This window comes from Streptomyces sp. SID5469 (assembly GCF_009862865.1).
In the GTDB taxonomy this organism is placed as follows: Bacteria; Actinomycetota; Actinomycetes; order Streptomycetales; family Streptomycetaceae; genus Streptomyces; species Streptomyces avermitilis.
Map to the genome: position 1 here is coordinate 4,410,161 of NZ_WWIN01000001.1, position 57,128 is coordinate 4,467,288.

Annotated in this window: 50 protein-coding genes, 1 tRNA gene and 1 pseudogene (1 of these 52 cut by a window edge); 30 read left to right on the top strand and 22 right to left on the bottom strand. The window is 69.6% G+C overall.

Annotated features, from left to right (window positions below; translation table 11 throughout):
• The first annotated feature begins 373 nt into the window (after positions 1-373).
• From GTY58_RS18595 to GTY58_RS18620, 6 genes are all read left to right on the top strand, one after another.
• Positions 374-445: transfer RNA gene (locus tag GTY58_RS18595), tRNA-Gln, on the top strand.
• Between the two features lie 112 nt (positions 446-557).
• Positions 558-2,006 (top strand): bifunctional UDP-N-acetylglucosamine diphosphorylase/glucosamine-1-phosphate N-acetyltransferase GlmU, encoded by a 1,449-nt coding sequence (gene glmU, locus GTY58_RS18600; protein WP_010984992.1) that lies wholly within the window; start codon positions 558-560, stop codon positions 2,004-2,006.
• Positions 2,007-2,153: 147 nt separating this feature from the next.
• On the top strand, positions 2,154-3,128 hold the full coding sequence (locus tag GTY58_RS18605) for a ribose-phosphate diphosphokinase (protein ID WP_010984993.1): 975 nt from the start codon (positions 2,154-2,156) through the stop codon (positions 3,126-3,128).
• A gap of 178 nt (positions 3,129-3,306) precedes the next feature.
• Complete coding sequence (locus GTY58_RS18610) at positions 3,307-3,900, top strand: 50S ribosomal protein L25/general stress protein Ctc (protein WP_010984994.1); 594 nt, start codon at positions 3,307-3,309, stop codon at positions 3,898-3,900.
• Positions 3,901-3,978: 78 nt separating this feature from the next.
• Complete coding sequence (gene pth / locus GTY58_RS18615) at positions 3,979-4,590, top strand: aminoacyl-tRNA hydrolase (RefSeq protein WP_010984995.1); 612 nt, start codon at positions 3,979-3,981, stop codon at positions 4,588-4,590.
• 108 nt (positions 4,591-4,698) lie between these two features.
• Entirely contained in the window at positions 4,699-5,187 is a 489-nt protein-coding gene (locus GTY58_RS18620) for a hypothetical protein (RefSeq protein ID WP_037644839.1), read from the top strand.
• Between the two features lie 88 nt (positions 5,188-5,275).
• On the opposite strand, the gene ppc is transcribed toward GTY58_RS18620, so the two are convergent.
• Complete coding sequence (gene ppc / locus GTY58_RS18625; RefSeq protein WP_010984997.1) at positions 5,276-8,008, bottom strand: phosphoenolpyruvate carboxylase; 2,733 nt, start codon at positions 8,006-8,008, stop codon at positions 5,276-5,278.
• A 298-nt stretch (positions 8,009-8,306) separates the two neighbouring features.
• Here ppc and GTY58_RS18630 point away from each other — a divergent pair, with 298 nt between their 5' ends.
• Both GTY58_RS18630 and GTY58_RS18635 read left to right on the top strand, forming a co-directional pair.
• Positions 8,307-9,317: a fatty acid desaturase gene (locus tag GTY58_RS18630; RefSeq protein ID WP_010984998.1), complete on the top strand. Its 1,011-nt coding sequence runs from the start codon at positions 8,307-8,309 to the stop codon at positions 9,315-9,317.
• On the top strand, positions 9,314-9,991 hold the full coding sequence (locus tag GTY58_RS18635) for a TetR/AcrR family transcriptional regulator (protein WP_010984999.1): 678 nt from the start codon (positions 9,314-9,316) through the stop codon (positions 9,989-9,991). Before GTY58_RS18630 ends, GTY58_RS18635 begins: the two co-directional genes overlap by 4 nt.
• A gap of 114 nt (positions 9,992-10,105) precedes the next feature.
• Here GTY58_RS18635 and GTY58_RS18640 read toward each other — a convergent pair whose 3' ends face one another.
• Both GTY58_RS18640 and GTY58_RS18645 read right to left on the bottom strand, forming a co-directional pair.
• Positions 10,106-10,474, bottom strand: a complete 369-nt coding sequence (locus GTY58_RS18640) for a VOC family protein (RefSeq protein WP_010985000.1) — start codon at positions 10,472-10,474, stop codon at positions 10,106-10,108.
• Positions 10,474-11,283 carry a trans-aconitate 2-methyltransferase gene (locus GTY58_RS18645; RefSeq protein ID WP_010985001.1) on the bottom strand — a complete coding sequence of 270 codons (810 nt, stop codon included), beginning with the start codon at positions 11,281-11,283 and terminating at the stop codon, positions 10,474-10,476. The genes GTY58_RS18640 and GTY58_RS18645 overlap by 1 nt, the downstream gene beginning before the upstream one ends.
• Before the next feature lie 151 nt (positions 11,284-11,434).
• Between GTY58_RS18645 and tamR the strand changes: the two genes are divergently transcribed.
• Positions 11,435-11,932, top strand: coding sequence for a MarR family transcriptional regulator TamR (gene tamR / locus GTY58_RS18650; RefSeq protein ID WP_010985002.1), 498 nt, complete (start codon positions 11,435-11,437; stop codon positions 11,930-11,932).
• Here the strand turns inward: tamR and GTY58_RS18655 are convergent.
• Entirely contained in the window at positions 11,891-12,658 is a 768-nt protein-coding gene (locus GTY58_RS18655; RefSeq protein ID WP_037644834.1) for a response regulator transcription factor, read from the bottom strand. The two genes, tamR and GTY58_RS18655, sit on opposite strands and share 42 nt — an antisense overlap.
• A gap of 250 nt (positions 12,659-12,908) precedes the next feature.
• Here GTY58_RS18655 and GTY58_RS18660 point away from each other — a divergent pair, with 250 nt between their 5' ends.
• Positions 12,909-13,373, top strand: a complete 465-nt coding sequence (locus GTY58_RS18660) for a GNAT family N-acetyltransferase (protein ID WP_078234413.1) — start codon at positions 12,909-12,911, stop codon at positions 13,371-13,373.
• Here the strand turns inward: GTY58_RS18660 and galK are convergent.
• From galK to galT, 3 genes are read right to left on the bottom strand one after another with little or no spacing between them, the layout of a single operon-like run.
• Complete coding sequence (galK, locus tag GTY58_RS18665; RefSeq protein ID WP_042494435.1) at positions 13,366-14,508, bottom strand: galactokinase; 1,143 nt, start codon at positions 14,506-14,508, stop codon at positions 13,366-13,368. The genes GTY58_RS18660 and galK overlap by 8 nt on opposite strands.
• A 6-nt stretch (positions 14,509-14,514) precedes the next feature.
• Positions 14,515-15,474 (bottom strand): UDP-glucose 4-epimerase GalE, encoded by a 960-nt coding sequence (galE, locus tag GTY58_RS18670; protein WP_010985006.1) that lies wholly within the window; start codon positions 15,472-15,474, stop codon positions 14,515-14,517.
• Positions 15,471-16,556 (bottom strand): galactose-1-phosphate uridylyltransferase, encoded by a 1,086-nt coding sequence (galT, locus tag GTY58_RS18675; protein WP_010985007.1) that lies wholly within the window; start codon positions 16,554-16,556, stop codon positions 15,471-15,473. Before galT ends, galE begins: the two co-directional genes overlap by 4 nt.
• Before the next feature lie 177 nt (positions 16,557-16,733).
• Here galT and GTY58_RS18680 point away from each other — a divergent pair, with 177 nt between their 5' ends.
• The 4 genes from GTY58_RS18680 (at position 16,734) to GTY58_RS18695 (ending at position 20,674) form a co-directional block, all read left to right on the top strand.
• Positions 16,734-18,443 carry a sodium:solute symporter family protein gene (locus GTY58_RS18680; RefSeq protein ID WP_010985008.1) on the top strand — a complete coding sequence of 570 codons (1,710 nt, stop codon included), beginning with the start codon at positions 16,734-16,736 and terminating at the stop codon, positions 18,441-18,443.
• A 21-nt stretch (positions 18,444-18,464) separates the two neighbouring features.
• On the top strand, positions 18,465-18,752 hold the full coding sequence (locus GTY58_RS18685) for a hypothetical protein (RefSeq protein ID WP_010985009.1): 288 nt from the start codon (positions 18,465-18,467) through the stop codon (positions 18,750-18,752).
• A 195-nt stretch (positions 18,753-18,947) separates the two neighbouring features.
• Positions 18,948-19,745, top strand: a complete 798-nt coding sequence (locus GTY58_RS18690) for a maleylpyruvate isomerase N-terminal domain-containing protein (protein WP_010985010.1) — start codon at positions 18,948-18,950, stop codon at positions 19,743-19,745.
• A gap of 506 nt (positions 19,746-20,251) precedes the next feature.
• Positions 20,252-20,674: a hypothetical protein gene (locus GTY58_RS18695; RefSeq protein WP_137865222.1), complete on the top strand. Its 423-nt coding sequence runs from the start codon at positions 20,252-20,254 to the stop codon at positions 20,672-20,674.
• 145 nt (positions 20,675-20,819) lie between these two features.
• Here GTY58_RS18695 and GTY58_RS18700 read toward each other — a convergent pair whose 3' ends face one another.
• From GTY58_RS18700 to rsmI, 11 genes are all read right to left on the bottom strand, one after another.
• Positions 20,820-21,545 (bottom strand): response regulator transcription factor, encoded by a 726-nt coding sequence (locus GTY58_RS18700; RefSeq protein WP_010985012.1) that lies wholly within the window; start codon positions 21,543-21,545, stop codon positions 20,820-20,822.
• Between the two features lie 250 nt (positions 21,546-21,795).
• A complete protein-coding gene (locus GTY58_RS18705) occupies positions 21,796-23,697 on the bottom strand; it encodes a PQQ-binding-like beta-propeller repeat protein (RefSeq protein ID WP_037644829.1) in 1,902 nt (633 codons plus the stop codon).
• Positions 23,698-23,755: 58 nt separating this feature from the next.
• Positions 23,756-25,627, bottom strand: a complete 1,872-nt coding sequence (locus GTY58_RS18710) for a PQQ-binding-like beta-propeller repeat protein (RefSeq protein ID WP_010985014.1) — start codon at positions 25,625-25,627, stop codon at positions 23,756-23,758.
• Positions 25,628-25,850: 223 nt separating this feature from the next.
• Positions 25,851-27,656, bottom strand: coding sequence for an ABC-F family ATP-binding cassette domain-containing protein (locus GTY58_RS18715; protein ID WP_010985015.1), 1,806 nt, complete (start codon positions 27,654-27,656; stop codon positions 25,851-25,853).
• A 95-nt stretch (positions 27,657-27,751) separates the two neighbouring features.
• Complete coding sequence (locus GTY58_RS18720; RefSeq protein ID WP_010985016.1) at positions 27,752-29,086, bottom strand: acyltransferase; 1,335 nt, start codon at positions 29,084-29,086, stop codon at positions 27,752-27,754.
• A 154-nt stretch (positions 29,087-29,240) separates the two neighbouring features.
• Positions 29,241-30,134 carry a 4-(cytidine 5'-diphospho)-2-C-methyl-D-erythritol kinase gene (locus GTY58_RS18725; protein ID WP_010985017.1) on the bottom strand — a complete coding sequence of 298 codons (894 nt, stop codon included), beginning with the start codon at positions 30,132-30,134 and terminating at the stop codon, positions 29,241-29,243.
• Between the two features lie 15 nt (positions 30,135-30,149).
• Positions 30,150-31,037, bottom strand: coding sequence for a 16S rRNA (adenine(1518)-N(6)/adenine(1519)-N(6))-dimethyltransferase RsmA (gene rsmA, locus GTY58_RS18730; RefSeq protein ID WP_010985018.1), 888 nt, complete (start codon positions 31,035-31,037; stop codon positions 30,150-30,152).
• Between the two features lie 361 nt (positions 31,038-31,398).
• Complete coding sequence (locus GTY58_RS18735) at positions 31,399-32,868, bottom strand: resuscitation-promoting factor (RefSeq protein WP_037644824.1); 1,470 nt, start codon at positions 32,866-32,868, stop codon at positions 31,399-31,401.
• A gap of 146 nt (positions 32,869-33,014) precedes the next feature.
• A complete protein-coding gene (locus GTY58_RS18740) occupies positions 33,015-33,902 on the bottom strand; it encodes a TatD family hydrolase (protein WP_010985020.1) in 888 nt (295 codons plus the stop codon).
• Between the two features lie 119 nt (positions 33,903-34,021).
• Positions 34,022-34,438, bottom strand: coding sequence for a hypothetical protein (locus GTY58_RS18745; RefSeq protein ID WP_010985021.1), 417 nt, complete (start codon positions 34,436-34,438; stop codon positions 34,022-34,024).
• Between the two features lie 367 nt (positions 34,439-34,805).
• Entirely contained in the window at positions 34,806-35,672 is an 867-nt protein-coding gene (gene rsmI / locus GTY58_RS18750; RefSeq protein WP_010985022.1) for a 16S rRNA (cytidine(1402)-2'-O)-methyltransferase, read from the bottom strand.
• Between the two features lie 62 nt (positions 35,673-35,734).
• On the opposite strand from rsmI, the gene GTY58_RS18755 reads away from it, so the two are divergent.
• From GTY58_RS18755 to GTY58_RS18780, 5 genes are all read left to right on the top strand, one after another.
• Positions 35,735-37,474, top strand: coding sequence for a phospholipid carrier-dependent glycosyltransferase (locus GTY58_RS18755; RefSeq protein ID WP_010985023.1), 1,740 nt, complete (start codon positions 35,735-35,737; stop codon positions 37,472-37,474).
• A 381-nt stretch (positions 37,475-37,855) separates the two neighbouring features.
• Entirely contained in the window at positions 37,856-38,671 is an 816-nt protein-coding gene (locus GTY58_RS18760; protein ID WP_159029001.1) for a hypothetical protein, read from the top strand.
• Positions 38,652-39,425, top strand: coding sequence for a radical SAM protein (locus tag GTY58_RS18765; RefSeq protein ID WP_237529392.1), 774 nt, complete (start codon positions 38,652-38,654; stop codon positions 39,423-39,425). Before GTY58_RS18760 ends, GTY58_RS18765 begins: the two co-directional genes overlap by 20 nt.
• A gap of 830 nt (positions 39,426-40,255) precedes the next feature.
• Positions 40,256-40,870 carry a hypothetical protein gene (locus tag GTY58_RS18775; RefSeq protein WP_048894563.1) on the top strand — a complete coding sequence of 205 codons (615 nt, stop codon included), beginning with the start codon at positions 40,256-40,258 and terminating at the stop codon, positions 40,868-40,870.
• Between the two features lie 221 nt (positions 40,871-41,091).
• Positions 41,092-41,802 (top strand): hypothetical protein, encoded by a 711-nt coding sequence (locus GTY58_RS18780; protein ID WP_010985026.1) that lies wholly within the window; start codon positions 41,092-41,094, stop codon positions 41,800-41,802.
• A 10-nt stretch (positions 41,803-41,812) separates the two neighbouring features.
• On the opposite strand, the pseudogene GTY58_RS40760 reads toward GTY58_RS18780, so the two are convergent.
• Positions 41,813-41,926, bottom strand: a pseudogene (locus tag GTY58_RS40760) (ATP-binding protein); the annotation flags it as partial.
• A 140-nt stretch (positions 41,927-42,066) separates the two neighbouring features.
• On the opposite strand from GTY58_RS40760, the gene GTY58_RS18785 reads away from it, so the two are divergent.
• Entirely contained in the window at positions 42,067-42,615 is a 549-nt protein-coding gene (locus GTY58_RS18785) for a hypothetical protein (RefSeq protein WP_037644820.1), read from the top strand.
• 117 nt (positions 42,616-42,732) lie between these two features.
• On the opposite strand, the gene GTY58_RS18790 is transcribed toward GTY58_RS18785, so the two are convergent.
• The gene (locus GTY58_RS18790) at positions 42,733-43,410 is read right to left on the bottom strand and encodes a GAP family protein (RefSeq protein WP_010985028.1); all 678 of its coding nucleotides are present in this window, start codon (positions 43,408-43,410) and stop codon (positions 42,733-42,735) included.
• A 605-nt stretch (positions 43,411-44,015) separates the two neighbouring features.
• Between GTY58_RS18790 and GTY58_RS18795 the strand changes: the two genes are divergently transcribed.
• The 4 genes from GTY58_RS18795 (at position 44,016) to GTY58_RS18810 (ending at position 48,800) form a co-directional block, all read left to right on the top strand.
• Entirely contained in the window at positions 44,016-44,606 is a 591-nt protein-coding gene (locus tag GTY58_RS18795; protein ID WP_237528817.1) for a hypothetical protein, read from the top strand.
• A 156-nt stretch (positions 44,607-44,762) separates the two neighbouring features.
• Complete coding sequence (locus tag GTY58_RS18800; protein ID WP_042493242.1) at positions 44,763-46,115, top strand: Dyp-type peroxidase; 1,353 nt, start codon at positions 44,763-44,765, stop codon at positions 46,113-46,115.
• A gap of 54 nt (positions 46,116-46,169) precedes the next feature.
• Positions 46,170-47,300 (top strand): catalase family protein, encoded by a 1,131-nt coding sequence (locus GTY58_RS18805; protein ID WP_010985031.1) that lies wholly within the window; start codon positions 46,170-46,172, stop codon positions 47,298-47,300.
• Positions 47,301-47,435: 135 nt separating this feature from the next.
• Complete coding sequence (locus GTY58_RS18810; RefSeq protein WP_010985032.1) at positions 47,436-48,800, top strand: glutamate decarboxylase; 1,365 nt, start codon at positions 47,436-47,438, stop codon at positions 48,798-48,800.
• A gap of 104 nt (positions 48,801-48,904) precedes the next feature.
• Here GTY58_RS18810 and GTY58_RS18815 read toward each other — a convergent pair whose 3' ends face one another.
• Complete coding sequence (locus GTY58_RS18815) at positions 48,905-49,702, bottom strand: hypothetical protein (RefSeq protein WP_107277515.1); 798 nt, start codon at positions 49,700-49,702, stop codon at positions 48,905-48,907.
• 441 nt (positions 49,703-50,143) lie between these two features.
• Here GTY58_RS18815 and GTY58_RS18820 point away from each other — a divergent pair, with 441 nt between their 5' ends.
• Complete coding sequence (locus tag GTY58_RS18820; protein WP_010985034.1) at positions 50,144-51,775, top strand: penicillin-binding transpeptidase domain-containing protein; 1,632 nt, start codon at positions 50,144-50,146, stop codon at positions 51,773-51,775.
• A 93-nt stretch (positions 51,776-51,868) separates the two neighbouring features.
• Positions 51,869-53,542, top strand: a complete 1,674-nt coding sequence (locus GTY58_RS18825) for a penicillin-binding transpeptidase domain-containing protein (RefSeq protein WP_010985035.1) — start codon at positions 51,869-51,871, stop codon at positions 53,540-53,542.
• Positions 53,543-53,586: 44 nt separating this feature from the next.
• Here the strand turns inward: GTY58_RS18825 and GTY58_RS18830 are convergent, their stop codons facing one another.
• Positions 53,587-53,928 carry an SsgA family sporulation/cell division regulator gene (locus GTY58_RS18830; protein ID WP_010985036.1) on the bottom strand — a complete coding sequence of 114 codons (342 nt, stop codon included), beginning with the start codon at positions 53,926-53,928 and terminating at the stop codon, positions 53,587-53,589.
• Between the two features lie 164 nt (positions 53,929-54,092).
• On the opposite strand from GTY58_RS18830, the gene GTY58_RS18835 reads away from it, so the two are divergent.
• The 4 genes in view from GTY58_RS18835 to GTY58_RS18850 are tightly spaced (at most 1 nt apart) and all read left to right on the top strand, a layout consistent with a single transcriptional unit that may run on beyond the window.
• Complete coding sequence (locus tag GTY58_RS18835) at positions 54,093-55,148, top strand: energy-coupling factor ABC transporter permease (protein ID WP_010985037.1); 1,056 nt, start codon at positions 54,093-54,095, stop codon at positions 55,146-55,148.
• 1 nt (position 55,149) lies between these two features.
• Positions 55,150-55,911 (top strand): cobalt ECF transporter T component CbiQ, encoded by a 762-nt coding sequence (gene cbiQ, locus GTY58_RS18840; RefSeq protein WP_010985038.1) that lies wholly within the window; start codon positions 55,150-55,152, stop codon positions 55,909-55,911.
• The gene (locus GTY58_RS18845) at positions 55,899-56,714 is read left to right on the top strand and encodes an ABC transporter ATP-binding protein (protein ID WP_202497452.1); all 816 of its coding nucleotides are present in this window, start codon (positions 55,899-55,901) and stop codon (positions 56,712-56,714) included. The genes cbiQ and GTY58_RS18845 overlap by 13 nt, the downstream gene beginning before the upstream one ends.
• Positions 56,711-57,128: the 5' portion of a MarR family transcriptional regulator gene (locus GTY58_RS18850; protein ID WP_010985040.1), read on the top strand. The gene runs 44 nt beyond the window's last position; only the first 418 of its 462 coding nucleotides appear in the window; the start codon lies at positions 56,711-56,713; the stop codon falls past the right edge of the window. The genes GTY58_RS18845 and GTY58_RS18850 overlap by 4 nt, the downstream gene beginning before the upstream one ends.

Sequence of the window (57,128 nt, forward strand, 5' to 3'; positions counted from 1 at the left end):
TCCCAGCCTACGGGCGGCGGGTGCCCCTTTTCCGGCGAGTTTCGCGTACTGGCCTACACCACACCCCGCAATCGAACAGAAGCGAAACCATCCGGTATCGCTCGAACTGCCGAATCGCACGACGTTCGATGCCGGAACCCGGCATTCCGCCCGGACGGTATGCCCATGGCGCACACACAGGGCACAACGGTCCGCGAGAACGCCGGCGACGCCTACCGGGGGTGTCTCGTGATCTACGTTCTCCAGAGCGCCGATCCGTACCGTCGTTCTCCAGAGCGCCGATCTGTACCGTCGCATCGAGGGCGCCTGGTACGGCATAGTGTTGGGTGCCGACTCGACGACCTGACCAAATGTCCGGTTCAGTTGAGTTCTATCCCCCGTGGTGTAATTGGCAGCACTGTGGCTTTTGGTGCCATCTGTCCGGGTTCGAGTCCTGGCGGGGGAGCGATGCTCGGCCCGGGCCCTGACCGTCATGTCAGGGCCCGCTCCCATGTCCCCCCACAAACGCCCCGGTATCCTGCGGATGTCCCCACCCACCAAAGCCGAAGGGCATCCCCGTGAGCGCCATCCGCCCGGCAGCCGTCGTCGTTCTCGCAGCGGGTGAGGGCACCCGTATGAAGTCGGCCACACCCAAGGTCCTCCACGACATCTGCGGCCGCTCCCTCGTCGGTCATGTACTCGCCGCCGCGCGCGAGTTGGAGCCCGAGAACCTGGTCGTCGTCGTGGGACACGCCCGTGAGCAGGTCACCGCGCACCTCGCCGAGATCGACCCGGCCGTGCGTACGGCCGTCCAGGCCGAGCAGAACGGGACCGGGCACGCCGTCCGGATGGGCCTCGAAGAGCTCGGCGGCGTCGTCGACGGGACCGTGGTCGTCGTCTGCGGCGACACCCCCCTGCTCAGCGGGGAGACGCTGCGGCAGCTCGCCGCCACGCACACCGCCGACGGCAACGCCGTCACCGTGCTGACCGCCGAGGTCCCCGACGCCACCGGCTACGGCCGCATCGTGCGCGACGGCGCCTCCGGTGCCGTGACGGCCATCGTCGAGCACAAGGACGCCAGCGAGTCGCAGCGCGCCGTCCGTGAGATCAACTCCGGGGTCTTCGCCTTCGACGGGCGGCTCCTCGCCGACGCGCTCGGCAAGGTGCGTACCGACAACAGCCAGGGCGAGGAGTACCTCACCGACGTCCTCGGGATCCTGCGCGAGGCCGGGCACCGGGTGGGCGCCTCCGTGGCCGCCGACCACCGGGAGATCGCCGGCATCAACAACCGCGTGCAGCTGGCGGAGGCCCGCCGCATCCTCAACGACCGGCTCCTCACCCGGGCCATGCTCGCCGGCGTGACGGTGGTGGACCCGGCGACCACGTGGATCGACGTGACGGTCACCTTCGGGCAGGACGCGATCGTGCACCCGGGGACGCAGCTCCAGGGCACCACGCAGCTGGGTGAGGGTGCCGAGGTCGGCCCCAACTCGCGGCTCAAGGACACCCGGGTCGGCGCGGGCGCGCGGATCGACAACACGGTGGCCGAGAGGGCGGACGTGGGGGCGCAGGCCAGCGTCGGTCCGTTCGCGTATCTGCGTCCCGGTACGCGGCTCGGGGCGAAGGCCAAGGTGGGCACGTACGTCGAGACCAAGAACGCCTCGATCGGCGAGGGCACGAAGGTGCCGCACCTGTCGTACGTGGGTGACGCGACGATCGGCGAGTACTCCAACATCGGTGCCGCGAGCGTGTTCGTGAACTACGACGGTCAGGACAAGCACCACACCACGGTGGGGTCGCACTGCCGCACCGGTTCGGACAACATGTTTGTGGCTCCTGTCACGGTCGGGGACGGCGCGTACACCGCGGCGGGCTCGGTCATCACGAAGGACGTGCCGCCCGGTTCGCTGGCCGTGGCCCGTGGCCAGCAGCGGAATATCGAGGGCTGGGTGGCCCGTAAGCGTCCGGGAAGTGCTGCCGCGAAGGCGGCCGAGGTGGCTTCCCGGAAGCCGGAAGGCGAAGACTGAGCGGAAAGCGGTGCGTCTGGGACGGCGTACCGTGATAAGTGCACACCCGCACCCCCAGCTGGGAAGACCTCTCACGGCGAGCAGCGAGTTCGCGCGGCTGAGATGTCCTCTCGCACCCTGCTGAGACACCTCTGAGGAGACAGTGCTGTGACCGGGATCAAGACGACCGGCGAGAAGAAGATGATGTTCTTCTCCGGCCGCGCCCACCCCGAGCTTGCCGAGGAGGTCGCCCACAAGCTGGGTGTCGGGGTAGTCCCGACGAAGGCCTTCGACTTCGCCAACGGTGAGATCTACGTCCGCTATCAGGAGTCGGCGCGCGGTGCCGACTGCTTCCTGATCCAGAGCCACACGGCTCCGATCAACAAGTGGATCATGGAGCAGTTGATCATGATCGACGCTCTGAAGCGGGCGTCCGCCCGGAGCATCACGGTGATCGTGCCGTTCTACGGTTACGCGCGGCAGGACAAGAAGCACCGTGGGCGTGAACCGATTTCGGCGCGTCTGATCGCCGACCTGATGAAGACGGCGGGCGCGGACCGCATCCTCACCGTCGATCTGCACACGGACCAGATCCAGGGCTTCTTCGACGGTCCGGTCGATCACCTCTTCGCGCTGCCGATCCTGGCGGACTACGTGGGCGCGAAGGTCGACCGCAGCAAGCTGACCGTCGTCTCTCCCGACGCCGGCCGCGTGCGGGTCGCGGACCGCTGGTGCGACCGTCTGGACGCTCCGCTGGCGATCGTCCACAAGCGTCGCGACAAGGACGTGGCCAACCAGGTCACCGTCCACGAGGTGGTCGGTGACGTGAAGGGCCGCGTCTGCGTGCTCGTCGACGACATGATCGACACGGGTGGCACGATCTGTGCCGCCGCGGACGCGCTGTTCGCGCATGGCGCGGAGGACGTCATCGTGACGGCGACGCACGGTGTGCTCTCCGGTCCGGCGGCCGACCGTCTGAAGAACTCCAAGGTCAGTGAGTTCGTCTTCACGGACACCCTGCCGACGCCGGGTGAGCTGGAGCTCGACAAGATCACGGTGTTGTCGATCGCGCCGACGATCGCCAACGCGGTGCGTGAGGTGTTCGAGGACGGTTCGGTGACGAGCCTCTTCGACGAGCAGTAGTCCTCGGTCGGGTAGATCGATTTCAGGTACGGCCTCCCCGCCGCGTAAGCTGTCACAGTTGCTCGGCGAGGGAGGCCGCACTGTTCGGTGCGGCGGTCCGTTATCGACGCGCTCTTCGTAGCAGGCCGATTGTTGTGGCCGGGTGACCACCTTTCCCCCTGTACTACGAGGAGTGATCATGTCCGAGGTCAAGCTCGCCGCTGAGCCCCGCACCGAGTTCGGCAAGGGTGCCGCGCGTCGCATCCGCCGTGAGAGCAAGGTTCCCGCCGTTGTCTACGGTCACGGTGCCGAGCCGGTCCACATCACGCTGCCGGGCCACGAGCTGCTGCTCGCCCTGCGCACCCCGAACGTTCTGCTCTCCCTGGACATCGAGGGCAAGGCGCAGCTGGCGATCCCGAAGGCCGTGCAGCGTGACGCGATCAAGGGCTTCCTCGAGCACGTCGACCTGCTGCTCGTCCGCAGTGGCGAGAAGGTCAACGTCGAGGTCTACGTGCACACCGAGGGCGACCTGGCTCCGGGTGCCTACCTGCTCGAGCACGTGCTGAGCACGCTGACGGTCGAGGCCGAGGCCACGCACATCCCCGAGTCGGTCACGGTTTCCATCGAGGGCCTGGAGGCCGGCGCCTCCATCCTCGCCAAGGACATCCCGCTGCCCTCCGGCACCACCCTGGCCATCGACGAGGACGCGGTCGTTCTCCAGGTCCTGGCCGCTCAGGCGGAGGAGGCCGCCGAGGAGGCCGCCGGTACCGCCGAGGTCGGTTCCGAGGCCTGATCCTCCCGGAACCCCCGGAATCTCTTCTGTCAGCCGCCGCTCCCACCAGGAGCGGCGGCTGGCGCGTATCAAGGACATATGGGAGACACGGACGTGACGAGCGACGCCAATGCGCCCTGGTTGATCGTAGGGCTCGGGAATCCGGGGCCGGAGTACGCGCGGAACCGGCACAACGTGGGGTTCATGGTGGCCGATCTGCTGGCGGAGCGGATCGGGGGGAAGTTCAAGCGGGCCGGTAAGGCGCAGGCGCAGGTGATCGAGGGGCGCATCGGGCCGCCCGGTCCGGCGAACCGGCGGGTGATTCTGGCGAAGCCGATGTCGTACATGAATCTGTCCGGCGGTCCGGTGAACGCGCTGCGGGAGTTCTACAAGGTGCCGGTGGCGAACATCGTGGCGGTCCACGACGAGTTGGACATCGACTACGGCGTCCTGCGGCTCAAGCTCGGCGGCGGCGACAACGGCCACAACGGGCTCAAGTCGATGACGAAGGCGATGGGCCCGGACTACCACCGGGTGCGGTTCGGCATCGGACGCCCTCCGGGCCGTATGCAGGTCGCCGATTTCGTGCTGAAGGACTTCGCGTCGGCGGAGCGCAAGGAGCTCGACTACCTCGTCGACCGCGCGGCGGACGCCGCGGAGTGTCTGGTGATCGAGGGGCTGGAGCGGGCGCAGGGGACGTACAACTCCTGAGGGTGCCTCCGTAGGTAGGAGTACGGGCGCCTTTTGTAGGCGTACAACTGGGGACTTGTCCCCCGTCGGAGTTGACCGGGCGCGTTGTCATGGCCAAGGATCGCCGCCATGCCTGCCGTCTCCTCCACTCAGAGCGCGTACGCGGTGCTGCGGTTCGGGCGGATCGCGGCGATGGGAACGGTCGCCGTGCTGATTCTGATCGCGGGTGTCTGGGGCTCGTGGGGTACCGCTCAGCACGTGATGCTGACGAAGGGGCGCGAGCGGGGCACGATGACGGTGGCGCGGTGCTCGGGGGACCGGTGTACGGGCCCGTACGTGCCCGCGACCGAGGGTTCGAAGGCCCGGGCACGGGTCGTCATCGAGCAGCCCGTGGCGGTGCGGCGGGGCGAGGTGCTGACGGTCGTGGTGAAGCCGGGGTCCGACCAGGTGGTGCGGACCGGTCCGGCCGGGGTTCTCTACGCGTGGGTGCCGCTCGGCGGTGCGTTGCTGCTGGCGTCGGTCGTGGTGGCGGGTGGTCTGCGGATGGCGCGTACGGCGTGGGCGCTGGCGGGTTCGGGGCTGGTGTTGCTGACGGCGGCGTTCGCGGCGCTTCAGTAGTCGCCCCGCGCGGGCCCGCCCGGGGGTGGAACGGGGAGTGCCCCCGTGCCGGTGTGCGGCACGGGGGCACTCTCGCGTGGGTGTGCGGTCAGCCGGTGTTGCGCAGGCCGGCCGCCACGCCGTTGACGGTGAGGAGCAGGGCGCGGGCCAGGAGCGGGTCGGGGGGCGTGTCCGCTGCCGCGGCGTCGCGCTGGCGCTTGAGCAGGGCGACCTGGAGGTAGGAGATCGGGTCGAGGTAGGCGTCGCGGATGGCGAAGGTCTGCTGGAGGACGGGGTGGGTGTCCAGGAGCTTCTCCCCGCCGGTGATCCGCAGGACCTCACGGACGGTGAGTTCGTGCTCGGCCTCGATGGTGGCGAAGACGTGCTTGAGGTGGTCCGGGACGAGGGTGTCGACGTAGTGGCGGGCGATCCGCAGGTCGGTCTTCGCGAGGGTCATCTCGACGTTCGAGAGGAAGTTCCGGAAGAAGTGCCACTGCTCGTGCATCTCGTCGAGCACGGTGTCCAGGCCCGCCTCGCGCAGTGCCTTGAGACCGGAGCCGACGCCGAACCAGCCGGGCACGATCTGCCGGGACTGGGTCCAGCCGAAGACCCACGGGATGGCGCGCAGTCCGTCGAGCGAGACGCCCGAGCCGGGGCGACGGGAGGGCCGCGAGCCCAGGTGCAGGTCGGCGAGCTGGTCGACCGGCGTGGAGGCGAGGAAGTACGTCGGCAGGTCAGGGTCCTCGACGAGCCGCCGGTAAGCGGAGTGGGCGGCGTCGGAGACGACGTCCATCGCCGCGTCCCAGCGGGCCAGCGCCTCGTCGGACTGGCGGGGCGCGGTGTGCAGGGCGGACGCCTGGAGCGTCGCGGCGACCGTCAGTTCGAGGTTCTCGCGGGCGAGCGAGGGGACGAGGTACTTGTCGGAGATGACCTCGCCCTGCTCGGTCACCTTGATCTCGCCCTCCAGGGTGCCCCAGGGCTGGGCGAGGATCGCGTCGTGGGAGGGGCCGCCGCCACGGCCCACGGTGCCGCCGCGGCCGTGGAAGAGGCGCAGGCGTACGCCGTAGCGGTGAGCGACGTCGCGCAGGCGTCGCTGGGCGCGGTGGATCTCCCACTGGCTGGTGGTGATGCCGCCGAACTTGGACGAGTCGGAGTACCCGAGCATGACCTCCTGGACGTCGCCGCGCAGGGCGACCAGGCGGCGGTAGGACGGGTCGGAGAGCATGTCTTCGAGGATGGTGTCCGCGGCCTTGAGCTCGTCGGTGGTCTCCAGGAGCGGCACGATGCCGATCTTGGCCCAGCCGGCGTGCAGGTCGAGGAGTCCGGCCTCGCGGGCGAGGACGGCGGCGGCGAAGACGTCGTCGGCGCCCTGGCACATCGAGATGATGTACGACTCGATGACCTCGGGTCCGAAGACTGCGAGGGCTCGCTTGACGGTGTGGAAGACGCCGAGGGTCTTGGCGCCGGCCGCGTCGAGCGGGGCGGGGCTGGGAGCGAGCGGCCTTCTGGAACGCAGTTCCTTGGCGAGGAGCTTGCCGCGGTAGTCGCGGGGCATGTCGGCGTAGCGCCAGGATTCCTCGCCGAGGCGGTCGAAGAGCTGGCCGAGTGCGTAGTGGTGGGCGTCGGCGTGTTCGCGTACGTCCATGGTGGCGAGCTGGAGGCCGAAGGCGGCGAGTGTGCGGATGGTGCGGTCCATGCGGCCGTCGGCGAAGAGGCCGCCGCGGTGCTCGCGCAGGGAGGTCTGGATCAGCTTGAGGTCGTGGAGCAGTTCGCCGGTGCCGAGGTAGTCGCGGCCGGGCTGGTGGGCGGTGCCCTTGGCGAGGCGCTGCTTGGTGTTCTCGAGCTTCTGCCGGATGCAGGTGGCCTTGAGCCGGTAGGGCTCTTCGGCGTTGAGGCGCTTGTAGCGCGGGCTGATCTCGGGCAGGCGTTCGAGGTCGGTCCCGAGCGACGTCAGCAGTTCCTCGGTCGCTCCCGTGTAGCGGATGGAGTTGGAGAGGAAGCCGCGGAGTTCGTCGATGAGCTCGAGGGCGTCGTTGATGCCGTGCTCGTGCTGGAGGATGAGGACGTCCCAGGTCACCTCGGGGGTGACGTTGGGGTTGCCGTCGCGGTCGCCGCCGATCCAGGTGCCGAAGGTGAGGGGGCGGGTGTCGTCGGGGAGCTGTACGCCGACCCGCTCGAGCTCGGCCGTGAGGTCTTCCAGGACGTCGCCCACGGCGCCGGCGTGCAGTTCGTCGAGGTAGTAGATGGCGTTGCGGGCCTCGTCGGCGGGCTCGGGGCGGACGACGCGCAGTTCGTCGGTCTGCCAGACGAGGTCGATGTTCTCGGCCAGCCGGGTGTCGTAGCGGCGGCGGTCCGCCTCGATGACCGGGGTCTCCAGGAGTGCGGCGATCCGGCGGAGCTTGTTCAGCACCGAGCGGCGGGCGGCTTCCGTGGGGTGGGCGGTGAACACGGGGCGGACGTTGAGGTTCTTGACCGTCGCGCGCAGGTGCTCGGGGTCCGCGTCCTTCAGCCGGTCGGCGGTACGGGCGAGAAGTCCGCCTTCGGCGGCGCGCTTGGTGCGCAGTTCTCGGCCACGGTGCACCTGTTCGGTGACGTTCGCCAGGTGGAAGTAGGTGGAGAAGGCGCGGACCAGCTTGGCCGCGGTCTCGAGTTCCGTGCCACGCAGCAGCTCGGCGGCTGCTTCGCCGTCCTCGCGGGTCAGGCGGCGGACCTTCTCGACCAGGTCGAGGAGTTCGGGGCCCTCCTGACGGACGAGGGTCTCGCCCAGGAGGTCGCCCAGGCGCCTGATGTCGGCGCGCAGCTCGCTGCTGGTCGTGGTGGTCTGGTCGTCGGCACTGCTCACAGGTGCGGCTCCTTGCAGTGTTGAAGCTTGTCAAAAGCTCGTCTGAAGCTCGTCTGGGAGGGAACCCGGGTGGCGACCGCACGGCGGGTGCCGCTTAGGGACGGGGCATCCGGGAAGAAATTCAGAGCGGACCGCGCTGTCCGACCGACTCCAAGGATAGGTGTCCATGCGGGCGCGCAGACTCTCGGGCTCTTGCCGCCGGGCGGCGCACTGCCATACTTACGATGCCGTAGGTTACGGAACCGTAGGCGCCGTAATCGGCCATCCCCCCACCCTCGACCCTTCAGGGGACGCCCCCATGACCCCAGGCTCCGATGTGATCGACGACGTTCCGAAGGCGAACAACGACTCCATGGCCGCGTCCGCGACGCTGGGCGGCGAGCGGAAACGTTCGCTCGAGCAGATCACGCTGCTGCTCTTCATCATCGTTCCGTTCCTGGCGCTGCTCGCGGCGGTGCCGCTGGCCTGGGGGTGGGGGGTGAGCTGGCTCGACATGGGCCTGATGGTGTTCTTCTACTACCTCGGCTGCCACGGCATCACGATCGGCTTCCACCGCTACTTCACGCATGGTTCGTTCAAGGCCAAGCGGCCCTTGCGGATCGCGCTGGCGATCGCCGGTTCGATGGCGGTCGAGGGACCTCTGGTCCGCTGGGTGGCCGACCACCGCAAGCATCACAAGTTCTCCGACGCGGAGGGTGACCCGCATTCGCCGTGGCGTTTCGGCGAGACGGTTCCGGCTCTGATGAAGGGCCTGTGGTGGGCGCACATCGGATGGATGTTCGACGAGGAGCAGACGTCGCAGGAGAAGTACGCGCCGGATCTGATCAAGGACGGTGCGATCCGTGCGATCTCGCGTCAGTTCGTCCTGTGGACGGGTCTCTCGCTGGCGCTGCCCCCGTTGATCGGCGGTCTGGTGACGATGTCCTGGTGGGGGGCGTTCACCGGCTTCTTCTGGGGTTCGCTCGTGCGGGTGGCGCTGCTGCACCATGTGACGTGGTCGATCAACTCGATCTGTCATGCGGTGGGCAAGCGTCCCTTCAAGTCGCGTGACCGGTCGGGGAACGTGTGGTGGCTGGCGGTGCTGTCCTGCGGTGAGTCGTGGCACAACCTGCACCACGCCGACCCGACGTCGGCGCGGCACGGGGTGGAGCGCGGCCAGCTGGATTCCTCGGCGCGGATCATCCGCTGGTGCGAGCGGCTGGGCTGGGCTTATGACGTGCGCTGGCCGTCACGCTCGCGTATCGATTCCCGCCGTCACACCGGTGAGGAAGGCTCCCGGCGCAAGAGGGAGAGCGCCGACGCGGCATGATTGACAGCGTGGCGACCGACTCCAGCAGCACCCCGAGCAATGAAAAGCCGCGGCGTGCGCGCCGCACGCGGATGACTGGTGCGGAAAGGCGCCAGCAGCTTCTTGAGATTGGTCGCACCCTGTTCGCCGCGAAGGGCTTCGAGGGGACGTCGGTGGAGGAGATCGCGGCGAAGGCCGGGGTCTCCAAGCCTGTCGTGTACGAGCATTTCGGCGGCAAGGAGGGCCTGTACGCGGTGGTGGTGGATCGTGAGATGCGGCGGCTGCTGGACATGGTCACCGGCTCCCTCACGGCGGGTCACCCGCGTGAGCTGTGCGAGCAGGCCGCTTTCGCGCTCCTCGACTACATCGAGGAGTACACGGACGGCTTCCGCATCCTGGTCCGCGACTCGCCGATCCCCCAGTCGACGGGTTCGTTCGCGTCGTTGATCTCGGACATCGCCACCCAGGTGGAGGACATCCTGGGCCGCGAGTTCAAGAGCCGGGGTTTCGACCCGAAGCTGGCGCCGCTGTATGCGCAGGCGCTGGTCGGCATGGTCGCGCTGACCGGTCAGTGGTGGCTGGACGTGCGCCGCCCGAAGAAGGCCGAGGTGGCGGCGCACCTGGTGAACCTGGCGTGGCACGGGCTGGACGGCCTGGAGCCGAAGCCGCGGCTGATAGGACACCGCAAGTCCTGACGGCGACGCCGGAAGACCTGACGGGGGCACCCGAAGTCCTGACAGCAGCGCCGGAAGACCTGACGGCGGCACCCGAAGTCCTGACGGCGGCGGCCCGTTCGCCGCGCCGCCCGGTCACTCCGGGGCGAGCGGCTCCAGGAACTCCAGTCGGTTGCCGACGGGGTCCTCGGAGTAGAAGCGGCGGTGGCCCGGGAGGTTGGCGTCCCAGGTGACCGTCGCTCCCCGGGCGGCGAGCCGACCCCCGTACGACTCGATGTCCGTGACCCGCAGTCCTGGGTGCGCCTTCCTCGCCGGGCGGAAGTCCGCCTCGATGCCCAGGTGCAGGTGCACCGCGCCCGCCTGGAACCAGCAGCCGCCGCGCGCCGCGAGGACCGGCGGTTTGGGGAGCTCCCTCATGCCGAGGATGTCGACGTAGTAGGCGCGCAGGGCGTTCTCCGACCCCGGTGGTGCGGCCAGCTGGACGTGGTCGACGGCGGTGAGCATCACGCCTCCTTGTGGGCCACGGCGAAGACGCGGCGGAACGGGAACACCGTGCCGCGCTCCGTCGCCGGGTACGCCTCGCGCAGTGCCTCCCGGTATTCGGCGACGAAGGCCTCCGCGTCCGCCGCCCCCAGTTCCGTGAGGACGGGGCGCAGGCCCGTTCCCTTCACCCAGTCCAGTACGGGGTCCTCGCCCTGGAGGAGGTGCAGATACGTGGTCTCCCAGACGTCGGCCGCGCAGCCGAGGGCGGTGAGCGCCTCCAGGTACGCGGCGGGCGTGTGCACGGCGTCGTCGTGGCGCAGGGTGTCGGCCAGGCGGTCCTTCCAGCGGGCCGAGTGGGCGAGTTCGCGCATCAGCCGGTGGCTGGGCGAGTCGAAGTTGCCGGGCACCTGGAAGGCGAGGGTGCCGCCGGGAGCCAGCCCGTCCGTCCAGGCGGGGAGGCGGTCGATGTGCCCGGGCACCCATTGCAGCGTGGCGTTGCTGACGATCAGGTCGTAGGGCTGCGCGGGTGTCCAGGTCCGGGCGTCCGCGGCGGCGAAGTCGAGGCGGCCGCCGCCGGCCGTGGGACCCGCGTACGCGGCGGCCTTCGCCAGCATCTCCGGGGAGTTGTCGAGTCCGGTGATGCGGGCGGTGGGCCAGCGCTCCGCGATCAGGCGGGTGACGTTGCCGGGGCCGCAGCCCAGGTCGGCGATGCGGGCGGGGTCCCGGGGCAGCTCGGGGACGCGGGCCAGCAGGTCGGCGAAGGGGCGGGCGCGGTGATCCGCGTGGCGCAGGTACTGGCTGGGATCCCAGCTGGGGACGGCGGCGGGCATGGCGGTCCTCCTCGAAGTCACGGCCTGATGACACAGGTCAGCCTCACACCCAAACTATCTCGACGTCAAGAGACTCTAGATCAAGAGATTTCAAGTAAAGAAACTTCAGGTCAAGAGACTTCACGTCGACACAACCACTACACTGATCGTCATGGAGGACGAGGTCGATCGGCTGGTCGCAGCATGGCGCCGGGAGCGCCCCGACCTCGACGTGGAACCGCTCGAGGTGCTCAGCCGGGTGAGCAGGCTCGCCCGGCATCTGGACCGGGCCCGTCGGCTCGCGTTCTCCGAGCACAGCCTGGAGCCCTGGGAGTTCGACGTCCTCACCTCGCTCAGGCGCGCGGGGGCCCCGTACCAGCTCTCCCCCGGCCAGCTCCTCACCCAGACGCTCGTCACCTCCGGCACGATGACCAACCGTATCGACCGGCTCGCGAAGAAGAGCCTGGTCGAGCGGCTGCCCGACCCCAGCGACCGCCGGGGCGTGCTGGTCCGGCTCACCGAGGAGGGCCGCGACCGCGCCGACCAGGCGCTCGCCGGACTCCTCGACCAGGAGCGCGCGATCCTCGCCGAACTCAGCCGGGCCCAGCGCGCTGAACTCGCGGCCCTGCTACGCCAGTTGACCGCCCCGTTCGACAACATCCCCGGCTAGGTCGGCGGGCCCGACCCCGGCGCGGCGGGCGAGCGCGACGGCGGCCAGGGTGGAGTGCACGCCCAGCTTCCCGAGCACGTTCTGCATATGGGTGCGGACGGTGTGCGGGGAGAGGAACAGCCGTTCGGCGACGGCCTTGCGCCCGAGGCCCGCGACCATGCACCGCAGTACTTCCCGCTCCCTCGGCGTCAGCGACTCGACCAGCCGCTCGCTCTCGGTGCGGTGCTTGCGGGCGGCGGTCAGCTCGCGCAGCACGCCGGTGAGCAGGGCGGGCGGGAGGTGCGTCTCGTCCCGCAGCACTCCCCGTATGACGGTGAGCAGCCGGGACAGTGAGCAGTCCTTGGCGACCCACCCGGAGGCACCGGCCTGGAGGGCGAGGGCGGCGCGGCGCGGGTCGTCCTTCTCGGCCAGGACGACGGTGCGTACGCTCGGCTGCCCGGAGCGGACGCCCGCGACGAGCGAGATGCCGTCGACGAGCCCCTCCTCGTTGCCGTCGCGGACGGAGACGGCCGGGCGGGTGCCGGGCACGTTGCCGCCCAGGTCGGCGTCGACGAGCAACACGTCGAATCTGCGGCCTTCCGCCACCGCCCGCTCCAGGGCGCGCAGCGCGGCCGGACCGCTGCCGGCCGCGGAGACGTCGACGTCGGGCTCCGCGGCAAGGGCAGCGGCGAGCGACTCGGCGAAGATGCGATGGTCGTCAACGACCAGGACACGGATGCGAAGCACTGAAACCCCCACGAGTCGGGGGACGACCGGCGCAGGTACGACGCCCGGAGATCCCCGAGTCTGCTCGGGAAAACGGGGTGCCGCAGCCGCACGGCCGCCGCCGTGCTGGAACTGCTACCCCCACTCCGGGCGTCGTACCCGACTGTCTCGCCCCCTGATCAGCACCGGCCCCCACCGGTACTGCTCATCAGGGTAGGGCCGGGAGCCGGAAGCGGAAGGCTATTTGCAGAACTGGTTGGCCAGCGCGTTTATGGTGAGCCGTATGTTTCGTATGGAGACAGAAGTCGACAACGAGCGGCGGAATCTGCTTCGGCGGCGGCTGCTGGACACGAACACGGCGGCGTCCCCCGCTCTGCGCGCGCTGCGCGGAACGCCGGACGAACGTGAACGTCCGCTGCATGTGTGGGCGTTGTCCGAGGACGGTGACCTGGCCGGCGGCCTGGTGGGCCACACCTGGACGACGTGGCTGCACGTCACCTACCTCTGGGTGGACGAGCGCCACCGGGGCACGGGGCTCGGCTCCCGGCTGCTGGCCGACGCCGAGCGGACGGCCCACGACGAGCGCGGCTGCCGGGCCGCCCGCCTGGAGACCTGGGACTTCCAGGCCCCGGATTTCTACCGGAAGCGGGGCTACGAGGTGGTGTGCGTGATCCCCGACTATCCGCCGGGGACCACGGAGTACACGCTGACGAAGCGCCTCGACCGCCTCAGCTGAGCCGCCGGGCGCCCTCCGAGGGCACTGCCGGGAACACCCGTGGCGCCGTGTGACCGGCCGCCGCGAACGCCTCCGTCACCGCCTTGGTGACCGTGTCCACGTCGGCGGACTCGACCAGGACCACCGCCGAGCCGCCGAAGCCGCCGCCCGTCATGCGCGCGCCGAGCGCGCCCGCCGCGTTCGCCGTGCTGACCACCAGGTCCAGCTCCGGGCAGGAGATGCGCAGGTCGTCGCGGAGGGAGACATGGCCGTCCGTCAGGATCGGGCCGATCGCGCGTACGTCGCCCGCGTCCAGCAGGGCGATGACCCGCTCCACCCGGTGGTCGTCCGAGACGACATGGCGTACGTAGCGGCGTACCCGCTCGTCGGGCAGGCGGGACAGCGCGCCGTCCAGCTCCTCGTACGCGACGTCCCGCAGATGCGAGACCCCGAGCTGCCGTGCGCCCTCTTCGCACCCCGCGCGCCGTTCCGCGTAGGCGCCGTCGCCCAGCGCGTGCTTCACCCGGCTGTCGACGACCAGGAGTTCGAGGCCGTGGGCCGGCAGGTCGAAGGGGACCTGGCGGATGGACAGGTCCCGGCAGTCCAGGTGCAGGACGTGGCCCTCGGTGCAGCAGGCCGACGCCGTCTGGTCCATCACGCCGCACGGGACGCCGGCGAAGTCGTTCTCCGCGCGCTGGGCGAGGCGCGCCAGTTCGGGGCGGGTCAGGCCCAGTTCGTAGAGGTCGTTCAGGGCCAGCGCCGTCACGACCTCCAGGGCCGCCGACGAGGACAGGCCGGCGCCCGTCGGCACCGTCGAGGCGAGGTGGATGTCCGCGCCCGTCACCGGGTGTCCCGCGGAGCGCAGCGCCCACACCACACCCGCCGGGTACGCGGCCCAGCTGGTGTTCGTCAGCGGCTCCAGCTCGTCGACGCGCAGCTCGACCACGGGGCCCTCGATGTCCGCCGAGTGCAGCCGCAGGACTCCGTCGGTGCGCCGGGACACCGCCGCGACCGCCGTGTGCGGCAGGGCGAGCGGCATCACGAAGCCCTCGTTGAAGTCGGTGTACTCGCCGATGAGGTTGACCCGGCCGGGGGCGGCCCAGACGCCCTCCGGCGCGGCCCCGTACAGCTCCTCGAACCCTTCGCGAACCCCCACCACTTATTACTCCTTGTGCTGAGCGAACGCCCAGGCGTCCGCGACGATGCCCGCGAGATCCGCGCGGGCCGGGTTCCAGCCGAGTCGCTCGCGGGCCGTGGCCGCGGAGGCCACGAGCACCGCCGGGTCGCCGGCGCGGCGCGGGGCCACGATCTCCGGGATCGGGTGCCCGGTGACCTGGCGGACGGTCTCGATGACCTCGCGGACGGAGAAGCCGTTGCCGTTGCCGAGGTTGCAGACCAGGTGCTCGCCGGGCGTGGCCGCGTCCAGCGCGAGCAGGTGGGCCTCGGCCAGGTCCGCGACGTGGATGTAGTCGCGGACGCAGGTGCCGTCCGGCGTCGGGTAGTCGTCGCCGTAGACGGAGATGGCGTCGCGGCGGCCCTGGGCGACCTGGAGCACGAGCGGGATGAGGTGCGACTCGGGGTCGTGCCGCTCACCGCAGCTGCCGTACGCGCCGGCCACGTTGAAGTAGCGCAGGCTGACCGCGGCGAGCCCGTGGGCCCCGGCCTCACCGGTGATCATGTGGTCGACCGCGAGCTTCGAGGCGCCGTAGGGGTTGGTGGGCCTGGTCGGCGCCGTCTCGACGATCGGCACCTCCTCCGGCTCGCCGTAGGTCGCGGCCGTCGAGGAGAAGACCAGCTTGCGTACGCCGGCCTCGCGCATCGCGGCCAGCAGGGCCAGCGTGCCGCCGACGTTGTTGTCCCAGTACTTCTCGGGCTTCACGACCGACTCGCCGACCTGCGAGAACGCGGCGAAGTGCAGGACCGCGTCGAAGGAGGAGTCCAGCCACTTGGCGGCGTCGCGGATGTCGCCCTCGACGAAGGAGGCGCCCGCCGGCACGCCCTCGCGGAAGCCGGTCGAGAGGTTGTCGAGGACGACGACCTCGTGGCCGGCCTCGATCAGGTGCTGCGCGACCACGCTGCCGACATAGCCGGCACCGCCGGTGACCAGGTACTTCCCACTCATGAACTCGCTACCTCTCGCAGTCGCTGGGCCGCGGTCTCCGGCGGCACGTCGTTGATGAACACGCTCATGCCGGACTCGGAACCCGCGAGAAACTTCAGCTTGCCGGAAGTGCGGCGAATGGTGAAAAGCTCGAGGTGGAGTGCGAAGTCGTCACGGTTGACGCCTTCGAACTCCTCCAACGGGCCGAACGGCGCCTGGTGCCAGGCGGCGATGTACGGCGTCGGAGGCTCGCCCACCCCTTCTTTCCCTCCACCCGTCCCATCGAAGATCCGGTCGAAGCGCCTCAAGAGTTCCAGATACACCTTGGGGAACTCTGTGCGTGCGTCCTCGTCGAGGGCCAGCAGGTCGGGGACCCGGCGGCGCGGGTAGAGGTGGACCTCGTAGGGCCAGTGCGCCGCGTACGGAACGAAGGCGACCCAGTGCTCTCCCTGAAGGACGATCCGCTCCCCGGCCAGTTCGCCGGCGAGTACGTCGTCGAAGAGGTTGCCGCCCCCCGTCGCCTCCTTGTGCGCGGCCGCCGAACGCAGCATCAGCGCAGTACGGGGCGTGGTGAAGGGGTAGCCGTAGATCTGTCCGTGCGGGTGGCCGAGTGTCACGCCGATCTCGGCGCCGCGGTTCTCGAAGCAGAACACCTGCTGGACGGAGGGAAGATGCGACAGCTCCGCCGTCCGGTCGGTCCAGGCGTCCAGGACCAGGCCCGCCTGCTCCTCGGTCAGGTCGGCGAAGGAGGAGTCGTGGTCGGAGGTGAAGCAGACCACCTCGCAGCGGCCGGAGTCTCCGGCCAGCGAGGGGAAGCGGTTCTCGAAGACGACCACGTCGTACGAGGAGTCCGGGATCTCGCTCAGCCGCTCGCCCTCGGAGGGGCAGAGCGGACATTCGTTCGCCGGGGGGTGGTAGGTGCGGCCCTGGCGGTGCGAGGCGATCGCGACCGAGTCGCCGAGCAGCGGGTCGCGGCGGATCTCCGAGCTGGTGACGGTCCGGTCGAGCGGGCGCCGGTCCACGGCGTCGCGCACGGCGTCGTCGCGCAGGTCGTAGTAGATGAGCTCGCGACCGTCGGCCAGCGGGGTCGAGGTCTTCTTCACGCCGGACTCCTCATTCGAGCCACCCAAGTCTTCAAACAGAACTCAACATAACAAACCACAAGGCCCCCCAGACGTCAACATCACAATCAAACAAAGAACCCCAATACACGTGTTCATTTACTGAACGCGGAGGCGTAGGTTCCGGTCGGATACGTTCACGCAACGAAGCGAGTTCCTATGCAGTCCCCCACGCATCTGCCCACACATCCACTCGAAGCGACGTACCTCGCCGACGGGCTCCGACTCCCCACGAACGGGCTCGACTACACGATCCTCGCGATCTACTTCGCCGTCGTGCTGGGCATCGGCTTCGCCGCCCGCCGCTCGGTGAAGACAAGCCTCGACTTCTTCCTCTCCGGGCGCTCCCTGCCCGCCTGGGTCACCGGCCTCGCGTTCATCGCCGCCAACCTGGGCGCGACGGAGATCCTGGGCATGGCGGCGACCGGCGCGCAGTACGGCGTCGCGGTCGTCCACTGGTACTGGATCGGCGCCATCCCGGCCATGGTCTTCCTGGGCCTGGTGATGATGCCGTTCTACTACGGCTCCAAGGTCCGGTCGGTCCCCGAGTATCTGCTCCAGCGCTTCGACAAGCCGGCACACCTGCTGAGTTCGGTCCTGTTCGCCTTCGCGGCGATACTGATCGCGGGCGTCAACCTGTACGCGCTGGCGATCGTCGTCGAGGCGCTGCTCGGCTGGCCGCAGTGGGTGGCGATCGTGGTCGCGGGCTTCCTGGTGCTCGCGTACATCACGGTCGGCGGTCTCTCCTCGGCGATCTACAACGAGGTGCTTCAGTTCTTCGTGATCCTCGCCGCGCTCATCCCCATCTCGGTCCTCGGCCTGAAGAAGGTCGGCGGCTGGGACGGCCTGAGCGACTCGCTCACCAAGAGCCACGGCGACAACTTCCTGTCCGCCTGGGGCGGTACGGGCATCGGCGACCCCAACCCGCTGGGCGCGAACTGGCTGACCATCATCCTGGGCCTGGGCTTCGTGCTCTCCTTCGGCTACTGGACGACCAACTTCGCCGAGGTGCAGCGCGCCCTGTCCGCGAAGAACCTGTCCGCCGCCCAGCGCACTCCGCTGATCGCCGCGTTCCCGAAGATCTTCATCGTGTTCCTGGTGATGATCCCGGGTCTGGTCGCCGCGGTCCTCGTCCCGAAGATCGGCACCAGCGGCTCGGACCTCCAGTACAACGAGGCGATCCCGTACCTGATGCAGGAGTTGCTGCCCAACGGCGTGCTCGGTATCGCGGTCACGGGTCTGCTCGCGGCCTTCATGGCGGGCATGGCGGCGAACGTCTCGTCCTTCAACACGGTCTTCACCACCGACATCTGGCAGCGGTACGTGGTCAAGGACCGCGAGGACGCCTACTACGTGCGGTTCGGCCGGCTGATCACGGCGGTCGGCGTCATGGCGTCGATCGGTACGGCGTTCATCGCGTCGTCGTTCTCCAACATCATGAGCTACCTCCAGACGCTGTTCTCCTTCTTCAACGTGCCGATGTTCGTGGTCTTCATCATCGGCATGTTCTGGAAGCGCGCCTCGATGAAGTCCGGCGTGTGGGGCCTGCTCGCGGGCACCACGGCCGCGATGGTCAACTACTTCTGGATCTACAAGCAGGGCGTCATCGACATCCCCAGCGACCAGGGCGCGAACTTCGTCTCGGCGATCGTCGGCTTCGTGGCGGGCGCGGTGGTCATGGTGGCCGTCACCCTCTTTACGGCTCCGAAGCCGGAGGCGGAACTGGCCGGCCTGGTCTACGGCACGCGCTCCCCGGGTGTGCCGGAGCCGCCGGCCACCGGTGACGACGCCTGGTACCGCAAGCCGGCGCTGCTCGGCTGGTCGGCGATCGTCCTGGCCGCCCTCTGCTACATCCCGTACTCGTTCTGATCCGATCGGAGGCTGATCACCATGTCCGACCTGCAACGCGAAGTCACCGATCTGGAGAGCAAGTCCGCGACCGCCGCCCGCCTCTTCGACATCCGCCGGATCATCGGCGGCCTGTTCGTGGTCTACGGGATCATCGTCACGATCGCCGGGATCTCCCCGTCCGACGCCGACCTGGACAAGGCACAGGGCGTCAACATCAACCTGTGGACGGGGCTCGGGATGCTTGCCCTGGGGCTGTTCTTCCTGGGGTGGATGTGGCTGCGGCCCACGGTGCCGCCGACGCCTGCCGATGAGGAGCCGTCGCAGTAACTCTCTTGTCCGGGGCGGGAGTTCACTTGGGGAACTCCCGCCCCGGACGGCTGTACACCGCGAGTTGCCCTCCCGCGCCGTCTCGTCCGCGGTCACCGGCACGTCACCGAGGGCGCGCGGCCCGTGCCGCGCGCTTGCCGCGTGGGCCGTGAAAATCGCTGTCCGGTTGCCGGTGCACGGTGATAGACAGCCCCGGTGGAAAAGACTCTGGAGTTTTCCGATCTGCTGCGACTGATCGACGAACGATCGACCGCCTTCCGCGCCGCGGTCGCCGCCGCGCCCAGTCTCGACGTACAGGTGCCGACCTGCCCCGAGTGGACGCTGTTCGATCTGGCGCAGCACATCGGCGAGGGGCGCCGCGACTGGGCCGCCACCGTCGCCGCAGGGCCTGCTCCGGCCAAGTCCGCAGCGGAGGGCGCCCCGGCTGCGCCCCGGGAGCGCGAGGCCCTGCTGGCCTGGTTGGCGGAGTCCACGGAGCAACTGCTGGACGCGTTGCGGAAGGCCGGCCCGGATCGCGGTTGCTGGACGTGGTGGGGGACGTCGCAGTCGCCACCGACCTCCGGTGCCGTAGCTCGGCACCAGCTCCAGCAGCTCGCGGTGCACACGTACGACGCCCAGATCACCGTAGGTGCCCCGCAGCCGCTGCCCGACGAGGTGGCGCTCGACGGTGTCGACGAGTTCCTGTCCACCTGCGTCGCAACGACAAGCGCCTGGCCGCACGAGCCCGCTGCCGTCGACTTCCACGCCTCCGAGGGCCGCTCCTGGCGCCTCTCGCTCTCCGCCGACGGCGCACGGGCCACCCGTCTTCCCGCGCCCGGCACGGCGCCCGCCGCCGCTGCCGGCGAGGACCCGGACGCGGCCGACGCCTCCTTCCGGGGCACCGCCGGTGAGCTGGTCCTGGCCCTGTACGGCCGTATTCCGGTGGACTCCCTGAAGCTCGACGGCGGCCGACGTCTCTTCGACCTGCTCGAGGCCTGGGACCCGGACGAGTAAGCCGTGACGATGCGCCGCCCCGTGCGCGATCCCCGGCCGAACTCCCCTGGAAGCCTCGGGCCGGGCCGGCTCCGCGGCCCAGGTCAGTGTGCTGGTGCGCCCGGGTTCCGGGCCGGGGTCGACGCCTTGGCCGTGCTCGCAGAAGTCGACGTTCTCCGACGGCGGCGACGGCAACGCCTGCGTGAAGCTTGCCGTCGAGCCGCAGCTTTCGAACGCTCGCTCTAGGTGGTCGCTCGTTCACAGTAGCGGGCACCCCCGTTCGAATCACTTCCTCCGCACGTCTCTGACCTGCGCTTTTCTTCCCGTCCAGGGTCTTGGTCGCCGCTACTGACCAGAGCGAACAGGACACGTGGAGTTGCCGTCGGCCGCGCCGCGGGGCCTCCTGAGCTCGGGGACACAAACCTCCCCAAACTTCCTCATTCACGCACGAAGAAAGGCGCGGAATGTTCCAAATCAAGCGCTTTGGGTCCGCAGTCGCGACGGCCGCGGCCCTGGCATCTCTGTCTATGGCTATCGCCCCCGTGGCCGTCGCCGCCACGGTCCCGCAGCCCAGCACGTCAGTCGCGCAGGGGGTCAAGGGCCCGAAGCCCCCGACGCCCCCGACCGTCTGTGCCGCTCTGAGCGGTCAGCTCTCCACGCAGCTGCAGGCCGCCGCGACGGCGCTGGCCGCCACGCCGCCCGACGTCCCCGCGGCCCAGGCGGCGATCGCCGCGGCCCAGGTCACCGTCGCACAGCTCCGTGCCAACGGGTGCCTCCCGGCGGCGCCTCCGACGCCGCCCACCTGCGCGGCGCTCACCCTGCAACTGCAGGCGCAGCTCCAGGTCCTTGCCGCCGCGCTGGCGGCCAACCCGCAGGACCCGGCCGCCATCACCGCGGCGTTCAACGCGGTGGTCGCCACCGCTGCGCAGCTCGCTGCCGTTTGTGTGTGACCGGCTAGTTCACCGCGCCCTGTGCCGGTGACTTCCCAACACGCCTGACAATGTCGTCCGAGCGTGTGGCGTTGGGTTCGGCGGTTCTTCACCGTCGGACCCAACGCTTCTTGGGTACCAGCCCCGAGAACTCGGCCAACTCGCCTCACCCCCGGCCTGGTTGCTCCGCAGGCCGAGAATCCTCCGCACTCCCGGGCCCCGCCGCCACCGGCCCCGCCCGGTCCAGCAGCCCGGTACGCGCCGCGAGCGCCGCCGCCTCCAGCCTCGACCCCACCCCCAGTTTCATCAGCACCCGCTGCACATGGGTGCGGGCCGTGCTCGGGGCTATGCCCATGCCGGCCGCGATCAGCCGGGTGTCCTCGCCGTCGGCCACCCGCACCAGGACCTCCACCTCGCGCGGCGTCAGCATCTGGAGCAGACGCTGACCTTCGTCGTCGGGCTGGGCGGCCGGGTTGAGCAGCTCGCTGAAGGCGCCCTGGAGCAGCTGTGGCGCCACGGCGGCCTCCCCGGACCGCGCTTTCATGATGGCGCGCTCGACGCCTTCTATCCGTTCGTCGTGCCGTACGTAACCGGAGGCGCCGGCGGCGAAGGCCGCCGCGATCCCACGCGGATTCGGCACCGGCCCCAGCACCAGAACCGCCACCTGCGGACGCTCCCGCTTGATCTTCACCACCGGGTCGAAGATGCCCGGCTCGTCCGGTGTCGCCGTACCGAGCAGGCACACCTCCGGCGCCCTGGTGATCACCAGCTCCGCCGCGCCCGCGGCGGGCGCGGCCGCGGCGAGCACGCGGTGCCCGCGCAGCTTCAGAGCCGAGGCCAGCGCCTCGGCGAGCAATCGGTGGTCGTCGACCACCATCAGCCGCACTCCCATCGAGCAACCCCCCAGTCCCCCCAGTGAATGCCCGCTTCGGATGCCCACTGGTCCCCTCGGACAGGAGCCCCCCCGGCACCCCCCGCCCTCCATGCCCCCGGAAGCTACACGCTTGTTCGACGTCGCGCTTCCCCTACTGGTGAGAAGTGCCCCGGATTACCGAAATCCCTCCCATTCGCGCGTGTTGAGGGGTACGTGAAAGGCCCCGCCCTGAACAGGGACGGGGCCTTTCGAACGACCGCGTTCTCGGCTACTTGGCGCCGAAGCCCAGGGCCGCGTACTCCTTTTGGTCGGTCGAGTACGGCTTGCTGACCAGATCCTTGCCCATGAAGAGGCGGCCGTCCGTGTAGAGCAGTTCGGACGACTTCGGCACCATGCTGCTGATGGCGCTGCGCACGGCGTCGGTGGACGGGGTCTCCAGGAGCTTGGTCTCCTTCAGGGACGTGCCGTTCACCGAGACGACCTGGGAACCCTTGTTGTACGGTCCGTCCTTGTACGCGATGACGTTCCCGCCGTCCATGCGGATCGGGAAGATCTCGTAGTCGTCGCCCGCGTCGATCTTGTCGCCGGCGGTCTTGCCGGTGGCCAGCGAGAACGTGACGATCTCGTTGGTCCGGCTGCCCTGGGCCGTGCCGTCGTGCTCCTTGGTCGGGACGTACAGCTTGTCGTTGCCGACCGTGATCGCGTGGCAGTCGTGGACGTCGCCGACACCGCAGTCGTGCTCGTACTTGCCGTCCGCGAGCGTGATCTTCGTGCGCAGCTTGCCGCTGTCGTCGAGGGAGAAGACGTCGGTGACGCCGGAGGCGGTGACGTCACCCGAGTCGACGCCGAAGACGACCGGCTTGCTGGAGATCACCTTGGCGTTGTCGATGCCGGTGGGGAGCTTGTAACTCCACTTCACGTTGCCCGACTTCGGGTCGAGGAGCTGGACCTCGTACTTCTCGTCGCCGTACTCGCCGCACTTGCGCACCGCGACGAGCTGCTCGCCGCCCGCGTAGCCGAGGTCCTGGCAGCCGCTGGCCTTCGGCTGCCACAGGACCTTGCCGGACGACAGGTCGAAGGCGGCGCCGCCGTACAGGCCGCCGACCCCGACGGTGCCGCCGGAGAGGGTGACCTCCTCGAACGCGACCTTGGCGTCGCCGACGGACACGTTCTTGGTCCACAGCTTCTTGCCGGTGGCCACCTCGAACGCGGTGACCTCGCTGCACGGCTTGCGGTCGCTGCTGCCGGCGCGCTTGCCCGACTCGGTGACGACCGCGGCGATGCCGGAGGCGGAGATCTCCGGCGAGGCGGCACAGGTCTGGCCGGTCAGCGGCAGCGTCCACTTGCTCGAGCCGGAGTCCGCGTCGTATCCGACGATCTTGGCGACGCCGGCCTTCGCGTAGACGGAGTCGGTGAGCCAGGAGCCGCTGACGCTGTCGATCTCCTGCTTGTCGGTGATCGTCGGCGCGGGCACCTGGAAGAGGACCTTGGCGCTGGGGTCGGCCGGCGCCTTCTCCTTGGCTTCGCCGCTGGAGGTGTCGGTGCCGCCCGAGGTGGCGTCGTCGTCCTTGCCGCCGCTGCCGCCACTGCCGCCGGTCGTGCCGGAGGAGTTGTTCTTGCTGTCGTCGCCGCCGGTGGCGGAGTACATGTACACACCGCCGCCCACGATCAGTGCGATGGCCGCGACCGCCGCGACGATGATCCAGGTCGTGGCGCCGGGCCCCTTCCGCCCGCCCTGCGGGGGCTGAGGCTGCATCGGCACGGTCGGCGGCTGGTAGCCGTACTGCGGCTGCTGGCCCGGGTAGCCGTAACCGGACGGTGCGGGTCCGGGCGCCTGCGGGTAGCCGTAACCGGGCCCCTGCGGGGCGGGCGGCGGCGTCTGCGGGTAGCCGTAGCCCGGACCCTGCGGGGCCTGCGGCGGCGCCTGCGGATACCCGTAACCGGAACCCTGCGGGGGCTGCGGTGGGCCCTGCGGGGGCTGCGGCGGAGCCTGGGGCGGGCCCTGCGGGGGCGGCGGAGTCTGGGGCGGGCCCTGCGGGGGCGGCGTGGGCGCGCCGAAACCGCCCGGCGGGGGGGCCTGGGGCGCGCCGAAACCGCCCGGCGGCGGGTCCTGGGGCGCGCCGAAACCGCCCGACGGAGGCTGGCTGGGGGGCGGGGGCGGCTGGCTCATGACGTGGGTACCTCGGAGTGCGAAGGGGCGGTGGGCCGGGACGTGAGAAGGAGCTCGATCACTTGCCGTAGGCCAGCATCAGCTTCTCCTTGGACTCGTTGCTGCCCGTCAGCCGGGTCGTGGAGAGGTAGAAGCGGCCGTCCACCCAGTCGAGGGCCTTCGAGTAGAAGCCGCTCTCGATCTGCGCGGTGCCCTGCGGGTTCTGGAGCAGCTTGGCCGGCTTGTGGCTGCTGCCGGCCGTCGGGATGGAGACGACCTGGCCGCCCGCGTCGTACGACGGCTCGACGTACGCGATCAGGTGGGTGCCGTCCATCTTCAGCGGCAGCATCGACTCGTCCGCCGGGGACTTGACGCGCCACTTCTCCTTGCCGGTCTCCAGGCTGACCGCGACGACCTCGTTGGCGCCGGTCTTCGCCTCGGTCGGCAGGTAGAGCGTGTTGGCGTCGGCCGCGACACCGGTGCAGCCCTGGAGGTCACGGTCGAGGATGGCCCAGCCGCACTGCGGGGCGAAGGACTCGTCGACGTCGACCTGGGAGCGCAGCGTGCCGTCGTTCTTCAGCGTGGAGACGTTCCACTGCTTCTTGTCCTCGTTGGTGAGGTAGAGGACGACGGGGGCGACGGAGTACGTGCGCGCGACGGTCCAGCCCTTGGGGATCTTCTTGGTCCACCTGGCCTTGCCGGTCGCCGGGTCCAGTTCCTGCACCTCGTCGTGCTCGGTGCCGGTGCCGGCCGCGCAGGAGGCGACGGAGATCATCTTGGCGCCGCCGGCGAACGCGGTGGGGAAGCAGGCGGTGCCGTACTTCTTCTTGTCCCAGCGCTTCTTGCCGGTGGCGACGTCGTACGCGGTGCCCGACTGCGAACGGCCCACCAGCAGCGTGTCACCGGTGATGGTCAGGCTGACGTTGAAGGTGCTGTCGAAGAGAGCGCCCTCGGCGATCTCGCCCTTCCAGCCCTTCTTGCCGGTGTCGAGGTCGATCTGCTGGAGCTGGTTGCACTTGGCGTTGTCGCTGACGCCGCTCATGTAGGCGACGACGATCTTGTCGTCGGCCGTCTTCTGCTGGGTGACCGAGCAGATCTTCTGCGGGAAGGTGATCGGGTCCCAGGCCGGGTTCCCGTTGCCGACGTTGTACGCGAAGACCTGCTTGTACGCGGCCTTCACCGCCGTCTTGCCGGTGATCCACATGCCGGGGGCGTCGGCGCCGGAACCGGGCGCGTCGGGCGCCTCCTTGTACCAGAGCACCTTCGACTCGCCCGCCTGGCGGCCTTCGTTGAGGTTCTCGGGGTCCGCGCCGCCGTCGCCGCTGCCGTCGCCGGGGTTGACCGGATCGTCGGAGGCGGAGGTCTTGCCGCCCTTGCTCTTCTCGCTCTTCTCGGCCACGGGCTTCTTGTCGTCGCTCCCGCCCTCGGAGGTGACGGCCCACACGGTGCCGCCGACGAGCAGCGCGGCGGCGACGGCGGCCGCGATGAGCACCGCCGGCCTGCCCTTGAAGGGGTTCTTGGAACCCCCGCCGGGCGGCGGGGTGGGCGCGCCGGGGAACTGCGGCGGCTGCTGCGGGTAGCCGTAGCCGGGCTGCTGCTGGGGATAGCCGTAACCAGGCTGCGGGGCGCCGTAGGGGCCGGGCTGCTGGGCGTACGGCCCCGGCTGCTGGGGCTGCCCGTAGGGTCCCGGCTGGCCCGGCTGGCCCGGCTGCTGGGGCTGCCCGTACGGGCCGGGCTGCTGGGGATAGCCGTAGCCGGGCTGCGGCGGAGGCGGCGACTGCGGCGGAGGCGGCGGCGTCTGCGGTGGCTGGGCGGGCGGCGGGGGCGTGCCCTGCCGTGGTTCCTGTCTCGGGTCCTGACGCGGGTCCTGCGGGCCGCCGAAGCCTACGGTCGGCTGGTCCTGCGGTGCCCCGAAGCCGCCCTGCGGCGGCTGGTTGGGCGGCTGAGTCATCAGCGCTCCCCCTCATTCACTGATTTTCGCCACCCGCGGTACTCGCTCGGAGTGGTTCTCAGACTGTTCTCAGACGGCCCTTTGTATCACTCTGCGACCCTCGAACACCGGGCTGGTACATCCCCTGTTCCCAAGGGAGGACCGGCCCGTGATGCCCTCGTTACGCGCCTTCACGCGCCCTTCACGCCGTCTGCGCGCTGCTCGCCGTACGCCCCCGCGCCGCTCAGGCGTCCTCTGCGAGTTCCAGCCAGCGCAGCTCCAGTTCCTCGCGCTCGCCGGCCAACTCCCGCAGTTCCGCGTCCAGTTTCGCCACCTTCTCGAAGTCCGTGGCGTTGTCGGCGATCTGGGTGTGCAGCTTGGTTTCCCGCTCGGAGATCTTGTCCAGCTGCCGCTCGATCTTCTGGAGTTCCTTCTTGGCGGCACGGGCGTCCGCGGCCGAAGTGGCCTTGGCGGGAGCGGGCGCCGCGGCGAGTACGGCGGCAGCGGCGACCTCCTCCATGCGGTGCCGTCGCTCCAGGTACTCGTCGATCCCGCGGGGCAGCATCCGCAACGTGGCGTCGCCGAGGAGCGCGTACACCTTGTCGGTGGTCCGCTCGACGAAGAACCGGTCGTGGGAGATGACGACCATCGAGCCGGGCCAGCCGTCGAGGAGGTCTTCCAGCTGGGTGAGCGTCTCGATGTCGAGGTCGTTGGTCGGTTCGTCGAGGAAGAGCACGTTGGGCTCGTCCATCAGCAGCCGCAGCAGCTGGAGCCGGCGCCGCTCACCACCGGACAGGTCCCCCACCGGCGTCCACTGCTTCTCCTTGTTGAAGCCGAAGGTCTCGCACAGCTGTCCGGCGGTCAGCTCGCGGCCCTTGCCGAGATCGACGCGGTCACGGACCTGCTGCACGGCCTGCAACACCCGCAGGGCCGGGTCGAGTTCGGCGACCTCCTGGGAGAGATAGGCGAGCTTGACGGTCTTGCCGGTGCTGATCCGTCCGGCCGCGGGCTGCTTCTCGCCCTCGCTGCGGGCGGCCTCGGCCATGGCGCGCAGCAGCGAGGTCTTGCCCGCCCCGTTCACGCCCACCAGGCCGACGCGGTCACCGGGGCCGAGCTGCCAGGTCAGATGCTTGAGCAGCACCTTGGGCCCGGCCTGGACGGTCACGTCCTTCAGGTCGAAGACGGTCTTGCCGAGCCGCGACGAGGCGAACTTCATCAGCTCGCTGCTGTCGCGGGGCGGCGGGACGTCGGCGATCAGCTCGTTGGCGGCCTCGACGCGGAAGCGCGGCTTGGACGTACGGGCGGGCGCGCCGCGCCGCAGCCACGCCAACTCCTTGCGCACCAGGTTCTGCCGCTTGACCTCCTCGGTCGCGGCGATGCGCTCCCGCTCGGCGCGCGCGAAGACGTAGTCGGAGTAGCCGCCCTCGTACTCGTACACGTCGCCCTTCTGCACGTCCCACATGCGCGTGCAGACCTGGTCGAGGAACCAGCGGTCGTGGGTGACGCACACGAGCGCGGACCGCCGCTCGCGCAGGTGGTTCGCCAGCCAGGCGATGCCCTCGACGTCCAGGTGGTTCGTGGGCTCGTCGAGGATGATCAGGTCCTGCTCCTCGATGAGCAGCTTGGCCAGCGCGATGCGGCGCCGCTCACCACCGGAGAGCGGACCGATCACCGTGTCCAGGCCCTGCGGGAAGCCTGGCAGGTCGAGGCCGCCGAACAGGCCGGTGAGTACGTCCCGGATCTTCGCGTTGCCGGCCCACTCGTGGTCTTCCATGTCCCGGATGACCTCGTGCCGGACGGTCGCCTCGGGGTCCAGCGAGTCGTGCTGGGTGAGCACGCCGATGTGCAGCCCGCCGGAGTGGGTGACGCGCCCGGTGTCGGCCTCCTCCAGCTTGGCGAGCATCCGGATCAGCGTGGTCTTGCCGTCGCCGTTGCGCCCCACCACTCCGATCCGGTCCCCTTCGGACACGCCGAGGGAGACGCCGTCGAGCAGGGCACGGGTGCCGTACACCTTGCTGACGGCCTCGACATTGACCAGATTGACGGCCATTTCTCTCCTGACAAGGGGGACGATCGACCCTCCAGGGTAGCCGCCCGGCCGACACCGGGTGCCGGGGAGACGTAGACATGGGCACGTCCGCATATTCATGCACCGCGAGGTCTTCTCCGGCCCGACCGTTCGACCAGGAGCCATCCGGCCAGGGTCATCAGCACGGCGGCGGGGGCGGTCACCCGGACGGCGACCAGTACCGCCGAACGCCCCTCCAGCAGCCCTCCGAAGCCGACCATCGACAGCCCGAGGACCCCGAACAGACAGAGGGTGACGCCGAACGCGGCAGCGGGTCCCGCATACGCGCGCGGCGCACTCGGCTCCCGTACCCCCGAGGGTTTTTCGAAGGCGCGGAAGGCGGCCACCAGCACCGCGGTGAGCAGCGCGGCGACCATGATCCGAAATGGTACCTGTACCCACCACGCACCTGTGCCGGGCGCCGGCAGTCGCACGTCGGCGGCGAGCAGCGCCCCGTACACGCCGAGCATCGCGGTGAGGTGCCACAGGAAGGCGGTCATCGAGATCCCGTTGGCGGCGACCACGGTCCGCCACACCCGCGGCCGGTCCAGCCACCGCGTCGCGGGGGCGCGCATCAGCTCCACCGCGCCGACCAGCCACAGCCCGTGGCAGAGCAGCGCGAAGCTGGGCGGCGCCATGTTGGAGATCTTCTCCCCGGGCATCCCGACCATGGACAGCGGATACGGCCCGTACGCCACCAGCAGCGCGGCCCCCGCGAGCCCGGCGCCGGCGAGGACGTACGGCCTGCCCGGCTTCCCGTCCGCGCGCAGGAATCCGAGCTGGTGGACGGCGAGCCAGACGAAGGCGAAGTTGAGGAACTCGACGTACGGCACACCGAGGGCGAACCGCAGCACGTCCACCGTCCCCGCCGCCGCGACGAGCCCGCCGAACGCGCCCCACCCGTACCGCTCATGGAGCCTGAGCAGGGGCGGCGTGAAGGCGACCATGGCGAGATAGATCCCGATGAACCAGAGCGGCTGGGCGACGAGCCGCAGCGACACGTCGAGCAACCCACCGCCGCTGCCCGCCAGTTGGAGGCCGAGCGCCGCCGCGCCCCACACCCCGATGAAGACGACGGTCGGCCGCAGCAGCCGCTGGAGCCGGGCGCGCAGGAACGCCGAGTAGACGGACGTGTCGGGGGTCTTCCGGCTGAGCGAGCGGTAGGAGAGGGCGTGCGAGAAGCCGCCGACGAAGAAGAACACCGGCATGATCTGCAGGGCCCAGGTGAGGAGTTGGAGCCGGGGCTCGACGGCGAGCAGATTGCCGACCCGCACCCGCCCGTCCGTCCCGACGTCCACGGCCGCCATCAGCCAGTGGCCGAGGACGACCGTGCCGAGCGAGGCGACCCGCAGCAGGTCGACGTAGCGGTCGCGGGAGGCCGGGGTGGCCGCGGCAAGGTCGCTTGGTCTCATACGAGTACGGTCGCGCCGACGGGTCGCGGGGCGTCAGCGCGCTCGTACTCAACTCGCCCCTGAGTACGTCTCCTTGTACGCCTTCATGGGCGTCCTCATGGGCGTCCTCATGGGCGTTTCCGCGAGCGTCTCCTTGTGTGTCCCCTCGGGCGTCCTACAGGACGGTGGCGCCCGGTGCGGGAGACGGGGCGACCCGCGCCGTCCGGCATGTACCGGACGCGAGCAGCGCCTGGGCCACGGCGTCCGCGCCGTCCGCGTCCCGGGTGAGGAACGCCGTGGTCGGCCCGGAGCCGGAGACCAGCGCGGCGAGGGCGCCGGCGGCACGGCCCGCCTCCAGCGTGTCGCTGAGGGACGGGAAGAGGGACAGCGCGGCGGGCTGGAGGTCGTTGGAGACGGCGGCGGCGAGGGCCACGGCGTCCCCCTTGGCCAGCGCGTCGAGCAGTTCCTGGGAGGCGACGGGCTCGGGTACGCGTACGCCCTCGCTCAGCCGGTCGAACTCCCCGTACACGGCCGGGGTCGACAGCCCGCCGTCGGCCACCGCGAACACCCAGTGGAAGGTCCCGCCGACCTCCAGCTCCCGCAGCCGCTCCCCCCGCCCGGTGCCGAGCGCGGCGCCGCCGACCAGGCTGAAGGGCACGTCGCTGCCCAACTCGGCGCAGATGTCGAGGAGTTCGCCGCGTGAGGCGTTCGTACCCCACAGGGTGTCGCAGGCGAGCAGCGCGCCGGCCGCGTCCGCGCTGCCGCCGGCCATGCCGCCGGCGACGGGGATGTCCTTGGCGATGTGGAGGTGGACGTCGGGTGCGAGGCCGTGTCGCGCGGCGAGCGCGATCGCCGCGCGGGCGGCGAGGTTCGTGCGGTCGAGCGGGACCTGTGCGGCGTCGGGCCCCTCGCACGTGATGCGCAGCTCGTCGGCCGGGGTCGCGGTGACCTCGTCGTACAGGCCGACGGCGAGGAAGACGTTGGCCAGGTCGTGGAAGCCGTCGGGGCGGGCGCCGCCGACCGCGAGCTGGACGTTGACCTTGGCGGGGACGCGTACGGTCACGCTCACTGGTGGGCCGTCTCCTTAGTTGTTGGCGTCGTCGGCGTGGTCGGCGCCGCGGTTCTCGGCGATACGGGCGAACTCCTCGACCGTGAGCGACTCCCCGCGCGCCTGCGGGGACACCCCGGCGGCGACGAGGGCGGCCTCGGCGGCGGCGGCCGACCCGGCCCAGCCGGCCAGCGCGGCCCGCAGCGTCTTCCTGCGCTGGGCGAAGGCCGCGTCGACGACCGCGAAGACCTCGGTCTTGGACGCGGTCGTCTTGATCGGCTCGGTCCGCCGGACCAGCGACACGAGCCCGCTGTCGACGTTGGGTGCCGGCCAGAAGACATTGCGTCCGATGGAGCCGGCCCGCTTCACCTCGGCGTGCCAGTTGGCTTTCACGGACGGCACGCCGTACACCCTCGATCCGGGGTCGGCGGCGAGCCGGTCGGCGACCTCGGCCTGCACCATCACGAGGGTGCGCTCGATGCTCGGGAAGGTGTCGAGCATGTGCAGCAGGACGGGCACGGCGACGTTGTACGGCAGATTGGCGACGAGCGCGGTGGGCGGCGGGCCCGGCAGCTCCCGTACGTGCATGGCGTCGGAGTGGACGAGCGCGAACCGCTCGGCCCGCTCGGGCATACGGGCGGCGATGGTGGCGGGCAGCGCCCCCGCGAGGACGTCGTCGATCTCGACGGCGATGACGCGGTCGGCGGCCTCCAGCAGGGCGAGGGTGAGCGACCCGAGCCCGGGCCCCACCTCCACCACCACGTCGTCGGGCCGTACTCCGGCGGTGCGCACGATACGGCGCACGGTGTTGGCGTCGATGACGAAGTTCTGTCCGCGCTGCTTGGTGGGCCGCACGCCGAGGGCTGCCGCGAGTTCGCGGATGTCGGCGGGGCCCAGGAGGGCGTCGGGGGCGGGGCTGCTCACGGACCAAGGGTAAAGGCCCACCACGGACGCGAGCGCCGCGGAGCGGCTGGGGGCGGACGGGGCGCGTGCCGCGGTGCGACCAGGGGCCACCGCCGGGGCGCGTGCCGCGGTGCCGGGGCGCGTGCCGCGGTGCGGCCGAGGCCGCCGCCGGGGTGCGTGCCGCAGCTCGACCAGAGGCCGCCGCCCAGGCACAAGCCACGGTGCGGCCGGAGTGGGCCGCCGGGAGGGGCCACACCACGGCCCCACCGGGAGCAACCGCCGGGGCGAGCACCGCAGCCCCGCCACGGGCAAGCGCCGGGGGCGGGCCAGCCTCACGGCGGCTCGGTCAACGGCAGCGGCGGCCGCCGCAGCTCCGACGGGGTCAGTCGTGGAGGCGGGAGCCGCAGTGTGGCCAGGGGCTTGCTCCCCGGCGTACGTACAGCTTCTTCGCGCGGTAGGTCTGCTCGGCGGCCGGGGCGTCCTGGGGGCGGCCGGAGCCGCCGAGATCGTGCCAGGTCCGGGTGTCGAACTGGTACAGGCCCCCGTACGTGCCGGACGGATCCACCGCCCCCGGCCGTCCGCCCGACTCGCAGGCCGCGAGACCGCCCCAGTTCAGATCGTCCGCGCCCGCGACCGACGGCGGCGGCGGCTTCGTGCCGACCTTCACCACCCGGTTCTGCGGCTGGCGCACCACCTCGGAGTCGATCCGCTTCGGCGTCTGCCGCACACCGTTGACCGTGCGCAGCGAGTACGTGACCCGCCGCGCCCCCGGCTGCCCGGCCCGCTCCACCAGCTCCGTGCCCCGGAACAGCGCGGGGTCGTCCATGCGCTCCACGCCGAACGGGATCACCTCCTCGCGGACCTCCCTCGACCCGGTGATCCGCATCACCGTCACGGTCTGCCCGTCGCGCGGGTAGCTCCCCGGCGCCACCGACGTCGTGTCCTGGCCGTGCAGGGTGATCCCGGCCTGCTCCACGGCCTCCCCCACGGTCGCCGCGTTCGTACGGATCGTCCGCTCCCGGCCGTCCGCCATGATCGTCACCGTCCGCTCGGTACGGACGTCGAGCGCGAGCCCCGCCCGGCCGATCGGCCGGGAGCGCGAGGTGGACACGTACGCGCCCTCCGCACGCACCCCGAGCTGCTGGAGCGCGCCGTCCACCGTGCGCGCCGTCGTCCACACCCTGCGCCGCTGCCCGTCGAGCGTGAGGTGCACGGGCCTGCCGTAGCGCACCGCGACCTCGTCCCCGCTGGCCAGTGCGGAGCCCCGGGTGGGGGCCACGACGTCGTGGGCGCCGACGCCGACGCCCTCCTCGGCGAGCAGCTCGGTCACGTCGTCGGCGAAGGTGTGCAGCGTGCGGGGCTTGCCGTCGACGCTCAGCTCGATCGCCTTGTCCTTGGCGACGAACGCCGTGGTGCCACCGGCCAGGAAGACGACGACCAGGGCCTGCGGCAGCAGTCGGCGCAGCGGGTCGGGGCGTACGGAGATCTTCCGGCGCCGGGCCGCCCGCCGGGCCTCGGCGCGCCCGCCCGGGTGACCGGCGGCGTCCGTCCGCCGGGGAAGCGGGGACCCGCCCGACTCGTAGGCGGGCCGGTAGGTGTCCTCGTAGACCCCGTAGGGCAGGGTCGGCGCGGTGTGCGGCCCGGGCGGCTCGGGGACCGGGCCGTACGGCCCGGCCGTCCCGTACGACGGCTCGGTCATCTCGTACGAGGGCTCGGCCGCCCCGTACGACGGCTCGGTCATCCTGTACGGCGGCTCAGCCGGCCCGTACGACAGCTCGTACGGGTCGTACGGGTCGTACGGCGGCCCGTACGTGCCGTACGTCTCGTACGTCTCGTGCTGCGAGTTGCTCACGACGACAGCTCCAAGGGCGTCCGGATCGGGCGACCAGAACCTAGCGGAGCGGTCGTCACTCTCCAAAGCAACGCGACTACGCTGTGTCGCGACACGGCCTGGACCTGCACCCGAAAGGGGCCCGGGAGCGTTTCGGTCGTTATCGGTCAGTAATCGAACGCGCGGGCGGTGTTCGCCGCGAGCGCCGTCGCCAGCGCGTCCTCGTCGATGCCCCGCACGGCGGCCATCGCGCGGACCGTGACCGGAATGAGATACGGGGCGTTGGGCCGTCCGCGGTACGGCGCGGGCGTCAGGAAGGGCGCGTCGGTCTCGACGAGGACGAGTTCCAGGGGCGCCACGGCGAGCGCGTCGCGCAGCGGCTGCGCGTTCTTGAAGGTCATGTTGCCGGCGAAGGACATGAAGTAGCCGTTATGGGCGCAGACCTCGGCCATCTCCGCGTCCCCGGAGTAGCAGTGGAAGACGGTCCGCTCGGGGGCGCCCTCCTCCTTGAGGACGCGCAGTACGTCGGCGTGGGCGTCGCGGTCGTGGATGACGAGCGCCTTGCCGTGCCGTTTGGCGATCTCGATGTGGGCGCGGAAGGACCGCTCCTGGGCGGCCTTGCCCTCGGGCCCGGTGCGGAAGTAGTCGAGACCAGTCTCGCCGACGCCCTTGACCTGGGGCAGCGCCGCGAGGCGGTCGATCTCGGCGAGCGCCTCGTCGAGCGCGCCGTCGCCGCCGGGCCGGCGCGCGCCCTGCCTCGACCATCCGTCGGGGTCGCCGTGGACGATGCGCGGAGCCTCGTTCGGGTGCAGCGCGACCGTCGCGTGGACGGCGTCGTACGCGGCCGCCGTCTCGGCCGCCCACCGCGAACCGTCGATGTCGCAGCCGACCTGTACGACCGTCGTCACGCCCACCGACGCGGCCTTGGCGAGGCCCTCCTCCACCGTGCCGGACTGCATGTCGAGGTGGGTGTGCGAGTCGGCGACGGGCACGCGCAGCGGCGCCGGGAGCGGCGGGGCGGCGTTCTTGTCGGCGTCGGAGGCGCGGGAAGGCATACCCCGATCCTACGAAAGGGGCAGACCGGGTCTCCCGTCGGCCGGGCGCGGCCCACCGCCTCCCGCCGGCCTTGCGGTGCCCGCTCAGCAGTACCCGCAGCCGGCCTTGCGGTGCCCGCTCAGCCGGCCTTGCGGTGGTGGAACGGGTGCAGCAGGTCGGAGAGGTGCCAGTGGTGGGTCTCCCGGACCGGCGCCGCCTCCGGCTCGGCCAGGGGCCGCCTTCCGGGCTCGGGCCGGTGCGGCCGGTGCAGCAAGTCCAGCACGGAGGACACCTGCCCCGGGCGCATGATGCGCACGACATGGCCGTCGCAGTTCACGCAGGTCGGCCGGCTCAGCGGGGACGGCACGACCTTGCCGTTCGCCACGTACATCACGAACTCACTGCCCTCGGCGTCGAGGTGGTGCTCTATCTCGTACGACTGTTCCCAGCCGTGCCCGCAGCGCATGCAGGCGAAGGAATACGACTCGTGGACGATGGCGGTCGCCGAGGTGCGGTTGCCCGTGCTCTGGCCGGTCTGCCCTGCGATCTCACTCATGCCAGCTCCTGTTGTCCGCTGGACAAGCGCCCCGGCGAGGCGAGGTCCCCTCGGAATCCCGCTGGGTCCCGCCGTGAGCGAGGGACGGGTGCGTCCCCTCGACCAGTGGACGCCTCCTCGGGCGCGAGCGCATCAGCCCCTGTCGAGTGTTGGACCCGTTTTGGCATTTTCTTGTCAGAAAGGTCCCACCAACGGGCCTGAGCTTTGCGTTCCGGGCGTTCCCTTTGCCGGACTATGGGCCGACCCGTGCCGGACTATGCGCCGGTCCGCCGCCGGACCACGGGCCGACCCGTACCGGACTATGGGCCGGCCCGCTGCCGGACCACGGGCTGGTCCGCTGCGAACTACCGGCCGACCCGCCGCCGGACTACGCGCCGGTCCGCGCCGCGTTCTTCGCCGCGACGACCGCGTCGAACACGTCCCGCTTGGGAATCCCGGCCTCGGCGGCAACGGCCGCGATGGCCTCTTTGCGCCGCTCCCCGGCCTCTTCCCGCACCTGGACCCGGCGCACCAGCTCGTCGGCGTCCAGCTCGTCGGCTCCCCTGACCGGCGCGCCCTCGACGACGACGGTGATCTCGCCCCGTACGCCTTCCGCGGCCCACGCGGCCAGCTCCTCCAGCGGGCCGCGCTTGATCTCCTCGTACGTCTTGGTCAGCTCACGGCAGACGGCGGCGCGCCGGTCCTCGCCGAACACCTCGGCCATGGCGGCGAGGGTGTCGTCGAGGCGGTGGGGCGCCTCGAAGTAGACGAGGGTGCGCCGCTCCTCGGCGACCTCCTTCAGCCGCGACAGCCGCTCCCCCGCCTTGCGCGGCAGGAACCCCTCGAAGCAGAACCGGTCGACGGGCAGCCCGGACAGCGCGAGCGCGGTCAGTACGGCGGACGGGCCCGGTACGGCGGTGACGCGGATGTCCTTCGCCACGGCGGCGGCGACCAGCCGGTAACCGGGGTCGGAGACGGACGGCATCCCTGCGTCGGTCACGAGCAGCACGCGCGAGCCGTCGAGGAGCGCCTCGACGAGTTCCGGCGTACGGGCGGCCTCGTTGCCCTCGAAGTACGACACGACGCGCCCGGCCGGCTGCACGCCGAGCGCCTGGGTCAGCCGCCGCAGCCGCCGGGTGTCCTCGGCTGCGACGACATCGGCACCCGCCAGCTCCTGGGCGAGCCGGGGCGGTGCGTCGGTGATGTCCCCGATGGGGGTTCCGGCGAGTACGAGGGTTCCAGGCGCTGTGGTCACGTTTCCATCCTCGCAGGGGTGGAGCACGGGACTCCCACAGAAGGGTTCCCTACGATGGCGCGGTGACCAGTACCGCGTCCTCCACGGACATCCGGCAGGGCCAGGCCGCCGACGAGCAGTGGCCGTCGTGGCAGCAGCGGCTGCGCCGCTTCGGATACACGGCGCCGCCGAGAACCGACGTGCGCGACCGGCTGGTGCCGCCGTTCAGCGAGCCCAGCCCACGGCTGTGGGCGGCGATCGGCCTGCGCCAGGAGGTCGCGGACCGTGTGACGCGCTGGTCGGCGTGGGGCGGCCCGCTGCTCGTGACGCTGCTGGCGGGCCTGCTGCGCTTCTGGAACCTGGGCAGCCCCAAGGCGGTGATATTCGACGAGACGTACTACGCCAAGGACGCCTGGGCGCTCATCCACAACGGGTACGAGGCGAACTGGGCCAAGGACGCCAACGACCTGATCCTCCAGGGCAACGGCCATGTGGCGATCCCGACGGACCCCGCCTATGTGGTGCACCCCCCGGTCGGCAAGTACGTCATCGGCCTCGGCGAATGGCTGTTCGGGTTCACCCCGTTCGGCTGGCGCTTCATGACGGCGCTGCTCGGCACGCTCTCCGTCCTGCTGCTGTGCCGCATCGGCCGCCGTCTGTTCCGCTCGACGTTCCTCGGCTGCCTGGCGGGCGCGCTGATGGCGGTGGACGGCCTGCACTTCGTGATGAGCCGCACCTCGCTGCTCGACGGGGTGCTGATGTTCTTCGTGCTGGCCGCGTTCGGCTGTCTGGTCGTCGACCGGGACAGGGCGCGCGCCCGGCTGGCGGCGGCGCTCCCGGCCGACGCGGACGGTGTCGTACGCCCGGACGCGCACACCGCCGAGACGACCCGCCTCGGCCCGCGCCCGTGGCGCTGGCTGGCCGGCCTGATGCTGGGCCTGGCCCTGGGCACCAAGTGGAACGCGCTCTACGTCATGGCCGCGTTCTGTGTGATGGCGGTCCTTTGGGACGTCGGCTCCCGCCGCGTCGCGGGCGCCCGCCGCCCGTACGCGGCCGTGCTCCGGCGCGACACGGGCATCACGTTCCTGGCGACGGTCCCGGTGGCCGTGGCCACCTACCTGGTCTCCTGGACGGGCTGGATCCTCTCCCCGGCCAACGGCAGCGGCGGCTACTTCCGCAACTGGGCCGCGACCGACGGCAAGGGCGGCCACTGGACCTGGCTCCCGGACTGGCTGCGCAGCCTGTGGCACTACGAGCACGAGGTGTACGAGTTCCACGTAGGCCTCTCGTCTCCGCACCAGTACCAGTCGAACCCCTGGAGCTGGCTGGTCGCCGGCCGCCCGGTCTCGTACTTCTACGAGTCCCCGTCGCCCGGCAAGGACGGCTGTCCCGCCGACGCGGGCGAGAAGTGCGCCCGCGAGGTCCTCGCCCTCGGCACCCCGCTGCTGTGGTGGGCGGCCTGCTTCGCGGTCCTGTACGTCCTGTGGCGCTGGCTCTTCCGCCGCGACTGGCGGGCGGGCGCGATCGCCTGCGGAATCGCGGCCGGCTGGCTGCCGTGGATGATGTACCAGGAACGCACGATCTTCTACTTCTACGCGGTCGTCTTCGTCCCGTTCCTGTGCCTGGCGGTGGCCATGATGATCGGCGCGATCCTGGGGCCGCCCGGCTCGGGCGAACGCCGCCGGGTGGTGGGCGCGGCGGGCGCGGGCGTCCTGGTCCTCCTGATCGCCTGGAACTTCATCTACTTCTGGCCCCTGTACACGGGCACGGCGATCCCGATCGACGACTGGCGGTCGCGGATGTGGCTGGATACGTGGGTCTAGCTGGGCGGACACACCACGAGGGTGCGGCTGACGGCCGCACCCTCGTGGTCGTTATCGGTCGTTAGCGGTTTTTCGATCCGAGCCCGTTCCGACTGCTGCCGTCGCCTGCGGTCGCCAGGGTTGCTGTATTTCGCTGCTGTACCGCACATGGCTTCGGCCGTTGTGCCGATCGCGCTCCACGCTGCCTCTGACCACTCCTGCCGACAGGCATTGCCCCAGTTCATGAGGCGACGGCAATTCCTGGCCAAGATGGCTCCGCGACCAAGCACTCCTACATGCTCCCGTACGTGACCGCGCGCCCCCTACGCGCCCTTCATCCAGGGCTGATCAACGTGCTGGACTGGCATGAGACGAAAAGAGATGCTTCTAATGTTGCCTAAAATGACAGTGGTGCGCGTGTGCGCTTCCGTCGCTTCTGCGATACTCGTGGGGCTTTGGATCAATATTTACACTGATCAGTTGGCTCATTACGGCTACGTCACCTCACTCACCTCATTACGGTGGGGTAATCTACCTTTATTTTTGGGTATCGCCTTACTGGTAGCCGGGGAAGCCGCTGCATGGAGGTGGCGCATGGTGCAGGAAGATGAGTTCAGGCGTCTCTATTCAACGCTACAGCAACGACAGCGGCGCATCCTTGAGGGGATGCTGAAGATCGTCTGTGAACTGGTCGCCAAGACCCTTGCCATTCCCTGCAACGCTCGATACTTCGTCGCGGAAAAAGACCATGAAGGACGCTACTACATCAGGCAGGATCGCGACCTTGCCGTCCTGAATATTCGAATGCCGCGCGAATTTGGGTTTACGCGCATTTACGTCGACACACCTCACATTGTGAGCGGTCGAGCATTCAGGGACCGAGTGCCGCTTTATGAAGAGCTTCCGGGTGACCACACAAACTTGTATGAGCCGGACGTGGCAAGAATGATCGAGCCCCAGCAGCGGTGGGTCCTAGCATGTCCGGTTCTACGCCTGGATGCGCTGACGAACAGTCACGATGCACGTCACGAGCCGCATGGCGTAATTGTCTTTTACGGCACTCAGCTCCCGGATGCGGTTGCCTCGGGTGATGCGATCCAAGTTTGCCTTGGGTACGCGGAACAATTCGCCGAGCAGATGTCCCATGTGCTTAACATGCTCGAACTCTCTACAGAACTGGAGAGCGCTGACCATGGAAATGCCGCAGGAAGTTCCTAGCTCTATCTGCTTACGTGTCACTCGTCGCTGTAACGTTGCATGTGCTTTCTGCCAGGCTCCACCGGCAGATCGAGCCGAGCTCTCAGTCGTAGAGATTGCCGGCTTGGCGCGTTTCTTTGCGGCGCGAGCGGTGCGATCGCTAAAGCTTTCAGGGGGAGAGCCCACCACGCGGAGCGATCTGGCTGAGATAATCGAGACAGTCGGGGAAGCAGGTCTCAAGCCAGTAGTCATAACCAATGGATTTGACGTTTCCGACGAGATCGTGGCTGCCGCACACTCGCGTGGTGGTGAGTTCAAGTTCAGCATTCACAGGCCGTCTGCCGAAAACGACCAGATACTGCGGCGCGCCTCCTTTGCGCAGATAATTGAAAATATCGACAAAGTAATAAATGCAGAAGTGCGGTTGTCTATAAATACGGTAGTCACTCCTGGCGTCGTAGATTCCATGAGGTCGATGGTCGATTTTGCATGTGACGTTGGAGCTGGAAAGATAAGCTTCATCCCGGTGGTCAGTCGTGGTCGCGCAGGTCGCACCACCGCATTCGACTTCCTGCCCAATGAATTGGAAGCCGTACATAAGGGTGTAGCAGATTTATCTGCACTGTTCACAGGGATTATAGAAGTGCGTTGTATAGATATCAGGAGTCATGACTACTGGGTAGTGGAAAACGATGGCTCTCTATGGATCGAGCGTGCCACGGAGGGCGAAGATCGGAAAATCTGCGACAAAGAATATATGCTGTCGTCCATTTAGGTGAGGTTCACGTGAAGGTAAACGTAAGCTCAGTCGCTGCTGAAATTTACAAGGGGATGGAAGAATGCCTCTGTTTGGCGCGAGAGGCGGCAACGACTGGTAATTATGCGTTAGGGGCTGTGGTAATCAAAGGCGGACAAGTTATCGGGAAGTCGGGGAGCAAGCTGGTTCAAGGGAATGACCCTACCGGCCACCCGGAGATTACCGCTATTAGGCAGGCTGCCGAGCGACTTGGATCCAGGTATCTGCCGGACGCCTATTTGGTGACCACGCTGGAGCCATGCCCTATGTGCACCTCCGCTGCGATCTGGGCCAAGATGCGCGGCATTGCGTACGGGGCAACCCAAATTGATGCTGTCACCTGGTCGCAAGAGCACCCTGATCAGAAATACACATGGCGGCAGATTCGCATGCGTGCACGAGATGTGATCCGTGCGGGAACTCCCTCCCTTGAGTTGCATGAGGAGGTTCGCAGGGAGGAATGCGCGAAATTGTTTACCCTCTCGCATTAAAGATGTCACTCGACGAACGGCCGTATTGGGCTCGTAGTGTTAGGCACTCTCCGCCAAACGAACCGTGTTCAACGGGCTGCGTCCGGTAGTAGGCGGTCTCGGTCTCCCCAGCGCTGGTGGTAGAGGGCAGCGGCGGTCGGTGATCAGGGTCAAGTGCGTGCCGTCCGGCATCCCCGGCCTGAGCGACGGCAGCAGTTCTCGGGCCTGGAGAGCGTCAAAGGGGGAGGACTTGTGCAACGTCGGCGTGTGCGCAAGCAGCCGAGCAACGCTTTCTGCCGCAATCTAATGAGACAACAAGTGCCCCGCGTGGATGCATCCGTGACAGACCCCGAAGACCGGGAGCAGCAGGCGGATATCACCCGCCTGCTGCTGTACCACCTGAACGCACCCGTTGCCGAGTACTGCCGCCTGCGCGGTGTTCTGCCCGCCCCCGGTGCCGTACGGATCGCCGTCCGCGCCGGAGACGACGAGAACGGCATGAACTTCCTGTACGAGATCCCCCACGACACGGTGACCCCGTACGACATCCCCGGCCTGCTGCGCACGGTCCTGACCGGCCCCCAGATCTACAGCAGCGGTGATGTCAGCGAGGTCTTGGGGATGACACTGGTTCGCCTCCGCCCGGAGGAGATCTCCCCGGATCCGGAGCCCGTGCAGGGCCAGGCGCTTACCGTCGTACGCGCTCTGTCGGGCCCCGGCGATGACGAGAACCCCTTCCTGATCGGCTTCCTGATGCACGGCGAGGGCCTGCTGCGTCTGTACGTGCAACGCCCAGACCGCCCCGGCATCATCGGCGCCGACATCCGCCTGACCGAGACTCCCCCCACCGCGCTGATCGCCTCACTGCCCTCCCTCGTCAGGGAAGAGCAGTACCAGCGGCCGTCCCAAGACGACCCGCACTGCGACCTACTGGTAGACCTGACCAACTGGTAGAGCTGCTCGTCGGCCCGGCGTTTTTGCCCGTCCTCTACGTAGGGGTGCCGCACCTGCCCGCGCCTTCCAGCAGCCACTTCTCATGATCACGGCCCAGAGACGGCCCGGCCGGCTTGCGGATGGGGCTGGATATGTGGGTCTAACTGGGCGGCGGCGTTGTCGGTGGCCGGTGCGATGCCGGCGCCGACAACTCCGCTCGCAGTGATCAATCGGGGGTTCGAGTGAAGACACGACCAGGGGCCATACCGGCACCCGTCAGCTTCGATGCCGCGTGGTGCGCCACCGATCTCGGCGGATACCGTGCCTGCCGTTACACCTACGAGCACTATCCCTACGAGAGCCTGCCGCCGCTTGACTCCGATCAGTTCACCGGGGCGTTTCCGTGGCTCGGTGGTGTCGGCGACTCCATCCCGGAGCAGGTCGCAGGACTGGACACCCTGGCCGGGGAGCTGGCCGCCGAGGGCCTCGCGCTCCCGCGCGATTTCGTCACGTTCCAGACCAGCGCGAATCTGCGCGGCTCGTTGCACGAGGTTTCGGTGACTGGCTGCTGGACCAGCATCTCTCACCCGTTGCCCAGCCCCGTTGAACCCGGCGCCTTCCTCGTCCGGTTCCTCAGGGATCAGCAGGACTGCGTCATCTGGTACCTCTACCTTCGCCCGTCGAGTGAGGCGTTCGTAGTTCACTCCCACCTTGACTACGAGTTCGAGTACGAGGCGCGGCGTGCCGGAGAGGAGACCGGGACCGACCTCGATGACGGCGAGGAGCAGAGAACAGCGATCCTTTGGTGCGCGCCTACGTTCGAGGAGTTCGCCCATCGGTTCTGGACTGAGAACCGCCTCTGGCATGCGGTCAACGGCGGTGATCTGTCACGGGTCGAGCCCCGGTTGCGGCGCTACCTGGATCATTACGCGGCACCTGAGACCTCTCCATGACCGTACGGTTGGCGCGCGGGTCGGGGTCGGTGACCTCGATGCGGGTGCCGCCGTCCTCGCGACGTGACACCCGTACGCGCACCGGCGTGCCGTCGCCCACATGCCGGATGACGTTGGCGATCAACAAGGGGCCGGGCCACGCCATCTGGCGATCACCCCGGCTGCTCTTCCACCATAGGGTCCTGACGAGCGTCAAAGGGGGGAGGACTCGTGCCACGTCGGCGTGTGGTCTCGCGCGATGAGCCGAGCGGACCGGAGCCTGATGTGAAGCTGATGGGAGATGCTGCCCTCAGCGTGCTGCGTGCAGGTCGCGCCGTCGCCGGTGGCTCAGGAGATGCAGGCCGACTCCACGACGCGTACAACGGCCTCGCGAACCTGGCGGGCTTTCCACCACTGAAGGAACCGAAGAACGCAGTCGCGCTGGCCGAGAAGTGCATCGCGTTGGCCATCGACATCCGGTCGGCTTCCTGGGCGATCGGCTGCGTTGAACAGCCGGACCGGCTCCCGGCTTTCGCTCCCGCCCAAGGGGACTCGGATGCACCCGAGGCGGAGGTGAACCATGCCCGTCACTCGCTCGTGGCCTGCGCCCCCGACGAATGGGGAACAGGCGCTTTGCGGTTCGCGCTCGGGCACGTGCTGAGCGTCCAGTCGCCGATACCAGCCTTCCTCTACGGTTCGCTGATCGAGGACGTGGCGAAGGGCATCCAGGCCTCAAGGCAGAAAGCGCTGACTGAACTTCTCCGAGACATCCAGCGCCTACCACCGCACATTGGCCCCCCAGATCTCGGCCCCGGCGGCGGCATCGGTATCTGACGGAGGAGCCACACCCGAACCCGCCGAGTTCATCCGAGCGAGCTGCACGTGTGCCGGATGTTCATGCGTCCGAGGGCAGTTCGAGGCGGGCGCCCACGATCCGCGGGTGCGAGCCCGTCAGGAGACGAGGATGCCGATGCCGTCACCGAGCAGTTTCAACCCGAGAACGAAGAACAGGACCGCCATCACGGCGACGTTGTGCTGCGCGGCCCAGTCTTTCCAGTTGCCGAGCGTGGTCTTCGCTCGCTCTCCTCCGAGCAGGAAGACTCCCAGCGGGGCCAGCAGGCCGAGGGTGGCGATCAGGACGAAGATTGCCAGCGACGCGATCTGCTGCCCGACCGGCAGTCCGGCTGAGCCGATGGAGGCGGCCGCGGCGATGGTCAGCGGGGCGTTCTTGGCGTTGAGCGCGGCGAGGGCCAGTCCGAGTCCGAAGACCTTGACCGGCGTGAGGCGGTCGATCGCGCCCATCCACTTCGGCAGCTGGGCTTGTGAGGGATCCTTCGGGCGCCGGTGCCATTGCCGGGCGCCGAAGAGGACGAGGACCACGCCCAGAGCGAGCTTGACGGCTCCCACCCAGGTGGCCGGTTGATTGTGGGCGGAGGCACCTGCGGGGGAAGCGATTGCCAGCATCACCGCGCCCAGTGCCGAGAGTCCCAGGATCCAGCCGAGGGTGAAGAGGGGTCCGTTGAGACGTCCCCGGGGCGTCGCGAGTATGAGGATGATGGCGATGATCGGGAGCGGGCTGATCGCGACGCCGGCCGCAAGACCCAGCACGTCACCGAGAACTTTGCCCATGGTTGCCTCCAGGTGGGGATCGGGGCGGCGATCCAGTTGAGCAACGCTTGGCGGACGTGGGTGACCCGACAGCCTGCGTGGGCGGCCGTGGGACTGTCGTGAACGTGAGCCCGGGGGCCTAACGTGAGCCCGGGGCCCGCGGAAGGACCCTGGCCCCGTGGGGTGCCGCCTCTTTGAGAGTGGTCCTTCTGAACGGCGACTTGCCGGCGGTCAGCACCTCTCACGCGGCTTTCCCGCGGACGACGGAGAACTGCTGAGCACCTCGTCACTCGAGCCCGCTCACGGCAGCGGGGCCGGCGTCTGGGCGGAGCGACAGGCTGTTGTGCGATCAGCTGCGCCGCTGTTCTTCCCTGTTCCATCCTCCTGCGCCTTTGCGGATCTGTCCTCGGGAACTCCTCAGGACGCGGGGACCCTGGCCTTGGCCTGCTGGCCGCCCGCGCTGCAACCGGAGCCTCGCAAGAATCCGCCCCCAGGTGGCCACACCACCCCGGGGCGGAGATGCAAGGCGACGCAGGTGCGGTCACGATTGACAGGTGAGGGCGATGGCGCCTCATGTTCGGGCGCTTGGCGACCCTCGCACCGATCCGTGGCAGGAGAATCTCACGATGACTGCGACGACAGGCGCACCCCAGTCAGCTCAGCCCGAGCGCCCGGGCAGGTCGGACGGGGTCTGTAGCGAGTTCACCGTCTTCACCAAGATCAAGCCGGGCCACGCGGACGCGCTGCGTGAGGATCTCGCCGCGTTCGCCGAAGCGGCGACCGACGCGAAAGCCCGTGAGGCACTGCGCCAGATCGGCACCCTGCACGACGCACGGCACGTGATCTTCGACAACGACACCCGGTTCATGTTCGCCAGCGTCTTCGACGGCTCCTGGGACACGTACATCGACGACTTCGCCAAGACGGTGGTCGGGGCCCGCTTCGACAAGATCTTCTCGCACACCGAAGGGTTCCCCGGCGTCGCCGATCCCGGGGTGAAGGACTGGTTCGTGTCCCAGCAGGAGCCCGCGGGAGTCTTCGTCAGCTCGTACCCCGATCTGACCGTTCAGCAGATCTGGAAGGACCAGCGCGTGGACGAGGCGTTCGAGGCGCTGTTGGACACCGCTGAGTTCCGGGCGGCGCTGGACAACCCGGCGAACGCCGAGTTGCTGGCCACGCCTGCCTTCCAGAAGCTGATGGAGGAAGCCGCGGCCTAGGTCCTGTCGTCACATTCCCGTCTGCCGGGCGACAGGCCCTGGAGCCCGGACACGACCACCCCTCAGAGCCGACCCGACATCGGTGGACCGCGTCGGGCGCGGGTCGGCCGCTGCAGGTTTGCCCGGGCAGAGGCCGATATGGAGGCACAGGCGAGCATGAACACGACGGCAAGCAGCAGCGCGGGCGACGTGCGCGTCGAGATCGACGACGTCCAAAGCGGGGCACTGCGTCCACGGCCCGTGCCGTACGAGGGGAAGTTCATCCTCCTGCGCGTCGATGACCGCCACGCCGGGCGCGCCCTGCTGCGGCGGCTGCTCCCGGTGACCTCGGGTGGTCTGCCCAGCGTGGACCGGAGCCAGGACGCCTGGGTGGCTGTGGCGTTCACCTACCAGGGACTGCGGGCCCTGGGGGTGCCTCAGGAGTCGCTGGACAGCTTTCCGCGGGCGTTCCGTGAGGGCATGGCCGCTCGGGCGGAGCTGATCGGTGACGTGGGCGAGAGTGCCGCGGCCCACTGGGAGGCACCGTTCGGGACGGGCGATGTCCACATCGCGTTGAGCGCCCTCTCCTCGGATACGGCGCAGCTGGACAAGGAGCTGGACCGGGCCCGTGTCGCCTACGAGGACACGCCCGGTGTCCAGGTGATCTGGCAGCAGGAGGTCCACCAGCTCCCGACCGGGCGCACCACCTTCGGATTCCGCGACGGCATCAGCCATCCGAACATCGAGGGCGTCGGCCTGCCCGGCTCCAACCCGCAGGAAGTCCCCATCAAGGCCGGTGAGTTCATCCTCGGCTACCCCGACGAAACCGGCAGTCTGCCCCCCATGCCCAGCCCCGATGTGCTGGGGCGCAACGGAACCTACGCGGCCGTTCGCAAGATCCACACCAACGTGGCGGCCTGGCGGCAGTACCTGCGCGCGAACACCTCCAGCGCCCAGGAGGAGGCACTTCTGGCGGCGAAGATGGTCGGGCGCTGGCCCAGCGGGGCGCCGCTGACACTGACGCCGGAGCACGATGATCCAGAGCTGGCGGCCGATCCGCACCGCGTCAACAACTTCCTGTACCGGGAGGACGACGACCGAGGGTTCCGGTGCCCCGCCGGTGCGCACATCCGGCGCACCAACCCCCGCGACGCCACGATCATCGGCGACGCACGCATGCACCGCCTCATCCGCCGCGGCACCACCTACGGCCCGCCGCTGCCGGAGGGCGTGCTGGAAGACGACGGCGCCGAGCGGGGCCTGGTCGGAGTCTTCATCGGAGCCCATCTGGAGCGGCAGTTCGAATTCATCAAGGCCGAGTGGGTCAACGACGGCAACTTCATCGGCTATCCCGGCGAGAAGGACCCGGTGGCCGGGCATCACGGCGGCACCGGCAGCGTCACCATCCCGGAGAAGCCGGTCCGGCGCCGCCTGCGGAACCTGCCCAGCTTCGTGGTCACCCGGGGCGGTGAGTACTGCTTCGTGCCGGGTCTGCGCGCCTTGCGCTGGCTTGCCGAGCTGGAGGACTGAGGGCGGTTCCTGCCCCCTGAGGTCCCACCACGGTCTCCGAGGAGAGGTCACGTCATGGCAGCACAGTTCGTCCCCTACACGCCGGACGTCGAAGACGATGACCCGCACTTCGACCAGAACGTGCAGACGGTGATCGCAAAGACCGAGGCCTACATCACCGAGTCGGTCAAGGCCGGTGGCACCGGCCGGGCCCTGCGCGACGCCCATGCCAAGGGCTACGGGCTGGTCCGCGGTGAAGTGGAGATCCTGGACGGGCTTCCCCCCGAGTACGCCCAAGGCATCTACGCGACTCCGGGAACCCATGACGCGCTCATCCGCTTCTCCAACGGCTCGCCTCACGCCGGAGCCGACGCGCGACTGGGCGCCGCCACCGGACTGGCACTGAAGATCTTCGACATCCCCGGCCCGACCCTGCTGGAAGACGAACCGGACACGGGCACCTTCGACTACGCCAACATCAACGGACCGATCTTCTTCTGCAACACGGTCGAGCACTACCTGTTCATCCAGGAACTGTTCCTGAACGCGCCGGCCTACTTCTCCCAGGGCCGCCCCGGCGCGCATCGTTTCTTCACCGACTTCGTGACCGGAAAGGGAACGCTGGACCAGGACGACTGGGCGTGGGACGAGTTCCTGGCCTTCCTGCGCCTGTCGAAGACCCCTCCGGCAAACCTGCTGCTGTCGAGCTACTGGACGATGGGCGCGGTCCGGCACGGGGACTACATCGCCAAGGTGCGCATCACCCCCGACCCGTCCTTCGCCGCCGCGGTGGTCCGGCGCGACATCGACCCGACCTCCGCGCAGGAGGTCTTCCGGCCGGCCCTTGAGGCCGAGCTCCAGGAGCGGCCCTACGCCTTCGACATCCAGGTTCAGCTCTGCACCGACCTGGAGCGGATGCCGGTGGAGGACACCACCGTGGAGTGGCCCGAGCAGCTCTCGCCGTCCGTCACCGTGGCCAAACTGCGGTTGCCGCGGCAGGACATCTCCGGCCCGGAAAACCTGGAGAAGATGGACTCACTGTCCTTCACGCCCTGGCGGGTCACCGCCGAGCACGCGCCCCTGGGCAACATCATGCGGTCCCGCAAGGAGGTCTACCGGCAGTCCTCCATGGAGCGCCACAAGCTCAACCAGCAGCCGCGCACAGAGCCCCGCAGCGTCGCCGAGGTACTTGGCCCGGCCCAATGAGCTCCCGGACGTGGGCACGGGAGTGATCGCGTCGGGAAGTCGGGAAGTCGTCAAGGTGCGCCGTTCTCGTGAATCCCACGTCCGACCCGAGGTCCTGGGCATGGCTGCCGCTCGGGTGACGGTTGAATCGGCGGCATGACCAAGAGAGACGTCGCGGCCCTGTTCGGAAACCGCTTCCTGACCGAGCCCGCTCCCTCGCAGACCTTCCCCGAGGAGGGCATGACCGCGACGGACACCATGAGGCTGCTGGATGAGGACCTCGTCATGGAAGGCGACCCGCAGCGCAACCTCGCCACGTTCGTCACCACCTGGATGGAGCCGGAGGCGCAACGGATCATCGCCGAGAACCTCCACCGCAACTTCATCGACCACGCGGAGTACCCCATCTCCGCCGAGATCGAGCAGCGCTGCGTGCGCATGCTCGCCGACCTCTTCCACGCACCGGGCAAGACCACCGGATGCCGGACCCAGGGCTCGTCCGAGGCGATCATGCTCGGCGCGCTGTCGCTGAAGTGGAAGTGGCGGGAGCGCCGCCAGGCGGCCAACCTGCCGGCCGACCGGCCCAACCTGGTCTTCGGCGGCGACGTCCATGTCGTGTGGGAGAAGTTCTGCCGCTACTTCGACGTCGAGCCGCGGATCGTGCCGCTTGCCGAGGACAAGTACACGATCGGCCCAGAGGACGTGGAGCCCCACATCGACGAGAACACCATCGGTGTCGTCGCCGTCGTCGGCACCACGTTCACCGGCCACAAGGACGACGTCGTCGGGATCGACAAGCTCCTGCGGGACGTCCGCAAGGAGCGGGACCTCGACATCCCGATCCACGTCGACGGCGCCAGCGGCGGCTTTGTGTGGCCCTTCCTCTATCCGGACTCGAAATGGGACTTCCGGCTCGAGCAGGTCCGCTCGATCAACGTGTCGGGACACAAGTACGGCCTGGTCTACCCCGGCATCGGCTGGCTGGTCTTCCGCGAGGAGTCCGACCTGGCCAAGGACCTCGTGTTCTACGAGAACTACCTGGGCAAGACCGACGCGACGTTCACGCTGAACTTCTCGACCGGCGCGTCGATGGTCCTCGCCCAGTACTACAACTTCGTGCGGCTGGGTCGTCAGGGCTACACCTACGTCATGGAGACGATGCAGAAGAACGCCCACGCGTTGGCGGACAACCTGCGGAGCAGCGGCCGCTTCGAAGTGATCGGCAGCGACCTCGAGCAGCTGCCGCTGGTCGCTTTCCGCCTCGCCGGCGAGCACGCCTACGACGAGTCCGACATCGCCTGGCAGCTCTCGGCCGAGCGTGGCTGGATGGTGCCGGCGTACACGCTCCCGCCCAACGCGGAGCGGGTGAAGATCCTGCGCGCCCTGGTCAAGGAGACCCTGAGCCGCGAGCAGATCGAGCGTCTGACCCAGGACATCGCCGACGCGTGCGCCACCCTGGACCACAAGGGCGGGACCACCGAGGTCGAGCGGGCCCAGATCAAGCGCGGCACCGGTTACTGACGTCCGCGACCGGCATCCTCGAGGACGGGCGACGAAGTCTTCTGGGCGGCCGCAGGGCGCGGCCGCCGGTGAGCGGTTGTCGGCGTACTGATCGCGCCCGTCGCCTACGGCCCGCCGTCGAAGAAGCCGGACTTCAGGTTTCCGATGACGGCGTCGAGCGGATGCCCACTGACGATGAGCGGTCCGCTCCAGGGCCCGCTGAGTGCGAAGAGCAACGCCAGGCTCAGCCCGACCACACTCGCAACACCTACGATCAGCAGTGATGTTCGCAGGCTGCTGCGGAAGACCAGTGCGCCCGCGTTCACGATCAAGGCCAGTCCGCTGACCACGAGCGTGACGACGTACAGCGCGGGAACGTCGCGCGAGGCGGCCGCGACGCGGGCGCGACGACTACTGGTGACACCGTCGACGGAAGCCACCAGCTCCGTGCCTGTCGGGGTGCCCACCTCTGGCCGGGCCGCCTCGGCGCGCACACTCCGCTCCAGCCGTGCGATCGCGCGAGCGGTGGCGGGGTCGTCACCGGACGCCGCCGCGGTGGCTTCCCACTCCCCGGCGCGCGTGGTCTGCAAGTAGTTCAGCAGTGCCGTGTGGATCGGCTCCGACCGGACTCGCGGACTTGTCGCCGCCCATGCCAGGCGGGAGGCCGCGGCCGCCTCGTCGCTCACCAGCCCCTCGGCCGCGCGCAGGTAGCCGGCCTCGCTGGCCAGTGTGAGTGCCGCGAAGATCGCGAAGGCAGCGCCGAGTGTCGGCATCAGGGGCGTGGCGATCTGCGGCACCCGGTCCCGTTCCTCGACCGGTACGAGCGCCCGGACGCCGACCCGCGCCACGGCCGCGACCAGTAAGGCAAGCAGGAGCCCGCCCACAACCAGCACCACCGCCGGCAGCGAGGTCAACCAGTTCACCACATCACCCACAGCGCGTTGTCGCGAGCGCCACACGGCGGCGGCACATCGGCCCCCGCGACCTGGAGCTCCTCGTCGATCACCTGCAAGGAACGCTCCATGATCACAGTTCGGGGACTGTTGACGCTCGCGACGCCCGGCACGACATCCCGTTTCGTTGGCCGAACAGCCGAATACGGCCCAGTACGAGCCCAGTAAGCCCGGTAAGCCCAGTACGAGGCTGTACCGGCGGTCCGATGCCGGACGTCGGCGTGCGTTCATGTATGTGGCTGGGCGGCTGGATCTGGCCCGTTTCCGACCATCCCCCTGATCACTCTTCGGACAACTTCCGGAAACTCCCCTCACAGCGGCCCCCCAGGACGCCTACAGTGCGAGCACGACCAGAATTTCTGAACACGTTCAGAAACGCCCGCAGGGGCGACAACGGGGAGGATCGCGCACATGCGCAAGGGGGCAAAGGTCGCCATCGTCGGTGGGGTGTTCGCCGTCATGGTGGGGGGCGCCGGGTACGGGGCGTTCAATGTGGTGTCCGCGCTCAGCGGGGACGGGGCGGGCGGCTCGCCCGAGACCAAGGCCGCGAGGAGCGGGCCGCCGAGCGGCGCGGAGGTCAAGGAGGCGAGTGCCAAGTTCTTCTCGTCCTGGGCGAAGGGCGACGCCGAGACGGCGGCCTCCTACACCAACGACGCCGTGGCGGCGGGCAGTCTGCTGGCCGGCTACCGCGCGGAAGCGCACATCACCAAGGTGCACATCACGCCGGGCACGCCGTCCGGCACCACCGTGCCGTTCTCCGTCAAGGCGACGGTGGCGTACGAGGGCCGGAGCAAGCCGCTCGCGTACGACTCCGAGCTGACCGTCGTCCGTGGTGAGACCACCGGGCGGGCGCTCGTCGGCTGGAAGCCGGCCCTCGTCCACCCGGACCTCACCGCCGCGGACGACACCCTGGTCACCGGCGAGGCGGCCACCCCGCCGATCGAGGCCGTGGACCGCGACGACGTCGTCCTGACCGAGAAGAAGTACCCCTCCCTCGGGCCGGTCCTGGACGCGCTGCGCGAGAAGTACGGCGAGAAGGCGGGCGGCAGACCCGGGGTCGAACTGTCGGTCCACCACACGGGCGAGGGCGCGGCCGACAAGACACTCGTGACGCTCGCCAAGGGCACTCCGGGCAAGCTGCGTACGACGCTCAGCGCGAGCGCGCAGGCGGCGGCAGAGAAGGCGGTGGCCCAGTACTCCGAGTCGTCGGTGGTCGCGGTGAAGCCGAGCACCGGTGAGGTGCTGGCGGTCGCCAACCACCGCGAGGACGCGTTCAACGCGGCCTTCGAGGGGCGGCTCGCGCCCGGCTCCACCATGAAGATCATCAGCGCCGCGACACTGATCGACAACGGCATCGCGACCATGAACGGTCCGGCCCCCTGCCCGGACACCGCGACCTGGCAGAGCCAGACCTTCCACAACCTCACGGGCATGGAGCCCAACGAGAAGGCGACGCTCGCCAACAGCTTCCTGCGCTCGTGCAACACGGCCTTCGTGAAGTACGCGGACGAGGTGAAGGTCGACTCGCTCACCAAGGAGGCCGAGGACCGCTTCGGGCTCGGCGGCGACAACTGGAAGACCGGCATCATCTCCTTCGACGGTTCGGTCCCCGCCTCCGGCGGCCCGAACACCGCGGCCAACATGATCGGGCAGGGCGAGGTCCAGATGAACCCGCTGAACATGGCCTCGGTCACGGCGACCGCCATGACGGGCGCCTTCCGCCAGCCCTACCTGGTCCCGAGGTCGCTCGACGACCGGGAGTTCGCCGCCGCCAAGGGCCTGGCGTCGAACACGGTCACCCAGCTGAAGGCGATGATGCGCCTCACCGCGACCCAGGGCACCGCCGCGGGCGTGATGGCCGGGCTCGGCGGGGACATCGGCGCGAAGACGGGGTCCGCGGAGGTCGACGGGCAGGCCAAGTCCAACAGCTGGTTCACCGGGTACCGGAACGACATCGCGGCGGCCGCCACCACCGAGGAGGGCGGTCACGGCGGCGACGCGGCCGGTCCGATCGTCGCAGCTGTGCTACGAACGGGCGGCTGAAGTCACCCGTGTCACCGCGGGACCCTAGGGTGGTGCTCCTCGTTGGGAACGTGAGGGTACCGGGGGCCTGGGGACAGCGGAGGAATCAGAGCTGTGGGCAAGAGAAGGCGCGCCGCCGAGCGCAACAGGAGCGGTCGTCCGCTCGTCATCGGCGGGCTGATCGCCGTCGTCGCCGTCGGCGGGGCGGTCGGTGCCTACAGCCTGTACGGCAGTGGGGCCGCGGCCGAGGAACGCGCGTCTCAGGCCCGCCACCGGGCCGTGAAGACGGGCCCGCTGTCGGCGACGGAGATCCGTACGACGGCCACGGAGTTCCTGAATGCCTGGCAGCGGGGCAAGGTCACCGGGGCCGCGGCCGCCACCGACGACTCGGCGGCGGCGCGCACGGCCCTGACCGGCTACACCAAGGACGCGCACATCACCGACGTGACACTGACGCGCGGCAAGCGCTCGGGGGCGTCGGTCCCGTTCTCCGTCAAGGCGACGGTGTCGTACAAGGGCCGGAGCAAGCCGCTCGCGTACGAGTCGAAGCTGACGGTCGTGCGGCGGGCCAAGGACGGCGTACCGCTGGTGAGCTGGCGGCCGTCGGTGGTGCACCCGGATCTCGGTGCGGGCGACCGTCTCGTGACCGGCGAGGCGGGCACGCCGCCGATCAAGGCCCTGGACCGCGACGGCGGCGAGCTGACCACGGCCACGTACCCGTCCCTGGGCTCGGTGCTGGACGGGCTGCGCGAGAAGTACGGCAAGAAGGCCGGCGGCAAGGCGGGCATCGAGCTGCGGGTGGTCCGCAAGGCGGTGAAGGGGACCGGCAAGGACAAGACCCCCGACAAGACGCTCGTCACGCTGAGCGAGGGGACGCCGGGGACGCTGAAGACGACGCTGAGCCCGACGCTCCAGGCGAAGGCGGAGCAGCAGGTGACGACGAAGGAGCGCGCGTCGGTCGTGGTCATGCGCCCGTCGACGGGTGAGATCCTCGCCTTCGCCAACTCCTCCCACGGCTTCAACACGGCGCTCCAGGGTTCGCTGGCGCCGGGCTCGACGATGAAGATCGTGACGTCGACGCTGCTGTTCGAGAAGAACCTGGCGTCGGCGGACAAGACGCACCCGTGCCCCAAGTACGTGACGTACGGCGGCTGGAAGTTCCAGAACGACGACAAGTTCGAGATCAAGGGCGGCACGTTCAAGGCGAGCTTCGCGCGGTCCTGCAACACGGCCTTCATCAGCCAGGCGAAGAAGCTGAAGGACGGCGACCTCACGGCGGTGGCGCAGCAGATCTACGGCCTGAGCATGAACAACTGGTCCATCGGGGTCCCGTCCTTCGACGGCGCGGTCCCGGTGCAGAGCGCGGCGCAGATGGCGGCCTCGCTGATCGGCCAGGGCGGGGTGCGCATGAACCCGCTGAACATGGCGTCGGTGGTGTCGACGGCGAAGACGGGTGTCTTCCACCAGCCGTACCTGGTGTCGCCGTCGCTGGACGACCGCGCGCTCGCGAAGACGACCCGCACGATGTCGTCGTCGACGCGGGCGCAGTTGAAGGAGGTCCTCCAGTACACCGCCGCGGCCGGCACGGCGGCGCAGGCGATGTCGGGGCTCGGCCCGGACTACGGCGCGAAGACGGGCTCGGCGGAGGTCGACAACCAGAAGCAGCCGAACGGCTGGTTCACGGCCTGGAAGGGCGACCTGGCCTCGGCGGGCGTGGTCCAGGCCGGCGGCCACGGCGGTGACTCGGCGGGCCCGATCGTGGCGGCACTGCTCAGGGCGGGCAGCTGACGGGTCGAGGCGGGCGGCCGGCCTGAGGGGGCCGGTCCGAGGCCCTAATGGGGTACGGGCGTCGCCAGATAGGTCCGGCGCAAGAAGCGGAACAGGGTCTTCGCCTCGAACTCGACCACCGCCACCCCCTGCGCCGAGTGGAACTCCATGACCGCCTGGACCCGGCCGCACGGCCAGATGCGCACCTCGCCCGTGCCCGTCGGGGTGCGCAGGCCGCGTTCCAGGAGGTCGCGGGAGAAGGCCCACTCGTGCGGGCCGGGCAAGCCGATGCGGACCGATCGGGGGTCGACTTCGGGGTCGTAGCGCAGGACGACCGGGACGGTGTCCTGGGCTTCCGGGGCGTCCGAGACGACATGGGCTCGTGCGTACTGTTCGACGACCGACATCGACAGCTCCTCACGCTTTGTAACCTAAGCAGAGGCTGTGGGTCCGCTACTTCACTTCTCCAATGTCGCATACTCGGACAATTACGGCTTCGCCCGCCCCGGCCCGCTATTGGTGAGCGCATCGCTCTTGCAAGGCATTCGCAACAAGGCACTATCATCGAACGGTGCATGTGCCTGACGGATTCATCAACGCCCCGGTCTCCGCGGTCTCCGGAGTGGTCGCCGCCGGCGCCATCGCCGTGAGCCTGCGCGGTGCCCGCCGTGAACTGGACGAGCGGACCGCCCCGCTCGCCGGTCTGGTCGCCGCGTTCATCTTCGCCGTACAGATGCTGAACTTCCCGGTCGCGGCCGGGACCAGCGGACATCTGCTCGGCGGTGCGCTCGCCGCGATACTCGTCGGCCCCTTCACCGGGGTGCTGTGCGTGTCGGTCGTCCTGCTGATGCAGGGGATCCTGTTCGCCGACGGCGGTCTCACCGCGCTCGGCGTCAACATCACCGACATGGCGATCGTCACGACCGTCGTGTCCTACGCCGTCTTCCGCGGCCTCGTGAAGGTGCTCCCCCGCAAGCGACGCTCCGTCACGGTCGCCGCCTTCGTCTCCGCGCTGCTGTCGGTGCCGGCCGCCGCCGTCGCCTTCACCCTCTTCTACGCGGTCGGCGGCACCACAGACATCGCGATCGGCAAGGTCGCCACCGCCATGATCGGCGTGCATGTGCTCATCGGCATCGGCGAGGCCGCGATCACCGCCCTCACCGTCGGCGCCGTCATCGCCGTACGGCCGGATCTCGTCCACGGGGCCCGCGGGCTCCAGCAGCGTCTGAAGCTGCGGGTCGGCGGCGATCTGGTGGACGCGCCCGCCGCGCCCGCCGCCCCCGCGACCCCCGTCGCCGCCCGCACCTCGCACCGCAAGGTGTGGATCACCGGCCTCGTCACCTCCCTCGTCCTCGCCGGGTTCGTCAGCTTCTACGCCTCCGCCAGCCCCGACGGCCTGGAGAAGGTCGCCAAGGACCAGGGCATCGACGCCAAGGCCAAGAAGCACCACACCGAGGACTCCCCGCTCGCCGGCTACGGCGTCAAGGACGTCTCCGACGCCCGGATCTCCGGCGGTCTCGCGGGCGTGATCGGCGTCGGCATCACCGTCGTCGCGGGCACCGGCGTCTTCTGGGCCGTCCGCAGGCGGCGCACCGTCGACGCCTCCCCCGTGAACACGAGCGTCTGACATGGGTGCGGGACACGCCCACAAGCTCTACCGGCACGGGCACTCCGCCGTGCACGCCCTGCCCCCGCACACCAAGCTCGCCGCCGCCTTCGCCTTCGTGGTCGTCGTCGTGTCGACGCCCCGCGAGGCGATGTGGGCGTTCGCGCTGTACGCCGCGCTCCTGGCGGTGGCCGCCCACCGGGCCCGGGTGCCCGCCCCCTTCCTGCTCAAGCGGCTGCTCATCGAGGTCCCGTTCGTCGCCTTCGCCGTGCTCATGCCGTTCGTGGCGGAGGGCGAGCGGGTCGACGTGCTGGGACTCTCGCTGAGCGTCAACGGCCTGTGGGGCGCCTGGAACGTGCTGGCCAAGGGAACCCTGGGCGTCGCCGCCTCGGTCCTGCTCGCCTCCACCACCGAACTGCGCGAACTGCTGCTCGGACTCCAGCGGCTCAGGCTCCCGCCGCTCCTCGTGCAGATCGCGTCCTTCATGATCCGCTACGGGGACGTCATCACGGACGAGATGCGGCGGATGCGGATCGCCCGGGAGTCCCGCGGGTTCGAGGCGCGCGGGATCCGGCACTGGGGCGTGCTCGCCAAGTCCGCGGGGGCACTGTTCATCCGCTCCTACGAGCGCGGGGAACGCGTCCATCTCGCCATGGTCAGCCGGGGGTACGCCGGTTCGATGCCGGTCATCGACGAGGTGACCGCTTCCCGGGCACAGTGGTCGTACGCCCTCGCCCTCCCCTTCGCCGCCCTTGTCGTATGCCTGCTCGGATGGACGCTGTGACCTCTCCCGAACCTGTGAACTCCCCCGCGCCCGTGGGCTCCCCCGCGCCCGTGAGCGCGCCCTCCCTGGACGTGGCCGGCCTCGCCTTCGCCTACCCCGACGGCCACCAGGCTCTCTTCGGCGTGGACTTCCGCGTCGAACGAGGTGAACGCGTCGCCCTGCTCGGGCCGAACGGCGCCGGCAAGACCACCCTCGTGCTCCACCTCAACGGCATCCTCACCGGCGGGGCGGGGACCGTGACGGTGGCCGGGCTGCCGGTGGGCAAGCGGCACATGGCCCAGATCCGGCGCAAGGTCGGGATCGTCTTCCAGGACCCGGACGACCAGCTGTTCATGCCGACGGTCCGGGAGGACGTGGCCTTCGGACCGGCGGCCGCCGGGCTGACCGGCGCGGAGCTGGAAGCCCGGGTGGACCGGGCCCTCGACCAGGTCGGCATGGCCGAGTTCAAGGGCCGCCCGCCGCACCACCTCTCGTTCGGACAGCGGCGCCGGGTGGCCGTGGCGACCGTGCTCGCGATGGAGCCGGAGATCCTCGTCCTCGACGAGCCGTCCTCCAACCTCGACCCCGCCTCACGCCGCGAACTCGCCGACATCCTGCGGTCGCTGGACGTCACCGTGCTCATGGTCACGCACGACCTCCCGTACGCCCTGGAGCTGTGCCCGCGTTCGCTGATCCTGAGCGAGGGCGTGATCGCGGCGGACGGCAGGACGGGCGAGCTGCTCGCGGACGACACGCTGATGCGGGCCCACCGTCTGGAGTTGCCCTTCGGCTTCGACCCGCGCTCCGTGACAATGGGCGCGTGACGAATCAAGAGAACACCGGGTCACTGCTGCTCGACGATCAGCTGTGCTTCGCGCTGTACGCGGCCCAGCGCGCCGTGACCGCCGCGTACCGCCCGCTTCTCGACGAACTCGGGCTGACGTATCCGCAGTATCTGGTGCTCCTGGTCCTGTGGGAGCGCGGCGAGACGACGGTCAAGGAGCTGGCGGCCGCGCTGCGGCTCGACTACGGCACGGTGTCGCCGCTGCTGAAGCGGCTGGAGTCGGCGGGTCTGGTCAGCCGGGAGCGCTCGGCGCGCGACGAGCGGTCGGTGCTCGTGGCGGTCACCGGGCGGGGCGAGGAGCTGCGGGAGCGCGCGGCGCATGTGCCGCAGGCGCTGCTGGCGGCGACCGGACTGCGCGGGGGCGAGGTGGCAGCGCTGCGGGAAGAGCTGTGGC

What these genes read in the sequence shown, in the direction of transcription:
- GTY58_RS18635 (WP_010984999.1), top strand. Translation starts at nt 9,314, where the DNA reads ATGATTGACAGCGTGGCGACCGACTCCAGCAGCACCCCGAGCAATGAA.
- pth (WP_010984995.1), top strand. Translation starts at nt 3,979, where the DNA reads ATGGGAGACACGGACGTGACGAGCGACGCCAATGCGCCCTGGTTGATC.
- GTY58_RS18685 (WP_010985009.1), top strand. Translation starts at nt 18,465, where the DNA reads ATGTCCGACCTGCAACGCGAAGTCACCGATCTGGAGAGCAAGTCCGCG.
- GTY58_RS18810 (WP_010985032.1), top strand. Translation starts at nt 47,436, where the DNA reads ATGACCAAGAGAGACGTCGCGGCCCTGTTCGGAAACCGCTTCCTGACC.
- GTY58_RS18745 (WP_010985021.1), bottom strand. Translation starts at nt 34,438, where the DNA reads ATGAGTGAGATCGCAGGGCAGACCGGCCAGAGCACGGGCAACCGCACC.
- GTY58_RS18705 (WP_037644829.1), bottom strand. Translation starts at nt 23,697, where the DNA reads ATGAGCCAGCCGCCCCCGCCCCCCAGCCAGCCTCCGTCGGGCGGTTTC.
- GTY58_RS18805 (WP_010985031.1), top strand. Translation starts at nt 46,170, where the DNA reads ATGGCAGCACAGTTCGTCCCCTACACGCCGGACGTCGAAGACGATGAC.
- tamR (WP_010985002.1), top strand. Translation starts at nt 11,435, where the DNA reads ATGGAGGACGAGGTCGATCGGCTGGTCGCAGCATGGCGCCGGGAGCGC.
- GTY58_RS18795 (WP_237528817.1), top strand. Translation starts at nt 44,016, where the DNA reads ATGACTGCGACGACAGGCGCACCCCAGTCAGCTCAGCCCGAGCGCCCG.
- cbiQ (WP_010985038.1), top strand. Translation starts at nt 55,150, where the DNA reads ATGGGTGCGGGACACGCCCACAAGCTCTACCGGCACGGGCACTCCGCC.
- GTY58_RS18695 (WP_137865222.1), top strand. Translation starts at nt 20,252, where the DNA reads ATGGCTATCGCCCCCGTGGCCGTCGCCGCCACGGTCCCGCAGCCCAGC.
- GTY58_RS18660 (WP_078234413.1), top strand. Translation starts at nt 12,909, where the DNA reads ATGGTGAGCCGTATGTTTCGTATGGAGACAGAAGTCGACAACGAGCGG.
- GTY58_RS18765 (WP_237529392.1), top strand. Translation starts at nt 38,652, where the DNA reads ATGCCGCAGGAAGTTCCTAGCTCTATCTGCTTACGTGTCACTCGTCGC.
- GTY58_RS18680 (WP_010985008.1), top strand. Translation starts at nt 16,734, where the DNA reads ATGCAGTCCCCCACGCATCTGCCCACACATCCACTCGAAGCGACGTAC.
- GTY58_RS18720 (WP_010985016.1), bottom strand. Translation starts at nt 29,086, where the DNA reads ATGAGACCAAGCGACCTTGCCGCGGCCACCCCGGCCTCCCGCGACCGC.
- GTY58_RS18760 (WP_159029001.1), top strand. Translation starts at nt 37,856, where the DNA reads ATGACAGTGGTGCGCGTGTGCGCTTCCGTCGCTTCTGCGATACTCGTG.
- GTY58_RS18645 (WP_010985001.1), bottom strand. Translation starts at nt 11,283, where the DNA reads ATGCCCGCCGCCGTCCCCAGCTGGGATCCCAGCCAGTACCTGCGCCAC.
- GTY58_RS18700 (WP_010985012.1), bottom strand. Translation starts at nt 21,545, where the DNA reads ATGGGAGTGCGGCTGATGGTGGTCGACGACCACCGATTGCTCGCCGAG.
- GTY58_RS18630 (WP_010984998.1), top strand. Translation starts at nt 8,307, where the DNA reads ATGACCCCAGGCTCCGATGTGATCGACGACGTTCCGAAGGCGAACAAC.
- GTY58_RS18740 (WP_010985020.1), bottom strand. Translation starts at nt 33,902, where the DNA reads ATGCCTTCCCGCGCCTCCGACGCCGACAAGAACGCCGCCCCGCCGCTC.
- GTY58_RS18710 (WP_010985014.1), bottom strand. Translation starts at nt 25,627, where the DNA reads ATGACTCAGCCGCCCAACCAGCCGCCGCAGGGCGGCTTCGGGGCACCG.
- GTY58_RS18640 (WP_010985000.1), bottom strand. Translation starts at nt 10,474, where the DNA reads ATGCTCACCGCCGTCGACCACGTCCAGCTGGCCGCACCACCGGGGTCG.
- GTY58_RS18715 (WP_010985015.1), bottom strand. Translation starts at nt 27,656, where the DNA reads ATGGCCGTCAATCTGGTCAATGTCGAGGCCGTCAGCAAGGTGTACGGC.
- GTY58_RS18820 (WP_010985034.1), top strand. Translation starts at nt 50,144, where the DNA reads ATGCGCAAGGGGGCAAAGGTCGCCATCGTCGGTGGGGTGTTCGCCGTC.
- GTY58_RS18610 (WP_010984994.1), top strand. Translation starts at nt 3,307, where the DNA reads ATGTCCGAGGTCAAGCTCGCCGCTGAGCCCCGCACCGAGTTCGGCAAG.
- GTY58_RS18620 (WP_037644839.1), top strand. Translation starts at nt 4,699, where the DNA reads ATGCCTGCCGTCTCCTCCACTCAGAGCGCGTACGCGGTGCTGCGGTTC.
- GTY58_RS18830 (WP_010985036.1), bottom strand. Translation starts at nt 53,928, where the DNA reads ATGTCGGTCGTCGAACAGTACGCACGAGCCCATGTCGTCTCGGACGCC.
- GTY58_RS18790 (WP_010985028.1), bottom strand. Translation starts at nt 43,410, where the DNA reads ATGGGCAAAGTTCTCGGTGACGTGCTGGGTCTTGCGGCCGGCGTCGCG.
- galE (WP_010985006.1), bottom strand. Translation starts at nt 15,474, where the DNA reads ATGAGTGGGAAGTACCTGGTCACCGGCGGTGCCGGCTATGTCGGCAGC.
- GTY58_RS18845 (WP_202497452.1), top strand. Translation starts at nt 55,899, where the DNA reads ATGGACGCTGTGACCTCTCCCGAACCTGTGAACTCCCCCGCGCCCGTG.
- GTY58_RS18800 (WP_042493242.1), top strand. Translation starts at nt 44,763, where the DNA reads ATGAACACGACGGCAAGCAGCAGCGCGGGCGACGTGCGCGTCGAGATC.